Source organism: Methylobacterium sp. ME121 (assembly GCF_000974725.1).
Taxonomy (GTDB): Bacteria; Pseudomonadota; Alphaproteobacteria; order Rhizobiales; family Beijerinckiaceae; genus Methylobacterium; species Methylobacterium radiotolerans.
On the sequence record NZ_BBUX01000049.1, the window covers coordinates 1 to 45,557 of the forward strand.

Here is a 45,557-nt window from a genome sequence, read left to right on the forward strand (position 1 = left end):
ACGGCACCGTCGACCCGTCCCCGAAGGTGACGTCGATCGACAGGGTGTCGAGTCCGGAGAAGTCGGGCCGCGCCGTGTAGTAGAGCGACATCGCATCCTTCTTGGCGTCCTCGCAGCCGTCCAGCTGCCGGATCTGCGCCCCGGTCTCGTCGACCTTGCCGCTGAGGATCCGGAACTCGCGCCGCTGCTCGATGCGGCCGCCGCGCGGCGGCCGGACCAGTTCGATCGTGGCCGCCCGCGACCGGCACCCCTGCGTGGCGAAGTAGTAGGTGAAGCCCTGGAGGAAGGTCCGCTGGCCGGGGCGCGCGGTCTTGCTCTCCACCTCCGCGCGGGCCGGCAGGGCGAGGCAGAACGTGAGGCAGAGCGGCAGGCAGAGCGGCAGGCAGAGCGGCGGGCGGAGCGCCGAACCGAGCGCCGCACCGAGGGCGCGGACGCCGGCGCGCCGCCGCGGCCGGGTCGGTGCTGCAAAGCGGGGGTCGTTCGGGAGGCGCTGATGCACGGGACTCGTCCTCGGCTTGGCGATGGGCGCGGGCGGCCGATCCGGCCGTCGGCGACGCGTCAGAGTTGCGGCGCGGCGGGCGGGCGCGGCGGTGCCAGCTGCTGCGGCGGTGCGGGCGTGCCGGATACCGGTGCCGCGGCTTCGGCGGCCTTCGGGGGCGGCGCGGCCGGCGCCGGCCGGGTGGCCGGGACCGCGCCGCGGACCGCGTCGCGCAGGAAGTCGCCGGTGCTGGCCTCCTGGGGCGTCGGAGCCGGAGCCGGGGCCGCCCGCTCGGCCGGAGCGGCCCGCGCCGTCGGGGCCGGCCGCGCGAGGCCGGCGTCGCGGGGCGCGGGCGCCTGGGACACCGCCGGCGCCCGCCTGCCCTCGCCCGCGGGCACCGTGATCCGGTAGGTGTAGGTGGCCTCCTCGCCGGTGACGAAGGTGACGATCACCGACACCGTGTCCTGGCCGGAGAAGTCCGGCCGGGCCGTGTAGTAGAGCGTCCGCGCGTCCCGCTCGACGTCCTGGCAGCCGTCCCGCGACGGGGTGCCGTCGATGTTCTGGCCGAGGACCAGGAACTCGCGCCGCTGCTCGATCCGTCCGCCGCGCGGGGGCGTGACCAGCTCGATCGCGGCCGCCGGAACCGACGGGCAGCCCGGCCGGGTCTCGTGGGTGGCGTAGCCGTCGAGGCGGACCCGCTGCCCGGGCCGCGCGGTCACGCTCGTGGACCCCGCGAGCGCCGGTCCGGCGAGGCAGAGCCCCAGGAGGCCGGCGAACATCCCGGCGGCGCCGGCCGCTCCCGTCGTCGCGACGCGTCGTGCCATGGATCCTCCTCGAATTGCGGGACGGGTGGCCCCGGTCCGCGGCGGGGCCCTCACTTCGAGTCGCCGCGGGTCAGGACCGGCTTGCCGCCGTCGGTGCGGAACCGGACAGCGTAGGTGCTGTTCGCCGACCGGGCGTCGCAGGTGATGACCACCGGGCCGCCCATCGGATTGGGCATCTCGCAGGTGCCCTTCACCTTGAAGGTGGACTGGTCGCGCTCGGCGTACATCACCTCGTCGACGGGCTGGTGCAGGGTGCCGCCCTCGACGAAGCCCTTGGCCGAGGCCAGGAACGCCATGGCCTTGCCGTCGGTGGTGCCGAAGATGAACCCGGCCTTCGGGCTGCCGACGACGGAGGTGTTCACCGCCTCCGGGGCGCAGGTCGCGGTGAGGTCCTCCCCGTCCATCATCAGGGACTCGCAGCGGCCCCTGAAGGACAGCTTCAGGAACGTGCCCGATGGCGGATCGCGCGCCTCCGCGCTGTCGCCAGGCGGAGGCTGCGACGGCGACGGCGACGGCGGCGTGTCGGGCGGGGCCGGAGCCCGGGCCTCGGCCGGCCGGTCGCGGGCCGGCGCGGTCCCGCCGTCCCGCCGGTCCCAGCCGCCGCGGGGCTGGCCGGGCTGCCAGACGCAGAGACGGACGCCGTCATTGTCCCAGCAGGGGCCGCTCGGCGACAGGGCACCGAGGGCCTCGGCGGCGCGCAGGCCTCCCGACGACCCGTTCCAGAAGGCCGTGGCCCTCAGCGGGTTCTGCGAGTCGCGGACGAGCTGCGCCACGACGTCGAGCTTGCCCGCGGCGTAGGAGCGGATCTCGAAGCCGCGGGCGCCGGTCTGGCCGGTCTCCGACCGGAACTGGCAGGCCCCGTCGAGGCGGACATCGCCGGCGACCTCGAGGTAGCAGTCGGCGGCCCGCGGGGCGCCGGCCTCGGGCGCCGCCGCGGGGGCGCCGCCGAAGCCGGGGCGGCCCTCGCCGACCTTCCAGGCGCAGATCCGGCTCCGGGACCCGGTCCAGCAGGCGCCCTCCCCGGTGACGCCGTCGGCGGGACCGTCCTCGGGCTTGCCGCCGGGCTCCCGGTTCCAGGTCGCCGTGCCCTGGCCCGGCGCCGTCACCGACACGACCACGCCGTCGCGCAGGTAGCCGTCGGTGTAGGTGGCGAGGCGGAACCCGCCCACGCCGTAGCTGCGCGCGTCGGTCAGGAACTCGCAGACCCCGTCGATGACGGTCCTGCCGTCGGCCGCGAAGAAGCAGTCGGCCTTGCGGACCTTGATCTGCGCCTGCGCGGCGGCGGGCAGGAGCAGGCCCGACAGCAGGGCCGCCAGCGGCGCGGCGGCGCGGCGGCCGATGCGGTTCCCGGCCCGAGGGGCCGGGAACCGCGCGGGATATTTGCGGCGGGGGCCCATGGCCGTCTCCTATGGATTGCCGAGGAGGCGGCGCGCCGCCTGGATGGTCCGGTCGTTGCGCTGGTCGACGACGCGGCCCTGGTAGAGATTCCGGTCGGCGAGGCGCTGCTGGAGGGCGGCCCAGAAGCCGGCGCCCCACTGGTCCTGCTCGAGATTCTGCAGGATCTCGGTGGACTTGAGCTCGAGGGCGCGGATCGTCAGGTCGGCCGCCTTCGCGGGGTCCCGCTGCAGGCCGGCGCCGCCGAGATCGTACAGGAAGGCCGCCGAGGTCGCCGCGGGGGCGAAGGAGCGCTCGACTGCGAGGCGCTCGAGATACCGGGCCGCCAGGGGACCGTCCGGCGCGGTGACCCGCTGCTCCTTGTTGGCCGGGGACAGGTGCATCGCGGCGTAGAGGTACTGGGCCACCGGGACGCCGCTCTCCGCCAGGCCCCGGAGCTTCGCCGCGTCGGCGGCGTTGGAGACCGCGCCCTTCGACAGCGCGATCAGGTCCTCGACGCTCGGCGTCGCCGCGGGCGGCGCCGGAGGCGGCGCGCCGGCGGGCTTTGCGGCCCCGGGGTTGCCGGCCCCGGGGTTGCCGGCTCCGGGGTTGCCCGCCCCCGGATTGCCCTGCGGGCCGGCACCCCGGCCGGCCAGGGCCTGCACGGCCGCGCGCGTCTGCGGCGTCGCCGTCCCGTCGGCCGGCCCCGTGTAGAAGCCGCGCTTGGCGAGGTTGCGCTGGATCGCCGCCACGAGGTCGGGGGGCTGGCGGCCGAGCTCGTCCGTGAACGTGTTGATGGCGAGCGGCAGCTTGGCCGCCACCGTGTCCATGTAGAGGTCGGCGGCCTTCTGCGGATCCCGCGGGACGCCGCTCCCGGCATCGGTGTAGCAGCCGGCGATCCAGTAGAGCGTCGACCAGGAATCGAGGTAGTTGTTCCGGGCCGCGACCGGGTTCGCCTGGAAGGCCAGCCCGTAGCGGCAGCCCCGCTCGAGATCGTGCTGGCCGCGGGCCGGGTTGAGCAGGAGCTCGGTCATGCCGCGCTGAGCCCCGGGGAAGCCGAGGTCGGCGGGCTTCCGGTAGTAGGTCAGCGCCTTGGCGGCGTCGGGCTTCACCGGGTTCTTGGCGTAGACCGCGGCCCATTCGGGATTGTAGAGGGCGCCCATGAACGACCGGGCGCTGACGTCGCCGGCCTCGGCGGCCGAACGCAGCTTCTCGAAGGCGGCCCGGTCGCCGTCCTTGCCGGCCCTGTCGAGCAGGTCGAGATAGAGCTTCTCGTTCTCCTTGCTGTCGGCGGGCCTGCCCCACTCGCCCGCGGGCCTCAGCAGCGCCAGGGCGAGGCCGGCCAGGAGCGCGACCGCGGCCTGGGGCAGGACCAGCCAGGCGAGGCGGTAGCGCGCGTCCGCGTACCAGAGCGTCGCGTGCGCCCGGATCCGGTCGGTCCCGATCGTGACGCCGCTCATGACTTGGCTTTCATGTAGGCGCGCAGGGCCGTGATGACCGCGGCATTGCGCTTGTTCTCGACCGGGAGCGTGTAGAAGCCGCGGGCGGTCAGCGCGGCCTGGATCGCGCCCCAGAACCCGTCGCTCCAGTTGCCCGCCTCCGGGAACAGCAGCCAGAAGGTGATCTGGTCGTCCTTGAGGTCGACGCCCCGCAGGGCGAGGGCGGCGGCCTTCCGGGGATCCTTGGCGACGTTGCCGTAGCCGGAATCGTACAGCACCGCGGCCTCGCCCGCCGCCATGCCGTTGCCGGCGGCCGCGGCGCGCTCGTAGGCGGCGACGGCGACCTGCGCGTCCGGCGCGAAGACGTCGCCCTTGTTCATCACCGGGTTGAACAGGCGCGCGTAGGCGGTGAGCGCATCCGCGTCCCCGGCATCGGCCCGGCTCTTCAGCTCGGCCAGCTTCCGCCGGTCGCCGTCCCGGGCGGCGGCCTGGAGGGCCATCACCTCCGGGTCCGGGCCCTTGGGCGCCATCCGCCGCGGCTCGGGCCGCGGGGTCGCGACCGTGGCGGTGATCCCCGCCTCCACCTGAAGGGCCGTGATGATCCCGGGATTGGGGCGCCCGTCCACCGGACCGATGTAGCGGCGCTGCTCGGCCAGATGCCGCTGGATGCCCGACACCAGGGCGGGGTTCTGCCGACCGAGATCGTTGATGAAGGCGTCCATCGTCGGCCGGTGCCGGCGCCACAGCACCGCGGTCACCAGCCCCCCGGCCCGCACCGGGTCCTGCGGCAGGCCGCTCTCGGGCTCGACGTAGCAGGTGGCGAGCTTGACGGTCAGCCGCTCCTCGCCGGTGATCGTGCGCTCGAGAGTCTCGGGGGCGTCGATCCAGGTCTGGGCGAGGCGGCAGCCGCGCCGGAGGTCGCGGTTCGGGTTGGTCGGATCGAGCAGCACGTCCGCGAGGCGCGCGACCGCCAGGAGGTCGCCGATCGCGGCGCCCGGTCCGTAGAGGGCGGTCGCCCGGGCGAAATCGTTCGGCGCGGGCTTGTTGGGGAAGTAGGCGGCGGTCAGCGGGTCGTAGAGCGTCCCGAGCTTGGTCGCGGCGTCGATCTGGCCCCGGGTGGCCGCGGCGGTCAGCGCGTCGAACGCCGCGCGGTCGCCGTCCTTGCCGGCCCGGTCGCGCAGGGCGCTCAGCTCGGCGAGCCGCGCCTTCGAGGCGGTGGCCGGCTGCCCCCAGACGCCCTGCGCGGCCAGCGCCATGCACAGGCCCGCGACCGCGCAGGTCACGGCCTGCGGCAGGGCGAGCCAGGCCAGCCGGTAGCGGCGATCGTCGTACCAGAGGGCCGCGTGCGCGCGCAGCCAGTCCCCGCGCGCGACGCTCATGGCCGCGACGGCTCCCGGGCCGTCCCCGCGGTGTCCACCAAGTGCCGGACCGCCGCGCGGGTCGCGTCGTTGCTGCGCGGCTCGATCGGACCCGTGTAGAGACCGCGCGCGGCCAGCGCGGTCTGAAGTGCCGCCCAGAAATCCGGGCTCCAGACCGCGCCGATCCCGGGATCCGTGACGAGGCAGCCGCTGTCCGGGTCCGTCTCCAACTGGCGCATCACCAGCGCCGCGGCCCGGGCCGGGTCCCGCTCCAGATTGCCCGGGCCGCGGTCGTGGAGTTCGGCCGCCATCCCGGCGGCCACCCAGTTGCCGGCGGCCCCCGCGCGCTCGAAATACACGGCGGCGAGCCGGGCATTGCGCGCGGGTTCACCGGATCCCGCGGTGAAGGGGCTGTAGAGGTGGCCGAGGGTCACGAGCGCCGCGCTCTCGCCCCGATCGGCCGCGGCCACGACCGCCGCCACCGCGGTGGTGCGGCGCACGACCTCCGCGGCGAGGCCGCGGAGCACCGCCAGCGACGCGGGCCCCGCGGGGCGCGCGCCGTCGCCTTCGGGAGAGCTTCCCTCCGGTCCGGGCGGCGGGGCGTGTCGGGCCGCGCCATGCCGCTACGCCCCCGCCGCCGGACGCGCCGCGTCCCCGGCGGGCCGGAGCGCCCGCTCGACATCCACGAGCTCGAACTGGCCGTAATCGCCCAGGGGATCGCTGGCGAGGCGCATCGCCTGGGCCTCGCGCAGGCGCTCCAGGAGCGTGCGCATCTCGCGGGCGTTCGCCCAGTCGTGCCGCTGCGCGCGCTGCTCGACCCACGGGATCAGCAGGGTCTCGAAGCGCGGCGGCAGCCGGAACGATTGCCGCGACGCCATCAGGCGTAGGATCTCGACGAGGTCGTACGGGTCGTAGGCCGGGAATTCGACGGTCTTGGTGAACCGGCCGGCGAGGCCGGGATTCGTGTCGATGAACCGGGCCATGTCGCCGGTGTAGCCGGCGACGATCACGATGATCCGGTCGCGGTTGTCCTCCATGAACTTCAGGAGGGTGTCGATCGCCTCCTTGCCGAAGTCGCTGCCGCCCCCGCCGCCCTCGGCCAGCGTGTAGGCCTCGTCGATGAACAGGATGCCGTCGAGGGCCTCGCGGCAGCGCTCCAGGGTCTTGGCCGCGGTCTGGCCGACATAGCCCGCCACCAGCCCGGCCCGGTCGACCTCGACCACGTGCCCCTTCCGCAGGACGCCGAGCGTCCGGAAGATGTCGCCCATGATGCGCGCCACCTCGGTCTTGCCGACGCCGGGGGGCCCGGTGAACACCATGTGCTGGCTCACCGCGCCGACCTCGATGCCCTCGGCGCGGCGCCGGGCATCGACCAGCACCCGCGCCGCCACGGTCTTCACCTGCTCCTTGACCGGCGCGAGCCCGATCATCGCGTCGAGGCGGGCCATGACCTTCCGGGCCGCGTCCATGTCGACCGCGCCGCCGGCCTGGCGGCCGAGGGCCGCGGCGATGTCGGCGGGTTCGAGCCGGTTGATGTCGCCGCCGGGGCTGGCGGCGAGGCGCAGCGCCTGCGCCTGGCGGGCCTTCTCCAGGACCGTGCGCATCTCGCGGGCGTTGGCCCAGTCCTCGGCCTTCGACCGGGCCCCGACATAGGCGGCGAGGTCCTTCTCGAACCCCTCCGGCATGACGAAGCCCTGGCCCGCGGCCATGCGCTTCAGGATCTCGGCGAGCTCCGGCGGGCTGTAGGGCGGGAACTCGACGGTCTTGGTGAACCGGCTGGCGAGGCCGGGATTCGCGTCGATGAACCGGCGCATGTCGTTGGTGTAGCCGGCGACGATCACGATGATCCGGTCGCGGTTGTCCTCCATGAACTTGAGGAGGGTGTCGATCGCCTCCTTGCCGAACTCGCCGCCGCTCCCGCCGCCGGGAGCCAGCGCGTAGGCCTCGTCGATGAACAGGATGCCGTCGAGGGCCTCCTTGCAGCGCTCCAGGGTCTTGATCGCGGTCTGGCCGGCGTAGCCTGCCACCAAGCCGGCCCGGTCGACCTCCACGAGGTGGCCCTTGCGCAGCACTTTCAGCGCCTTGAAGACGCTGCCGAGGACCCGCGCCACCTCGGTCTTGCCGACGCCGGGGGGGCCGGTGAACACCATGTGCTGGCTCATGGCCGCCACCGGCAGGTTCTGGGCGCGGCGCTGCTGCTCCACCTGCATCCGGGCGATGACGCCCTTCACCTCCAGCTTCACGGGGTCGAGCCCGACCATGCCGTCGAGGGTCGCGAGCGCGGTGGCCAGGAGGTCCTTCTTCTCCGCGGCCGCGCCGTCGTCGACGAAGCGGATCGGGCGGATCTTGCGGCTCGCCCGGGCCCGGTCCAGGGCGCGCCGCGTCGCCTCGATCCGCGCCGGGATGTAGCTCGCCGCGAGCAGGCCGCCGACGAGGCCGCCGAGGATCAGGCTGTTGCGCAGCAGCGCCGACGGCGTCGCGGCGAGCGACCCGAGCACGTCCGGCCGCAGGGCGACCAGCAGGCCGGTGGCACCCAGCACGATGACCGCGAAGAGCGCGACCGGATGCTTGTCGAGGCGTTCCATGGACGTGGTGAACCTTGGTGCTGGCCCTGGTGATGGCCTGGGTGCTGGCCTGGGTGCTGGGCGCGCGTGGCCCCTCGGGCCGCCCTCAGGCGTCCTCGCCGGTGGCGCGGAGCAGGTCGACGATCTCCAGGCGGCGCAGGTCGCCGCCCTGCAGGGCGACTCGGGCGGCCTGGGCCTCGCGGGCCTTCTCCAGGAGGGTGCGCATCTCGCGGGCGTTCGACCAGTCGTCGGCGCGGGACCGCTGCGCGAGCCAGGGGGTCAGCGCCGCCTCGAACCCCTCGGGGAGCGTGAACTGCTGCCGGGCCGCCATGCGCCTCAGGATCTCGCAGAGATCCTTCGGGCTGTAGGGCGGGAACGCGACGGTCTTGGTGAACCGGCCGGCGAGACCGGGATTGGTGTCGATGAACCGGCGCATGTCGTTGGTGTAGCCGGCGACGATCACGATGATCCGGTCGCGGTTGTCCTCCATGAACTTGAGGAGGGTGTCGATCGCCTCCTTGCCGAACTCGCCGCCGCTCCCGCCGCCGGGAGCCAGCGCGTAGGCCTCGTCGATGAACAGGATGCCGTCGAGGGCCTCGTGGCACTTCTCGAGGGTCCTGGCCGCGGTCTGGCCGACATAGCCCGCCACCAGGGCCGCACGGTCGACCTCCACGAGATGCCCGCGGCGCAGCACCTCGAGGGACCGGTAGATCTCGCCGATCGCCCGCGCCACCTCGGTCTTGCCGACGCCGGGCGGCCCGGTGAACACCATGTGCTGGCTGATCGCCGCCACCGGCAGGCCCTCGGCGCGCCGCCGCTGCTCCAGCTCCAGCCGCGCGATCAGGGCGTTGACCTCGCGCTTGACCGGCGCGAGCCCGACCATGGCCTCGAGATTCGCGATCACGGCCTCGGGGGACCGGGCCTCCACGACCCGGCGCGGCGCCACGATCAGGCGCGGCAGGGCCAGCAGGCCGCCGGCCGGCTGCCCGAGGCCGGCCTCCGCCTTCCGCGCGGCCGTCGCGGTCGCGGCGAGGCCCAGAGCCGCCAGCAGGGCGACGGCGATCCCGATCGCCGCCTTCCAGCGCAGCTCCGGCCCGGCGGCGTTCCACCAGGCGACCGGGCCGTAATCGGTGCTCAGCAGGAGCGGGGTGAGGACCGCGACCACCAGCCCGGAGGCGGCGAAGGGGAGGATGGCGGATTTCGACATCCGTCAGCCTCCGCAGGGCTTGCTGGTATTCCAGATCACGGGGATCCGCTGGACGCCGCCGGTCGTGTCGACCTTCAGGCCCGGCGTCAGCTCGACGAAGACGTCCTTGGCGGCGCCCTCGACGGTGATCTCGCCCTTGCCGGTCTCGTAGGGCGCGGGGAACGGGACCGCGATGTTGATCGGCCCGTCGGCGATGTTGAAGGCCGGGGACAGGTAGTTCCCGGCCCGGATGCGCACCACGCCGCCGGCATCGGCCGCCATCTTCGACAGGCGCATCTGGCCCAGGGGGGCCCGGCAGGCCTTGGCCTCCGCGACGATCTTGTCCTTCTCGTCGAAGGGCAGGGTCTCGGCGGCCTTGTCGATCTCGGCCGCCTTGACCAGCGTCAGGGCCGGCCGCGCGGCCGTCCCGGCCGTCTCCCCGCTGCCCGAGAGCAGCACGCCCGCGACGGCGCCCGCCGCCACCAAGCCGCCCACGATTGCGATGAGGCTCGGCGACAGGCCCGGCTTGGCGGCGGGCGGGGCGCTCGGGGCCGCGCGGGGCTCGGAAAGCCTATCCTGAGCCTGCCGCTCAGCATTCTGATGTTCGACTTCCGACATCCAGCGGGCCCCCGACCATGGAGCGACGTAATTCGTGCGTCGCGTCGGCGCGCACGACATGGCAAGCAGCCTCGCTATCTTTGGAAAGATTCGAAAAAATTCGTGGGCCGTTGCCTGTCACCATGACGGGTCGACTTCTAGGCAGGCGGAAAAAACCGGTCTACTAGTGTATATGACCTATCGTCGCAGGCTTGACACGGCCTGGATTTCTCTCGGCATGGCTCAGCGCCGCGACGTCATGGGAAAGATTCCGGTGCTGCGATCGGGAGTGGCATGAACGGCTCCGCGCCAGAGACCCTCATCGTCGCCGACGATCACCCGCTGTTCCGCGAGGGCATGCGGCGCGTCGCGGAACGGCTCTACCCGCAGGCCCTGGTCCGGGAGGCCGCCACGATGGAGCAGGTCCTGGCGATGGCCCGTGCCGGGGCGCCCCCGCGGGCGTTCTTCCTGGACCTCCTGTTCCCCGGCCTCGATCCCCACCACTCCATTCGCGCGCTGCGCGTCGAGTTCGAGCGGGCCTCGATCATCGTCGTGTCGATGATCGAGGACGAGGGCCTGATCCGGACCGTCATGGCCGAGGGCGCCGACGGCTTCATCGGCAAGGCGCTGCCCGCGGCGGAGATCGCTCAGGCGATCGCGGCGATCCGCGACGGCGCGTTCGTGATCCGGCGCAGCCCGGTCTCGGGTCTCGCTGCGCCCCGCGGCCCGCTCCCGCCCCTGACGCAGCGCCAGCGCGACGTGCTGCGCCTCGTCGCCCTGGGGCGCACCAACAAGGAGATCGCCCGGGAGCTGGAGATCTCCCCCTTCACCGTCCGCATCCACGTCTCGGCGCTCCTGCGCGCCCTCGACGTCACCTCCCGGTCCGCGGCGGCCGCGAAGGCCGCCACGGCCGGCGTCGGGGATTGAGGGGGACACCGTGCGGCGGGGCCGATCGTACACCTGTCCGAATGGCCCGGTGCCGGGCTCCGTGGCAGAGCCCGGCGCATGCGATGGGCGGGACGGGAACACGGGCGCGCGGCCCGCGGGCGGTTTCTGACGGGTCCGGCCCTGGCGGTGCTGCCCGGCCTCGCTGCCGGGCTGGCTGCCGTGCCCGCCGCGGCCGATCCCGACCTCGCCATGCTGCCGCGCGGAGCGGTGCTGGCGGCGATCTGCGGGCGGCCCGCCGACAGGGAGGCCGGGACCTGCCGGATGAGGGACGGCCGCACGGCGGAATTCTGGACCGCCGCGATGTTCTCCACCGAGACCGGGAGCTGGTTCACCGGCTTCGTCACGATGCCGGCCCCGGGCGAGGATGCCGCCGCACCGGACCGGCGGAGCGTCGCGGCCGCCACCTACGCCCTCAAGGACATGCGCTGGCGCCTCGAAGGCGTGCAGGTCCTGTCCGGCCGGATCGGGACCGGGAACCGCAACGGCGGCGCCCCGGAGGTCGACGAGCGGTTCGGCGCGGTGTTCAGGCCGCTGAGCCGGGGCCGCCTCCTGATGGGCCTGCGCCTCACCGTCTACGGGACGGCCGGATCGCAGGGCTTCTCGTTCCTCCTCCTGCAGTTCCGCGACGCGCCGGCGCGCTGGGCCCTGGCCGGCGAGGTCGCGGCGGGCGCCGACGAGACGGCCGGCTGCGCGGAGAATCCCTGCCGGCTCGGGTCGAGCACGGGGCGGCTGGAGATCCTGCCGGAGGATCCGCGCGATCCCGCCGCGTGGCCCCCGGTCCGGGTCACGCTGAGCGGCACCGTGCTGGGCGCGGACGGGACGCTCCGACCGGCCACGGACCGGGATGCCCGGGTCCATCGCTTCGATCCGGCTGCCGGTGCCTACCGCTGACGGCGCCCGCGCGCGCGCGGCCGGTCGACGAGATCAGTCCTGCGGTGCAGTAAAAATATCGGGCCGCATATTTTCCTCTTGCGTGTCCCGTGGCAGCACAGCGAGGATTGTGGCGAAGACTGAATAAGGGTCGCACGCACGGAAGACTCGTCATCGCCGCCGTATCGCGCTCTCTCGTCGTGTCTGGTAGTATCGATTACCGTCAGGTAGACTTGTGAGATCTGTCCACGGCCGGCGACGGCGGCGCGCCGTCGCCCGGATCCCGGGCGGCGACGCGGCAGGGCAACTGCACGATGAAGCGACAGCAGGAGACCGGGAGCGGCACGGCGGGATCCGGGGCGGGATCCGGGGCGGGATCCGGGGCGGACGCCGCGGGGACCGTCCCGGCGAGGCGGGCGATCGGCGGCACCGCCGGGCGGCGCGCCGCCGGCCGGGCCTGAGCCGCCGATGTTCGGGTCGCGGCGCCGGCGGGACGAGGCGTACGACAACGAGAAGGCGCAGGCGCTCATCCGGGCCGTCGTCATCGGCCTCGCCTGCCTGTACCTCCTGCCCCAGATCTACGGCGGGATCGCCCCGCCGGAGGCCCGGTTCGTCGCCTACCTCGTGACGTGCCACTGGGTCTTCGCCGTGGCGCTGTACGGCTGGATCACCCGGAATCCCGGCAGCAACACGCCGCGCCGCGTCGTCACCTTCGTCCTCGACCTCGGCGGGATGACCTACACGATGGCGGTGGGCGGCGCGCCGTTCCTGCCGCTCTACGCCATCGTGATCCGGCTGATCGTCGGCAACGGCCTGCGCTACGGGGTGACCGCCCTGAAGGCGTCCACGGCCGCGGCCCTGGTCTCGCTCGCGATCACCACGTACTGCAACGCGTACTGGCGCGCGAACCCGTTCCTCGTCCTGACGCTGACGGCCATCACCGTCCTCGTGCCGACCTACATCTACAGCCTGCTGGAGCGCCTGCGCGGCGCCTACGAGCGCGAGCAGGAGGCGAGCATGTCCAAGTCGCGCTTCCTGGCACAGGCGAGCCACGATCTGCGCCAGCCGATCCACGCCATCAGCCTGTTCACCGCCTGCCTGCGCGGCGCCAGGCTGGGGCCGGAGGAGCTGCAGATGGTCGAGAACATCGACCGGTCGCTGCAGAGCGTCTCGCGCCTGTTCAAGTCGCTCCTGGACATCTCGACCCTCGACAGCGGCCGGGTGGAGCCCCGGCCCGAGCCCGTCGCGATCGACGACGTCATCGAGGATGTGCGGCGCCAGAACTCGGAGGCCGCCCAGATCGCCGGGACGGCTCTGCGCAGCCGCGCCTGCGCGGTCGTGGTGCGCACCGACCGGGCACTGCTCACAACGATGCTCCAGAACATCGTCAACAACGCGATCAAGTACGCCCCCGGTCGGCCGATCCTGATCGCCTGCCGCCGGCGGGGCGACCGGCTCGCCGTCCAGGTCTACGATCGCGGCCCCGGAATCCCGGTCGCGCATCAGGAGCGGGTCTTCGACGAGTTCTACCAGGTCCGCCGCCGCGGCGACCGGGATGTCGAGGGCGTGGGCCTCGGCCTGCCGATCGTCCGGCGGCTCGGCGAGCTCCTGGACCTCGCGGTGACGCTGCGCTCGGTGCCGGGTCGCGGGACCTGCGTGACGATCGGCAACCTGCCCCTCGCCCGGGCTCCGGAGCCCGCGGCCCTCCCCGCCGGGCTCGACCCGCCGGCGACGATCGGCGGCCTGCGCGTGCTGCTGGTGGAGGATGACGGGGCGGTGCTGCGGGCCACGGCCAGCCTGCTGGAGACGTGGGGCTGCCGCGTTCAGCCCGAGACCGGGATCCCCGACGCCGTTCCCGAGATCGACCTCCTCGTCACCGATTTCGAGCTCGGGAACGGCGTCACCGGGACGGACTGCATCGCGGCGGTCCGGCGGCTCGCCGGCCGCGCGCTCCCGGCGGTGGTGATGAGCGGCCACGACGAGGCGCGCGTGCGCGAGGATCTGGGGGCTCCGGACATCCCGATCCTCTCGAAGCCGGTCCGGCCCGCCGAGCTGCGCTCCGTGCTCACCGCCGCGAGCCTCCGGCTGCGCCCTCGGCCCGCGCCGGCCGCCTGAGACGCGCGGCCGACGCCTCACCGGGCCGGTTCGGCCGGATCCGTGCCGGGACGCGCGGTCCCCGCTCCGCCGCCCTGCTGGTCGAGCATCGCCTTGAGCAGGGCGTCCCGCGCGAGGCCGTGCTCGGTCGCGACGCGGTCCACCATCCGGAGCGCCTGCGCGGCGGCGGAGCGGTCCGTCACCGGCGCCTGCGCGAAGGCCTGGCTGAGCCGCGTCCCCGCGACGTAACCGATGACGATCCCGACGAGGACGCCGCAGGCGCCGACCAGGATCAGGACGCCGATCTTCATGACTCACCCGTCGGCTGCCGCGAGACTGCCGGCCTTCCGAGCATGCCGCGCGGGTGATCTCAAGGGGCGGCCGGCTCGGCGGCCTCGGGTCGCCGCGTCAGCCCTGCTCCGCGCGGTCCGCGCCGTCGCGGGCTTCGGCCTCCCGCCGGGCCGCGCGGGCCTGGGCGATCAGGTCGACGGCCGCCAGCGGGGCGTTCGCCCCCACGCCGCCGGCCAGCAGCAGGCCCGGCGGCACCGTCCGGATCTGGGCACGGCCGCCGCGGGCGCCGCGGCGCCCGGCCCTTCGATCGGTCGCGTTCGTCATGACAGCGCGTCGCCCGTCAGCGCGGGCCGGCCTGCGGCCGCGGCCGCGGTACGGCGATGGTGACCAGCTCGCCGGTGATCGGATCCAGGATCGTCATGGGCGCCTCCGTGGTTGAGCCCCATGGCGGACCTGAATTGTGTTTTAACATTGGCCGATCGAGGCCATATGCACAGTTTTGGCGGTCGATGTCGCCCCCTGCCCCGCCGCGATTGTTGAATATCCGCCCCGATATTCGGCTCGAAGGGCTGTATTCCCAGGCGCGCCGGGGGCGGGGGCGGGGGCGCGGCGCGCCCTAGACGGACATCCACCGGAGGACGTCGGCCTCGACCATCCCGGCCCGGGGGCCGGCCAGCACCACCTGCCCGCGATCCATCACCGCGTAGGAATCGCAGAGGTCGCGGGCCCACTCGAAATACTGCTCCACCAGCACGATCGCCATCTCGCCCTTGCCGCGCAGGTAGGTGATCGCCCGGCCGATATCCTTGATGATCGAGGGCTGGATGCCCTCGGTGGGCTCGTCGAGCACGAGGAGCTTCGGCCGGGTCACCAGCGCCCGGGCGATGGCGAGCTGCTGCTGCTGCCCGCCCGAGAGGTCGCCGCCGCGCCGGTGCAGCATGTCCTTGAGTACCGGGAACAGGTCGTAGATCTCCCCGGGGACGTGGCGGTCGCGGCGCTTCAGCGGCGCGAAGCCGGTCTCGAGGTTCTCCTTCACGGTCAGCAGCGGGAAGATCTCGCGGCCCTGGGGCACGAAGGCGATCCCGGCCCGGGCCCGGTCGTAGGGGGCGAGATCCTGGATCGGGCGGCCGGCGAGGCGGATCGCGCCGGAGCGCACCGGCTGCTGGCCGACGATCGCCCGCATCAGCGAGGTCTTGCCGACGCCGTTGCGGCCGAGCACCGTCGTGACCTGCCCGGCCTCGGCCGTGAGGGAGACGCCGCGGAGCGCCTGCGCGGCGCCGTAGTAGAGGTCGATGCCGTCGACGGAGAGCATGGTCATCGCCCCAGATACACCTCGACGACCCGCGGGTCGGCCGAGACCGCGTCGATCGAGCCCTCGGCCAGCACGGCGCCCTCGTGCAGGCAGGTGACCCGGCACCCCAGATCGCGGACGAAGTGCATGTCGTGCTCGACCACGAGGACGGCGTGCTCGCCGGCGATGCGCCGGAGCAGGCGGGCGGTCTCGGCGGTCTCGGCGTCGGTCATGCCGGCCACGGGCTCGTCGACCAGCAGCAGCTTCGGGTCCTGCGCGAGCAGCATGCCGATCTCCAGCCACTGCTTCTGGCCGTGGCTGAGATCGGCCGCCGGCCGGCCCCGGTGGGCGAGCAGGCCGACGGTCTCCAGAAGGGCGTCGATCCGCTCCCGCGCCACCCGGTTGCGCCAGCCGAACAGGGACGCGAAGGCCGCGCGCGGCCCTTTGAGGGCGAGCAGGATGTTGTCGGCGACCATGTGGCTCTCGAACACCGTGGGCTTCTGGAACTTGCGGCCGATGCCGAGGTCGGCGATCGCCGGCTCGTCGCTCCTGAGCAGGTCGTGGCTGCCGTCGAACAGGGCGATGCCGCTGTCCGGCCGGGTCTTGCCGGTGATGCAGTCCATCATGGTGGTCTTGCCGGCGCCGTTCGGGCCGATGATCGCCCGCAGCTCGCCGCGGGCCAGCGTCAGCGACAGGCCGCGCAGGGCCTTGTAGCCGTCGAAGGTCACCCGCAGGTCGTCGAGGTAGAGGAGCGCGTCCGTCTCCCGCTTCCGGTTGGCGGGGCCGCGGGTGTCCGGGCGTTCGAGGAGGTCGGTGCTCATGCGCCCTGCCCTTGTTCGACGCGGTCCGGGGCGATGTCGGGCTCCGGCGGCAGCTTGGCGGCCGCACGCCGGGAGCCGAGGCGCTCGATCGCGGTGCCGACGAGGCCGCGCGGCAGGAACAGCGTCACGACCACGAACAGGGCGCCCAGCGCGAACAGCCACGCGTCGGGCATCGCCCCGGTGAGCACGGTCTTGGCGTAGTTGACCAGCACGGCGCCGAGCGCCGCGCCGACCAGCGTGCCGCGGCCGCCCACCGCCACCCAGATCACCGTCTCGATGGAGTTGGTGGGCGCGAACTCCCCCGGGTTGATGATGCCGACCTGCGGCACGTAGAGGGCGCCGGCGACGCCGGCCATCATGGCCGAGACCGTGAAGGCCAGCGTCTTGAAGTGCTCCGGCCGGTAGCCGAGGAAGCGGGTGCGGCTCTCGGCATCGCGCACGGCGATCAGGATCTTTCCGTACGCCGAGACCGTCATGACCCGGGCGATCAGGTAGCCCAGCGCCAGCGCGATCCCGGTGGCGACGAAGATGCCGACGCGAAAAGTCTGGGACTGAACCGGGAGTCCCAGAAAATCCTTGAAGTCGGTCAGCCCGTTGTTGCCGCCGAGGCCCATGTCGTTGCGGAAGAAGGCGAGCATCAGCGCGTAGGTCAGCGCCTGCGTGATGATCGACAGGTAGACGCCCGTGACCCGCGACCGGAAGGCGAGCCAGCCGAACAGGAAGGCGAGCAGGCCCGGCACCAGCAGGACCATCAGCGCCGCGAAGGCGAAGTGGTCGAAGCCGTACCAGTACCAGGGCAGCGCCTTGTAGTTCAGGAACACCATGAAGTCGGGCAGGACCGGGTTGCCGTAGACGCCCCGGGCGCCGATCTGGCGCATCAGGTACATGCCCATCGCGTAGCCGCCGAGCGCGAAGAACGCCCCGTGGCCGAGCGAGAGGATGCCGCAATAGCCCCAGACGAGGTCGAGGCTGACCGCGAGCAGCGCGTAGGCGAGGTACTTGCCGAACAGCGCCACGAGGTAGGTCGGCAGGTGCAGGCCGGAGCCCTCCGGCACCGCGAGGTTCAGCACCGGCACGGCGAGGCAGAAGGCGGCCAGGACGGCGAGGAAGATCCAGCCCTTCCGGTCGATGAGGGGGGTGCGGGACGGCATGGGGCTCACGATTCCACCGCCCGGCCCTTGAGCGCGAACAGGCCGCGCGGGCGCTTCTGGATGAACAGGATGATGAAGATCAGGAGGCCGATCTTGGCCAGCACCGCGCCGATATACGGCTCGGCGAGCTTGTTCACGACGCCGAGCGTCAGCGCCGCCACCAGCGTCCCCCAGAGGTTGCCGACGCCGCCGAACACCACCACGAGGAACGAGTCGATAATGTAGCCCTGGCCGAGGTTCGGCGAGACGTTGTCGATCTGCGAGAGGGCGACGCCCGCCATCCCCGCGATGCCGGAGCCGAGCCCGAAGGTCAGGGCGTCGACGTAGGGCGTGCGGATGCCCATCGCGGCGGCCATGCGGCGGTTCTGGGTGACCGCCCGGGTCTTCAGGCCGAACGACGTCCTCCGCAGCACGAACAGGAGGCCCAGGAACACCGCCAGCGCGAACACGATGATCCACATCCGGCCCCAGGTGATCGACAGGCCGTAGAGGTCGAAGGCGCCGCTCATGAAGGCGGGGGCGCCGACCTCGCGGTTGGTCGGTCCGAAGATCGTGCGCACGCCCTGCTGCAGCGCGAGGCTGACCCCGAAGGTGGCGAGCAGCGTCTCCAGGGGACGCCCGTACAGGAAGCGGATGATGAACCGCTCGATCAGCACGCCGACGAGGCCGGCGACCAGGAACGCGCACGGGATGCTGATCGCCAGCGACCAGCCGAACAGGGACGGCGCCTTGGTGCGGATCAGCTCCTGCACGAGATAGGTCGTGTAGGCGCCGAGCATGACCATCTCGCCGTGGGCCATGTTGATCACGCCCATCACCCCGAAGGTGATGGCGAGCCCGATGGCGGCGAGCAGCAGGACCGAGCCGAGCGAGATGCCGTACCAGACGTTCTGGAGGGCCCCGAGGATCGCGAGCCGCGTCTCGATCGCCGCGATGCCGCGGCCCGCGGCGGCCCGCACGGCCTCGTTCGGATCCGCCGCGAGACCGCGCAGGATGCCCATCGCGTCGCCATCGCCCCGGGCCTGGATGGCGGGAATCGCGGCCAGCCGGTCGGCGTCCGCGGTGCCGGGCCCGGCGAGCAGCACGGCGGCGCGGGCCTCGGTGAGCGCCTGCCGGACGCCTGCGTTGGCCTCGCGGGTCAGCGCCGCGTCGAGGGCCGGCAGCGCCGCCGCGTCCCGGGCCTTGAACACCGCGTCGGCGGCGGCGCGGCGCTTGGCCGGATCGGGGCTGGCGAGGTCGAGCTGGCCGCGGGCCGCCTCGATCGCCCGGCGGACCCGATTGTTGGCCCGCACGGGCCTGAGGTCGGGGCTGTCGGCGGCCGGGGCGCCGGTTCTCGCGTCCACGACGGCGCCGCCCTGCCGGATCAGCAGCGTCTTGTCCGGGCGCACCAGCAGGCGGCCGTCCGACAGGGCCGCGAGGATCGCGTCGGCGCGCGGGTCGCCGCTCGCCGCGAGGCCGGAGACGCCGGCCTCGATCTCGGCGTAGCCGTCCCCGGCGAGCTGGCCGTAGGGATCGGCGGTCTGCGCCAGCGCCGGGACGGCGAGGAGCAGGAGGAGGAGGCAGAGGAGACGGAGCATCGAGACTTTCGGCACGACGGCTGACTCTCCTCCCCCTTGCAGGGAGGAGCCGGAGTTGGGGGTGGTGCAGGATCGAGCGGGGCGGTGCCTTCTGCACCACCCCCACCCCTCCCCCTCCCCGCAGGCTTGAGCGGATCCCGGGCAGGCCCGGGATCGCCCGGGGAAGGGATGGAGACGCCTCAGGCGCCGCCGCAGGACTTGGTCTTGGTGTTGTAGTTGCCGCACTTGAGCTTGACCCAGTCGGCCTCGAGGTCCTTCGAGCCCTCGAGCTGCTTCGACCACGCCTCGCCGGGGATCAGGCCCTCGGTCTTCCACACCACGTCGAACTGGCCGTTCGCCTCGATCTCGCCGATGAAGACCGGCTTGGTGATGTGGTGGTTCGGCAGCATCGTCGCGGTGCCGCCGGTGAGGTTCTTCTGCTCGATGCCCGGCAGCGCGTCGATCACCTTGTCGGGGTCCGTGGTGCCGGCCTTCTCGACCGCCTTCACCCACATGTTGAAGCCGATGTAGCTGGCCTCCATCGGGTCGTTGGTGACGGCCTTGGGGTTCTTCTTGAACGCCTGCCACTTCTTGATGAACGCCTCGTTCTCCGGCGTCTTGATCGACTCGAAGTAGTTCCAGGCGGCGAGGTGCCCGACCAGCGGCTTGGCGTCGATGCCGGCGAGCTCCTCCTCGCCCACCGAGAAGGCGACGACCGGGATGTCGGTGGCCTTGATGCCCTGGTTGGCGAGCTCCTTGTAGAACGGCACGTTGGCGTCGCCGTTGATGGTCGAGACCACGGCGGTCTTCTTCCCGGCCGAGCCGAACGCCTTGATCTTCGACACCTCGGTCTGCCAGTCCGAGAAGCCGAACGGCGTGTAGTTGATCAGGATGTCCTCGTCCTTGACGCCCTTGGACTTCAGGTAGGCTTCGAGGATCTTGTTGGTGGTGCGCGGGTAGACGTAGTCGGTCCCCTCCAGCACCCAGCGCTTGGCGCCGCCGCCATCCTCCGACATCAGGTAGTCGACCGCCGGGATCGCCTGCTGGTTCGGGGCGGCGCCGGTGTAGAACACGTTGCGCTCGCTCTCCTCGCCCTCGTACTGGACGGGGTAGAACAGGATGTTGTCGAGCTCCTTGAACACCGGCAGCACGGACTTGCGCGACACGCTGGTCCAGCAGCCGAACACGGCCGCGACCTTGTCCTTGCTGATCAGCTCGCGGGCCTTCTCGGCGAAGAGCGGCCAGTTCGAGGCCGGGTCGACCACCACCGGCTCCAGCTTCTTGCCGAGCACGCCGCCCTTGGCGTTCTGCTCGGCGATGAGCATGAGCATCACGTCCTTCAGGGTGGTCTCCGAGATCGCCATCGTGCCCGACAGCGAGTGCAGGATGCCGACCTTGATGGTCTCCTGCGCCCGCGCGGCGCCCGCTCCCAGCGTGCCCATCGCCAGCCCGGCGGCCAGCGCGGCGGCCGAGGCCCAAGTTCCAAATGCCTTCATGGCGGTCCCCTGCGTCGTCTTCCTCGCGACGGGCCGACCTTCGCAAATCGTGTGCCAATTATTTAGGCATGCCGCGTCGGGAGGCTGTTCCGGGTCCGGCAGCGCCCAGAAGGGCGGCGTTTCGCTCGCCAGACCGGCAGCGCCGTGCCGCGTCCTGCGGCGTCCGCGAGCGGGGGGACCAAGCGATAGGCATCCGCGCCGGGACTTTCGCGCGCACGTTGATCGGACGCGGATCGATGCCACTTACCTCAGCCCCCGGCGCGGCGCCCGCGCGCCGGGGCGGGAGCGGGTCCGGACCTGAGCTGAAGGATGTCATGGCAGAGCGCTACTATTTCCGCCTGAGGAGCGACGGCGAGACGATCGAGGACGAGACGGGCGTCCTCGCCGCGACGGTCGCGCACGCGGAAGCGGAAGCGCTGGTGCTGATCGAGGAGTTCCGGAAGGCCGGCGAGCTGCCGGACGCCGAGGCGGGCTGGCGGATGGAGATCCATGACGGGAACGGCACCGTCCTGCGCACGCTTCGGCTCTCCTGACACGCCGATCCGGCCCGCATGGCCCGGCGCGCCCTCCGCGGCCGATCCCGGGAGGCGGCGCCGGTCCGGTCGCGCCGAGGGCCGCATTCGGGCGCCGGCGCACCCCGGCGTCGAAGGTTCCTCGCGGATCGGCGCCGTCGGGATCCGGATCAGAGGCGTGGCGATCATTTGATGACCTCGCGGAGTAAGGATAAGCCGTCGCGCGTTTACGCAGAGGCGCCTCCGCGCGCGGGGCAGGACGTCCGGGAGATCCCTTGAACCCCTTCCTTCGCAAGCTGGCGCTGCGCGCGAACCTGGACGACGGCGACGTGGCCGCGCTGGGCGCGGCGACCAGCGATGTCGCGCAGGTCGAGGCGGGCCGCGACCTGGTCTCGGAAGGCGTGCGGCCCGACGCCGCCTACGTGATCCTCGACGGATTCGCCTGCCGCTACAAGCTGGTGCCCGACGGGGGGCGCTCGATCCTCGCCTACCTCGTTCCCGGCGACGGCTGCGACCTGCACGCGTCCCTGCTCAACCGGGCGATCCACTCCGTGGCGACGCTGACGCCCTGCACCGTCGCCTCGGTCCCCTACCGGACGATCAAGGAACTCGCCGCCCTCCGGCCCAACATCTACCGCGCCCTGTGGTGGTCGGTCCTGGTCGACGAGGCCGTCCTGCAGGAATGGCTCGTCGGGGTGGGGCGCCGGTCCGCCGACAAGCAGGTCGCCCACATCATCTGCGAGCTCTTCGCGCGCCTGAACGCCGTCGGCCTCGGCCTGGAGCCCGAGTACCGCCTTCCGCTGGCGCAGTCCGAACTGGCCGACACGGCGGGGCTCTCGAACGTCCACCTCTCGCGCGTCCTCTCCGACCTGCGCAGGGCCGGGCTGATCGAGAGCGGGCGCAAGAGCGTGCGCGTGCCGAATCTCGAACGTCTGCGGGAGTTTTCCGGGTTCACGCCCGACTACCTGCTCCTGCCCGGCCCGAACCCGGCCGTGGAGGCGCTCGGCGCGCTGCCGCAGATGACCGGGCAGGTGCGGGCGGCGTCGAGCTCGTGAGCCTCACCGGCCGTCGCTCTCGCAGCCCGTCTCGGGATCCTCGGCCACGCGGCGCCCGACCTGAGCCGTGAGCGGCACGCGGATCGTGCAGCGCAGCCCGTCCGGCTCGTAGCGCAGGTCGACCGCCGCGCCGAGATCGTAGGCCAGCATCTCCGTCAGCACGTCCGTGCCGAAGCCGCGCCGGCCGGAGGGCACGACCCCGCGGCCGCCGGTCTCGGCCCAGTCGAGGCTGAGGACGGGCGGTCCGGCCTCCGTGTCCGCCACCCGCCACGCGGCGCGGATCCGGCCCTGGGGGAGCGCCAGGGACCCGTGCTCCACCGCGTTGCTGGTCAGTTCGTGCAGGGCCAGCGCGACGACCTGGGCGGCCTTGGGGCGGAGGCGCACCCGCGGGCCGGCGAGGCTGGCCTGCTCGCCCTCGCGGGCGAGGTGGAACATCAGCTCGTCCGAGATCAGCGTGTGCAGGTCGGCGTCGCCGAACGCGTCCGTGGCGGCCTGCACCCGCATGATCGCCCCGAACCGGCCGTCGAGATGCGCCACGTAGCTCTCGACATCGGCGGCACTGTCGGCGGACCGGTGCATGACGGTGCGCAACATCGCCATCGTGTTGCGCATCCCGTGACGCAGGCTGTCCGGGAGCCCCGCCCCGTCGAGCAGCCGGCGCAGGCGCGCGTTGTCGGCCTCCAGGAGTGCGAGACGCTCCGCCGGATCGCGAGGGTCTGTCATGCCGGGCCACTCCGGATGTCGTTCAACCTGGCTCAATCGCCTCGGGACCGGCAGGGTTCAGCGCGCGGCAGCGTGGTCGGCCTCGATGAGATGGAGATACGCGGTGTCGAAATGCGCGAGCCGCGCGAGCGCGGCCGGATCGTGGATCGTCAGGCGCCGGCTGCGCAGGGTGATCAGCCCCATGCCGCGCAGTTCCTGGAGCGTGCGGTTGATGTGCACGCTGGTCTGCCCCATCGCGTCGCCGAGATCGTTCTGCGTCATCGGCATCGCGCAGGTATTCCCGTCCGTCAGGCCGACGGCCGCGAGGCGCGCGTGCAACTCGCAGAACAGGTGGGCGAGGCGCTCGATCCCGGTTCGGCTGCCGAGGCTGACCGTCCACTCGCGCTGGATCGCCGCATTGGCCAGGGCCTCGCGGTGGAAGGCCATGTCGAGCCGCGGGCTGCGGGCGGTCAGATCCCGCATCGCGGGGCCGGAGATCTGGCCGAGGAGCACGGGCGTGATCGCGCCGATCGCGTGATCCATCTCGTCGAGGAGGAAGACGTGCGGGTCGCACGGGTCGCCCGGGAGCAGGAGCGAGACGATCTGGCGGCGCCCGTTGGCGAACTGCCGGTACCGGCAGGCCCAGCCCTCGAGGATCACGTTGATCGCGCGCGGATCGTCGCCCACGTGGATGATGTCGGTGCGAGCGGCGACCATGCGGCTCGGGCTCATGGCGTCGGCCAAGCACATCCGGTCGTCTTCGGAGAGCCGGACATAGCAATTTAGCTTGTGCGCGAGCGGGTTTGGCATGGCGGCGCCTCCACGACGGCGTGGGGGCGCGAACCTACATTTTGTTTCAAGCCATGAATACTTATGCAGATTAGTTTATGCTACCGTAAGGTGTCTTTCCGCCCGCCGCGCCGGGCCGATCCGCCCGGATCCGGGCCCGTCACCGTCCCGGGGCGGCAAGATCTGGGTGGGGTGCGCGGACCCTCGGCAGGACTAGGGAAGTGATCCCGCGCCGGCGCGTCCCGGAAGGAGAATGTTCGCGCGCCGTATCGAAATTGAAAAGACTGTGCCTTTGACTTCGCGCGCGCCGCACAGCAGGATTTGACCGGCGGGAACATCGGAATGTTCGCCGGGGACGTGTCGTCGTCCTGTCTCTCGCCTTCTCTCAACGGGTGCCGCCGGTTCGCGCCGCAGCGGACGACCTATCGTGGACGGATCCTTGCCCATGCAGCCTGCGCTGCGCCTCGTCCGCCCCGTTCTGGACGGGCGGACCCCCATCCCCCGCCCCGCCGCTCGCCCGGCGGCGGGGCCCGGCGGCAGCCCGCACCGGGATGGGGCGGACGCGATCCTGTCGGTCGAGGGACTGTCCCTCGCCTTCGGCGGCACGGTGGCCTTCGCGGAGATCGACCTCGCTGTCGGGGCCGGCGAGATCCACGCCGTGATCGGGCCGAACGGCGCCGGGAAATCCTCGCTCATCAACGCGATCACCGGCCTCTACGCGCCGCGGGCCGGGCGGGTGCGGCTCGGCGCGGAGACCTTCGCCCGAGTGCCGGCCGGACGGCTCGCCGCGCTGGGCGTCGCCCGGACCTTCCAGAACCTCGCCCTGTTCGCGGGCCTGAGCGTGCGCGACAACGTCCTCGCGGGGCTCTCGGCCGCGCGGCGCGCCGGGCTCGGGGCCCAGATCCTGGGTCTGCCCTCCGCCCGGCAGGAGGCGCGCGCGCACCGCGCCGCCGCCGAGGCGGTGATCGGGCGCCTGGGCCTCGGGGCAGTGGCCGACCGCCCGGCCGGCAGCCTCCCCTACGGGCTCCAGAAGCGGGTCGAGCTCGGCCGAGCCCTGGTGGCCGAGCCGCGACTCCTGCTCCTCGACGAGCCGATGGCCGGCATGACGGCGACCGAGAAGGCCGAGATGACCGGCTCCATCCGTGCGGCGCGGAAGCGGTCCGGGGCCGCGATCGTGCTGATCGAGCACGATATCGGCGTCGTCATGCGCCTCTCCGACCGGGTGACCGTGCTCGACCACGGCCGCCGGATCGCCACCGGCACGCCGGCGGAGGTTCGGGCGGACCCGGCTGTCATCGCGGCCTATCTGGGGCTCGCGGACGGGGATGCGGATGGAGATGCGGACGCGGATATCGACGCGGACGCGGCCGCCGCATGAGCCCGGACCTCGCCTTCCTGATCGAGGTCGTGGTCGGCGGCCTCCTCTCGGGCGTCATGTACGCCCTCGTGGCGATCGGCTTCGTGCTGATCTACAAGACCTCGGGCGTGCTCAACTTCGCGCAGGGCGCGATGGTGCTGCTCGCCGCCCTCACCTTCGTGAGCCTGACCGAGCGCGGGCTGCCCTTCCCGGCGGCCCTGGCGGCGACGCTCGCCGCGATGGTGATGGTCGGCCTCGCGGTGGAGCGGGCGGTGCTGCGGCCGCTGGTCAACCAGCCGCCGATCACCTTGTTCATGGCGACGCTGGGCGTCGCCTACGTGATCGAGGGCGCGGCCCAGCTCGCCTGGGGCACCCAGGTCCACGGGCTGGACCTCGGCATCGACGACACGCCGATCGACCTCGGCGGCGTGCTGGTCAGCCGGTTCGACCTGTTCGCCGCCGCGGTCGCGGGCCTGATGGTGGCGCTCCTCTCCGCCTTCTTCCGCTACACCCGTACCGGCCTCGCCTTCCGGGCGGTGGCGGACGATCCGCTCGCCGCCCTCAACACCGGCCTGCGCCTGCCCCGGATCTGGTCGGCGGTCTGGATCGCCGCCGGGATCGTCGCCCTGGTGGCGGGGCTGCTCTGGGGCGCGCGGCTCGGCGTGCAGTTCTCCCTGTCGCTGGTGGTGCTGAAGGCCCTGCCGGTCCTCGTGCTCGGCGGCTTCGACTCCATCGCCGGGGCGATCGTGGCCGGGCTGATCGTCGGCGCGGCGGAGAAGCTGTCCGAAGTCTATCTCGGGCCGGTCATCGGCGGCGGGATCGAGGGCTGGATCGCCTACGTGGCGGCCCTGGGCTTCCTGCTGGTCCGGCCGTCGGGCCTGTTCGGCCTGCGCGCCGTCGAGCGGGTCTGAGGACACCATGGACGCCCTCCCCCTCGCCGCACCGCGCGCCCGCCTGTCCGCCCGCACCCTCGGTCTCGGTGCCCTGCTGGTCCTGGCCTACGGGATCGTGCCGCTCACCGGCACGAGCTACGTGTTCGAGGCGCTGCTGACGCCGTTCCTGGCCCTGGCGCTGGCCGGCCTCGGGCTCAACCTGCTCACCGGCTATGCCGGGCTGCTCTCCCTGGGCTCGGCCGCCTTCATGGCGGTCGGAGCCTACGCGGCCTTCAACCTGTCGCTGCGCCTGCCCGGCCTGCCCCTGCCGGTGTCGCTCCTGCTCGCCGGCCTCGTGGCGGCGCTCGCCGGGCTGGTGGCGGGGCTGCCGGCCCTGCGGCTGCGCGGCTTCTACCTCGCGGTCTCGACGCTCGCCGCGCAGTTCTTCGTCGCCTGGGCGCTGAACCGGATCGGCTGGATCTCCGACGACAGCCCCTCGGGCGTCATCACCGCCCCCCGGCTGGTGGTGGCCGGCCTGTCCTTCGACGATCCGCGCGGGCGCTACCTGTTCTCGCTGAGCGTGGTCACGCTGCTGACCGTCCTGGCGTGGCGCCTCGTGGCCTCCCCCACGGGCCGCGACCTCGTGGCGATCCGCGACAACGAGACCGCCGCCCGCCTCGTCGGCGTGAAGGTCGCCCGGACCAAGCTCCTGGCCTTCGCGGTCTCGTCCTTCGTGATCGGGATCGCCGGGGCGCTGTGGGCCTTCGCGTATCTGCGCACCGTCGAGCCGGCGGGGTTCAACCTCGACCGCTCCTTCCAGATCCTCTTCATCGTCATCATCGGCGGCCTGGGCACCCTGCGCGGCGCCTTCCTGGGCGCGGGCTTCATCGTGGTGCTGCCCCTGCTCCTCGCGCGCCTCGGCGCGGCGCTCCTGGGCGACGGGTTCGATTCCGGCACCCTGGAGATGGTCCAGCGCATCGTGCTCGGCGCCCTGATCGTCGCCGTGCTGATCCGCGAGCCCGCCGGCCTCGCCGCCCTCCTCGACCGGGCGGGCCGCCGCCTCGGCCGCCGCGCCGCCTGATCCCCCTTCCCGTCTGACCAACCCCAGGACGACCATGCCCCTGACGACCCGCCTTCGCGCCGCGCTCCTCGCCGGCACCGTCGTGCTCGCCGGCGCGGCCCCCCGGGCCGGACGGGCCGACGAGCAGTATTTCCCGCTCCAGAGCTACCGGGTCGGCCCCTACGCGGCCGGCGGGACCGGCTTCTTCGGCGGCTTCATCGACTACCTGAACCTGATCAACGCCCGGGACGGCGGCGTGAACGGCGTCAAGCTCACCTGGAGCGAGGGCGAGACCCAGTACGAGGTCGAGCGCGGCGTCGAGGTCTACGAGCGGCTCAAGTCCCGGCCCGGCATCGCCGCCTGGAACCCGCTCTCGGTGGGCATCGCCTACGCGATGATCGACCGCATCACCGCCGACAAGGTGCCGCTGATCACGATCAACCACGGCCGCACCGATTCCACCGACGGGCGCGTCTTCCCCTACGTGTTCCCGCTGCTGCTCAACCCCTACAGCGAGACGAGCGGCATCATCCAGTATCTCGGCACCCGCGCGGGCGGCCTCGACAAGCTGAGGGGCAAGACCGTCGCGGTGCTCTATCACGGCTCGCCCTACGGCAAGGAGACGATCCCGATCTACGCGCAGCTCGCCGCGCGCTACGGCTTCACCGTCGCGCAGATCGAGGTGCCCCATCCCGGCAACGAGCAGCAGTCGCAGTGGCTCACGATCCGGCGCCTGCGGCCCGACTTCGTGGTGCTGCGCGGCTGGGGCGTGATGAATCCGGTGGCCCTCAAGACCGCCCAGAAGACCGGCTTCCCGGCCGACCGGATCGTCGGCAATGTCTGGTCGAACTCGGAGGAGGACGTCATCCCGGCGGGCGACGCCGCCAAGGGCTACGTCGCCATCACGACCCAGGCCTCGGGCACGGCCTACCCGGTGATCCAGGAGGTCGTCGGCAAGGTCTACGGGGCCGGCAACGGCAACCTCGCCGACCGGAGACGCATCGGCAGCGTCTACCACAATCTCGGGGTGCTGAACGGCATCCTCAACGTCGAGGCGGTGCGGATCGCGCAAGGCAAGTTCGGCCAGCGCACGCTCACCGGCGACGAGGTGCGCTGGGGCTTCGAGCACCTGCGCCTCGACGAGGCCCGGGTGGCGGCGCTCGGCGCCAAGGGCCTGTTCCACTCGATCAACGTCACCTGCGCCAACCACGAGGGCGAGGGCCGCGTCACCTTCCAGCAATGGGACGGGGCGAAGTGGACCGTGGTGTCCGACTGGATCGCCCCCGACTGGGCGAGCCTGCGCCCGATCATCGAGGCGTCCGCGACCGCCTACGCCAAGGAGCACGGCATCACCCCGCGCGACTGCGCGGCGGAGGAGGCCGCGGACGCGGGCGGCAAGCACGCCGCCGCGGCGGCCCGGTGAGCGCCCGGTGAGCGCCCGATGAGCGCCGCGCCGACCCTCCTGGAGGTCGAGGCCCTGGAGGTCGTCTACGGCGGGGCGGTGCACGCCCTGCACGGCGTCGACCTCGCGGTCCGGGCGGGGGAGATCGTCGCCCTGGTCGGCGCCAACGGCGCCGGCAAGACGACCCTGCTGCGGGCGGTGTCGAACCTGCTGCCGGCCCTGCGCGGCCGGGTCACGGCCGGGCGCCTCGCCTATGACGGGCGCGACGCGACGCGGACCCGGACCGACGCCCTCGTCCGCGCCGGGCTCGTGGGCGTGCTGGAGGGGCGCCACTGCTTCCGGGGCCTGAGCGTCCAGGAGAACCTCGTCGCGGGCGGCCTCGGGCGCGGCTCGGGCCGCGGCGGCCTGCGCGCCGATCTGGAGCGGGTCTACGGCCTGTTCCCGCGGCTCGCCGCGAAGCGGGGCGTCGCCGCCGGCCTGCTCTCGGGCGGCGAGCAGCAGATGGCGGCGATCGGTCGGGCGCTGATGGGGCGGCCGCGGCTGCTCGTCCTCGACGAGCCGTCCATGGGACTCGCCCCCCGCGTGGTGGAGGAGATCTACCGGGTGCTCGCCGGCCTGAACCGCGCCGAGGGTCTGACCCTGCTGGTGGCCGAGCAGAATCTCCGCCTCGCCCTGCGCCACGCCCACCACGCCGTCGTGCTGGAGAACGGCCGCAGCGCGCTCGCCGGCACCGCCGCGTCCCTGCGAGGGCGGGACGACGTCCGGTCCCTGTATCTCGGCGGCGCCGATGAGCCCGACGCGGCGCTGCCGGAGACGCGCCGCCGCGCGCCCGCCTGACGGCGCCGGCCTGCGTCAGGACTCCCGGTCGGCGCGGCGCAGGGACCAGAGCAGGGTGCCGTGGGCGTCGACCAGCCACAGGGCGTTCACCGCGTCGTCCTCGATCGTCAGCGAGCGGCCGTTGGCGAGGCGGACCGCCTCCTTCGCGTCCGCGGCCGTGAGCACCTCGTCGACGCGGGGCGCGCCGATCTCGCCATCCTCGCCGCGGACCGCCCCGCGCAGGCGATAATCCGGCATCCGTCGAACCCCCGTCTCCCCGCGGCCGGCGCCCGTCCGGGGCGTGCCGCGGGTGCGAAGATAGGCGCCGGCGCGGCGTGTCGAGGGTCGGCGGCGTCGCTACGGTCCGGCGCGGCTCGCCAGGATCTGCTGCGGCTCCGCGAGGAACAGCGCCCGCAGCGCGGCAGCCGACGCGCGGGGCGGCAGGTCGAGGGCGTGCCGCGTCGCGGCGATCCGGGCGGCGCAATCGCCCGACGGGAAAGCCGCTTCGGCCGTCGACCGCGCGGCGCCCGGGCCCGTGGCGGGCGGGTCCGCCCAGACCGCTCCGTCCGGCCGCGCGGCCCGTGCCCGGGCGAGGAGCGGGGCGAGCCCGTGGGACGCGGGCTGCTCGGCCCGCAGGCGCGCGTCGAGCGCCACGAGGTCGCCGGCCGCGAGGAGGCCGCAGGCCGCCGCGTTCCCCCGCTCCAGCGTCGCCAGGATCCGCTGGCCCAGGGCGCGGACGACGCCGTCATCGGCCGCCCGGAAGCGCCGCTGAAGGTAGCCGGCGGCCATCCGCCTCAGGCCCGCGGCGGCCTCCGCCTCGGGCCGGCCGGCGGCGTAGCCGTCCCAGTACCACCGGGTGATCGGGGCGAGCCCCGCCGCCTCGGCCCGGCGCAGGATCGGCAGGCTCCGCAGGATCGCGGCCCGCGCCCCGGCCGCGCTCGGATCCGCGTCCAGGGTCGAGTCGGGGAAGCGGTCCGTTCCGACGACCTCGGTGACGATGCCGGCCGCGCGCAGCTCCCCGTCCGTCGGGATCCAGATCCCGGCCGGGGGCACCGCCAGCGCCCGCGTCACGAAGGCCGCCGGCAGGCCGGCGGCCCGGTAGGCCGCCCGCTCCGGCGCGGAATCCACCGGGCGCATCCGCCCCCGCGCCCCGATCTCGTAGGGCGCGTGGAAGCCGAGCCGCGCGCCGGTCGCGAGGTAGCGCGTCCGGCCGCGGACGAAGATCAGCGTGCAGGCCGAGGCGCAGGCGTCGGGGACGTAGGTGGCGAGCCCCCGCGCCGCCACGAGCGCCCCGATCGCCGCCCCCTCCTCCACGAGGCCGCCGTCGCTCGTGAGATGGATGCGCGCGATCCGCGGGTGCGCGGCGAGGATGGCGGCGGCCCGCGCGGCGACGCCCGCCGTGAGATCGCCCGCGAGCCGCAGGTCCCGGCCGCCCGGCCCGACCGTGAGCCGGGCCGGGACGTCCGGTCCGCCGGCCGCGGTGGCGGCCGCGGCGCGGCCCTTCGGCGTGTGTCCGGCCGCGGCCGGGCCGGCGGCACCGAGCGCCAGGGTGAGCGCGCAGGCAGCCGTCCCCGTCCGGCGCCTCCACCCGCGGGGGAAGACCGACATGACAGGTTCCCATCGTTCGTGGTCGGAGAGGCCGGCGCGGCCGGCAGCGGCGCGCCTACTGGAGGTAGGCGACGAACATCTCGGACACGGCCCGGGACGCGTAGGCTTCCGGGCTCTCGCCCCAGCGGATCGGGAAAGCCTCCGCCACCCGGCGACCGGCGAGGATGCGGGCGACCTCGTCGGGCATCAGGCCGTCGTCGAGGGCGCTCGCGAGGGCGGCGCGTTCGTGGGAGGGATGGGAGCGGATGCTCCGGGACAGGGCTCGGCCGAGGGCGGCCGGTTCGGGGCTCAGGTCGGGACGGGTGTTCCGGGTCGTGTCATAGGTCAGCATCGATGGTCGCCTCTCGTGTCTGATGTCGTGCGCTCTCCTCCTCCTGGACGCGGCAACACGGCAGACACGGCGCAATCATCCGGGCGATCCGTTCCTTGCTGGCGATCACGGCAAACCTCCGTTCGGCTCCGCTTCGACTGCGTGTCGGCGGGGCCACGACTGGGCCACGACTGGGACACGACTGCGCGTCGACACCGTCAATGTAGGGGGCGGTCCCGAGAATGTGCTGCCAAATTGGCGAGGACTTGCAGCGCAGGTTGTTCGTCGAAGCCGCGTCGCGGAGCAGAAGCACGGGGCCGGCGGGGGCGCGCCGGCGTCGCGGCCGCGATCGACGGCCCGTGCCGGCCGGGGTCTGGCCGCGCCCGGAGCATGCCGGAGACCGGGCTTGCCAAAGACGGGGCGATGCTTAAATATCGTTCTGTGACAGAGGCTTAGCGAAGACGATGCTCCGGTTTCGGGCCCGCGCGGCCGAAACCTTCTCCGGCAAGCCGGGGTGTCCGGAAAAGGCTTCTCGCCGGCGGCGCAGGCCCCGGCACAGGCGCCCCCGGCGGCAGAATCAGCTCGCCACAGACGGCCGATCCAAGGGGAACGACACCATGGCCTCAGGGACGATGATGCAGGGCGACGCGGTCGTGTTCGCGCGCCCCGACCTCGCCGAGATCCTGGGAATCTGGCGGCACGCCCGGGGCCGGGTGGTGGGCGTCCACCGCGCGGGCGACGCCCCGGCGATTGTGGACGTGACGTTCCAGGGGCACGACACCCTGGAGCGCTACCTGCCCGACCTGTTCCGCCCCGTGCCGTGATCGGCGGCGACCGATGCATCACGCCGCCCTGCCCGCCGCGGGTGCCACGATGGCCGTGGTCCAGCCGCCCCTGCGCATCACGAGCCGCGGCACGGGGGAGGCCGAGGTCTGGGCGGCCCTGCGCGCCGAGGCCGAGGCGGCCCTGATCGAGGAGCCGCTCTATGCCGGGATCATCCAGGCGACGATCCTCGACCAGCGCTCGCTGGCCCAGGCCTTCGCCTACCGGCTCGCCCACCGCCTCGGGGACGGCGACCTCGCCCGTCTGTCGATGCGCGACCTGTGCCTCTCGGCCTTCGAGGCCGACCCGCAGGCCGGCGCCCACGCGGTGCGCGACCTCGTGGCGATCCGCGAGCGCGACCCGACCTGCCGCCGCTACCTCGACCCGTTCCTGTTCTACAAGGGCCTGGCGGCGCTCGAGGCCTACCGGGTCGGCCACTGGCTCTGGCACCGGGGCCGGGCGACCCTGGCGCTGCACGTCCAGAGCCGGATCTCCGAGGTGTTCGGCTGCGACATCCACCCGGCGGCCCGGATCGGCTCGGGGGTGTTCATCGACCACGCCACCGGCGTGGTGATCGGCGAGACCACGGCGATCGCCGACGACGTCTCGATCCTCCAGTCGGTGACGCTCGGGGGCAACGGCAAGGAGAGCGGCGACCGGCACCCCAAGATCGAGCGCGGGGTGCTGCTCAGCGTCGGCGCCAAGGTGCTGGGCAACATCCGCGTCGGGGCGGGCGCCAAGGTCGCGGCCGCCGCGGTGGTGCTGCAGGACGTGCCGCCCCACACGACCGTGGCGGGCGTGCCGGCCCGGGTCGTCTCGCGCCTGCCCGTCGGCGAGGAGCCGGCGCTCAGCATGGACCAGTCCTTCGGCTACGGGGATGGCATCTGAGACGCGCGAAAGATTATTCCTGACAACAAAGTCGTCCGGCCGCCGCCGCGGCGCGCGGCGTAGTAAAATGAAATTCTCTGACCGGACGGTCTGAGGATGATCATGTCCTATGTGCCTTGCATGCCAGGGCGCCCGCTTCCAAGAAGGCGCGGAAAATAGGGATATCCTTTCGTTGACCATCGGGCGAATCAGACCTTATCCAGACCTCGCCGGAGAAGCGATGACGTGAGACCGGTTGAGCGGCCTGACGATGGCTGTCTGGCCGCGGAGAATGCGTGCTTTGATTGACGACTCGGTCGCTCAGGTCGCGGTCGTCGTCAGATCTTGATCGAAACGTCTTGCGCCCGCCTCGCACAACCTGCGGGGCGCACCGCCGCCGCACGGAACGATGCGGCGCGCCTGCAATCTTGGATGGAGTGAGGACGAACGATGAGCGGACCGGGTCTGAGCGTGAGCGCCACGGCGGCACGCAATCTTGCGACGGCGACCGTCACCTCGGTCCAGAACGCGGCCAACACGCCGCGCTGGCTGCTCCGGCTCCTGCCCTTCGTGGACGTTGCGGGCGGGGTCTACCGCGTCAACCGCCGCGCCGTCGTGCTGGCCAAGCCCGGCCGGATCGATCTCGTCGCCGAGGACAAGGGGGATGGCAAGGGAGATGGCAAGGGGGATGGCAAGGGCCGGGTGATCCGCCCGTCCTCCCTGCGCGCCGTGCCGCTGTTCAGCCGGCTGGGCGATGCCGAATTGGCCACGCTGGCGGCCAAGTTCACCGAGAGCCGGCACCAGGCCGGCGCGGTGATCCACGAGGAGGGGTCCGCGGGCCGCAGCCTCACGGTCGTGGCCGACGGCACGGTCGAGCTGACCCTCTCGGGTCCCTACAAGGGCCGCCTGCGCCAGGGGCTCGCCACGAAGGGCGACTATTTCGGCGATGCCGGTCTCGCCGGCGAGAGCGCGCCCGCCCCGGCCGTGAAGGCCCTGTCGGCCGTGACCCTCCTGACCCTCGATGCCGCCGCGGTGGAGAGCGAGGAGATCCGCGCCAAGATCGCGCAGTACCGTGAGGAGCGCGACCGCCTCAAAGGGCACACCAATTCCTACGGCGAGCAGGGCATCGAGCTGCTGGCGGTCCATACCGGCGAGCCGCGCCTGCCGACGACCTTCGTCGACTACGAGGTCGATCCGCGCGAGTACCACCTCTCGACCATCCAGACGATCCTCAACACCCACACGCGGGTCACCGACCTCTACTCCAACGAGATCGACCAGCTCCGCGAGCAGATCCGCCTCACGGTCGACGCCGTGAAGGAGCGCGAGGAGTGGGAGCTCCTGAACAACGCGCAGTTCGGCCTGCTCCACGAGGTCGGCCCGCGCCAGCGCATCCCCACCCGCGGCGGCCCGCCCACCCCGGACGACCTCGACGAGCTGCTGACCCTGGTCTGGAAGAAGCCCGCCTTCTTCGTGGCCCATCCCCGCGCCATCGCGGCCTTCGGCCGGGAGGCGACCCGCCGCGGCGTGCCGCCGGTCGTCGTCCACCTGTTCGGCGCGCCGTTCATCACGTGGCGCGGCGTGCCGCTGGTGCCGAGCGACAAGCTGCCGATCGACATCGACCCGGTGACCGGGGCCGAGACCACCGCGATCCTGCTGCTGCGCGTCGGCGAGGGCGAGCAGGGCGTGGTCGGCCTGCAGAAGTCGGGCGTGACCGGCGAGATCGAGCCCGGCCTGTCGGTGCGCTACATGGGCACCAACGACCACTCGATCGCCTCGCACCTCGTGACCCGCTACTTCTCGGCCGCCGTGCTGGTCGAGGACGCGATCGCCCGCCTCGATAACGTGCTGCTGGGCAACTACCATGACTACGCCTGAGGCCTTCGCCCTCGGGCTGCCCGGGGCGAGCCCGGGCGAGCTGGCCCACGCGGATCTCGTCGGGCGCCTCGCCCGGGAGATCTACCGGCAGGGGCAGGCCGCGAGCCAGCCCTTCGCGCCGGCGATCCCCGCCGGCCCCCAGGTCCCGCAGGCGCTCGAGGGCCTGCCCCAGGGCCCGGGCGGGGCGCCGCTGCCGGGCGCGCCCGTGGGCGTCCCCTCCGCTCCCGCGGGCGGCCGGCCCGCCGGGCTGCAGCCCGACGCGTCGGCGCTGCCGGCGCGCTCCTTCGGGGCGCCGCCGGTCGGCCTGCCGGGCCTCTCCGGCCCGACCCTGCCGAACCGCGCACCCGCGAGCCCGGCGTTCCCCGACGCGGCGGCGATCCCGCCTGTCCACCCCGCGAGCCCGCGCCCCGTCCTGCCGGACTTCTCCCTCGCCGGCGCCCCGGCGCTGGCGGCCGCCCTCCCCGGCGGTCCGGAGCTGCACCGCCAGATCGCCGCCGACCACCCCCGCGCCAACGCCTTCGCGCACGCCCTCGTCCCGGACCTCGTGCCCGCCGACCCGTCGAAGGCCGGCCGCGATGAGGCGCCGGAGAGCCTCGCCCGGACCGGTCGGCGGTCCCGGGCGCCCGAAGCGCCGGCTGGCGACTACTACTTCCTGCCTCTCGGCCCCGGGCCGGCCCGCGGGGCGGCGGCGAGCCCACGGGTCGAGCCGACCCGCTATCCCGGTCCGGCGCCGCGCCTCGCCGCCCAGGGATCGAGCCCGGTGGCGGCGCCCTTCGATGTGGAGCAGGTCCGCCGGGACTTCCCGGCCCTGCACCAGAGCGTCAACGGCCACCCGCTGGTCTGGCTCGACAACGCCGCCACCACCCACAAGCCCCAGGCCGTGATCGACGCGACCGCGGCGTTCTACGCCCGGCACAACTCGAACATCCACCGGGCCGCCCACACCCTGGCCGCGCGCGCCACGGACCTGTTCGAGGGCGGCCGCGAGGCGGTGCGCCGCTTCCTCAACGCCCCGTCGAAGGACGACATCGTCTTATTGCGCGGCACCACGGAGGCGATCAACCTCGTCGCCAATTCCTACGGCCGGGCCCAGATCGGCCCGGGCGACGAGATCATCGTCTCGACCATCGAGCACCACGCCAACATCGTGCCCTGGCAGCTGCTGGCGCAGCAGACCGGGGCGACGCTCCGGGTGATCCCGGTGAACGACCGCGGCGAGATCATCTTCGAGCAGTACGCGGCGCTCCTGTCGGGCCGCACCAAGATCGTCTCGGTGACGCAGGTGGCCAACGCGCTCGGCACCGTGAACCCGGTGCGGGAGATCATCGAGCTCGCCCACGCCTACGGGGTGCCGGTGCTGGTCGACGCGGCGCAATCCTCGCCGCACATGCCGCTGGACGTGCAGTCCCTGGACGCGGACTTCCTGGTCTTCTCCGGCCACAAGGTGTTCGGGCCGACGGGCATCGGCGCGCTCTACGGCAAGACGCACCTGCTCGAGGCGATGCCGCCCTGGCAGGGCGGCGGCCACATGATCGAGGACGTCACCTTCGCGAAGACCGTCTACAAGGGCGCGCCCGAGAAGTTCGAGGCCGGCACGCCCGACATCGCCGGGGCGGTCGGTCTGGGGGCGGCGCTCGACTACCTCGCGGGCATCGGCATGCCGGCGATCGCCGCCTACGAGCACGACCTCCTGGACTACGCGCAGGGCGGCCTCGCCGACGTGAAGGGCCTGCGCCTGATCGGCACGGCCCGGGAGAAGGCGAGCGTGATGTCCTTCGTGATCGAGGGGCAGACGAACGAGGCGGTGGCGCACCACCTCGACGCGCACGGCATCGCGGTGCGCTCGGGCCATCACTGCGCCCTGCCGGCCCTGCGCCGGTTCGGCGTCGACCAGTCGGTGCGGGCCTCGCTCGCCTTCTACAACACCCGCGCGGATGTCGACGCCTTCCTGAGGGCGCTGCACACCCTGCCGCGGCCTTGAGCAGAGGGCGCCGGCCGCGCGCCGGCGCCCCGTTGCGGGCCGGGCTCTCTACCCCGCCTTCGGCCGCAGGTGCCGGGTCCTCACGGTGCCGTCGATGGCCCGCAGCGCGTGCAGGACCCCGTCCGCCTCGCCCGGCGGCACCGACGCGTCCACCACGACGTAGCCGAACTCGCCGTCCGTCTGCAGGTACTGCGCGTCGATGTTGAGCGACCGGCCCGAGAAGATCGCGTTGATCTGCCCGAGCACGCCGGGCACGTTCCGGTGCACGTGGAGGAAGCGCGCGCCGGACAGGCGCGGCGGCAGCTGGACCTGCGGGAAATTCACCGCGCCGAGCGTCGAGCCGGTCTGGATGTAGTCGACCAGCTTGCGGGCCACCTCCGCGCCGATGCGATCCTGGGCCTCCTCGGTCGAGCCGCCGACATGGGGGGTGAGGATGACGTTCGGCAGGCCCTGCAGGGGCGAGACGAAGCGCTCGGCGTTGGACGTCGGCTCCACGGGAAAGACGTCGATCGCGGCCCCGGCGAGATGCCCGTCGCGCAGCGCCGCCGCGAGGGCGTCCAGGTCCACGACCGTGCCGCGGCTGTTGTTGATCAGGTAGGCGCCCGGCTTCATCGCGCGGATCCGCTCCGCGCCCATCAGCCCGTGGGTCAGCGGTGTCTCCGGGACGTGCAGGCTGACCACGTCGCTGGCGGCGAGCAGGGCCTCGAAGCTCTCGGCCGGCTCGGTGTTCCCGTGGCGCAGCTTGTCGGTGAGATCGTAGAAGATGACGCGCATGCCCATCGCCTCGGCGAGGTTCGAGAGCTGCGCGCCGATATTGCCGTAGCCGACGATCCCGAGGGTCTTGCCGCGCACCTCGAAGGCGCCGGTGGCCGACTTGTCCCAGCCGCCGGCATGGGCGGATTCCGAGCGCGGCAGGATGCGCCGGAGCAGCATCACGATCTCGCCGATCGTGAGTTCGGCGACGCTGCGCGTGTTCGAGAACGGCGCGTTGAAGACCGGCAGGCCGCGGGCGCGCGCCGTCTCGAGGTCGACCTGGTTGGTCCCGACGCTGAAGCAGCCGATGGCGGCGAGATCGGGCAGGGCGTCGAGAAGCGCGGCGGTGACCTGCGTGCGCGAGCGGATGCCGAGGACGGTGACGTCGGCCAGATCGCGGGCATCCTCGGGGCTGACCGCGCGCGGCAGTTGCCGGATGGCGCCGATCCCGGCCTGGGTGAAGATCTTGGACGCCGTCGGCGCTATGCTTTCGGTCAGAACGACGCGCTCGGTCGACACGGTGTGTCCTCCTTCCACGGACGGGATGCGATCCGTGACCTTGGCGCCGGCGCGGCACAGCGGCAAGGGCGGGAAGGGCTGCGGACGCCGGTGGCGGGCCCCTGTCGCGGGCCCCTGTCGCGGGTCCCTCCCCCGCACCCGCGGCGGACTGCTCCGCTCCGTCGTCTCGACGCGGCGCGCCGGGCCTGCCAGTGTCCACCCCGGCGGCCGAGGCCGCGGAGCGACAGGTGCGTCATGACCGGATCGACAGCCCGTGCCGTCATCGTCCAGCCCGGCGGCGGCTTCGACAAGGTGACCTTCGGCGAGCGGCCCGTGCCGGAGCCCGGGCCCGGCGCGATCACCGTCCGCCTGCGGGCGAACTCCCTCAACTACCACGACTACGCGGTGGTCAGCGGGATGTGGGGGCCGAGCGAGCCGCGCATCCCGATGTCCGACGGCGCCGGCGAGGTCGAGGCCGTGGGGCCGGGCATGACCGAATTCGCCGTGGGCGACCGGGTGGTCAGCACGTTCTTCCCGACCTGGCTGGAGGGCACCCCGCTCGTCGAGGGCTTCGCCACCGTGCCGGGCGACGGGGTCGACGGCTACGCCCGCGCGCGCGTCACCGCGCCCGCCACCGCCTTCACCCGCGCCCCGAAGGGCTGGGACCACGCCGAGGCGGCGACGCTCACCACCGCCGCGCTGACCGCGTGGCGGGCACTGCACGCCGATGCCGGCCTGAAGAGCGGCGACGTGGTGCTGGTGCAGGGGACCGGCGGCGTGTCGCTGTTCGGCCTGCAATTCGCCAAGGCGGCGGGCGCCACGGTGATCGCCACCTCCTCCAGCGACGCCAAGCTGGAGCGCCTGCGCGGGCTCGGCGCCGACCACGTCATCAACTACCGCGCCGACCCAGCCTGGGGCGAGACCGCCCGGCGCCTGACCGACGGGCGCGGCGTCGACCACGTCCTCGACGTCGGCGGGCCGGCGACGCTGGAGCAGTCCATGGCCGCCGTGCGGGTCGCCGGCCACATCTCGGTGATCGGTATCCTCTCGGGCGTCGCGGGCGAGCTGCCGCTGGTGCCGGCGCTCCTGAAGCAGATCCGGCTGCAGGGCGTGCTGGTCGGCAGCCGGCGCCACCAGATCGAGATGATCCGCGGCATCGACGCCTGCGGGCTGCGGCCGGTCATCGACCGCCGCTTCCCCCTCGACGACCTCGTCGCGGCGTTCCGCCACCAGGAGAGCAACCGCCACTTCGGCAAGATCTGCGTCGAGATCTGAGCGTTCGGGCCGGGCCTGGGGCGTCGCGGCGGGCGGTGCGGCGGGCGTTCAGCGGAAGGCGATCCCGAGCGCTCCGGGCATCGCGACGACCCGGGGCGCCTCGGCCTGGCTCGGCGGCGGCGGCACGTGCGAGCAGCCGTTCTCGCAGAAGGCGCGGAGCGTGCGCCGGTCGAGGCCGATGTCGCTCAGCATCTCGTCGTCGAGGGCCGACAAAATGCGAAGATTTCGCGCCGCGATGCGGCTCTTTCGGGCAGATTTCAGGAACGAGAGGATCATGATCCAGTCTCCGTTGCGCCGAGAGATCCGTGTTTCGTCCACGATCGGCCGGATCAGCGTCGCTTTGTCGTGGACTGTGCGCATCCTCCGTTCGGATTAATCGTGGCTCGCGGCGCGAATATTTTTGCCGGATCGCGCTAAGCGTCCGCGATCGGCTGCGGGCACAGCAGGAGCAGCCGCACGAGCTCGGCCTGGCGGCGCGTCCCCGTCTTCTCGAACAGGTGGCGCAGGTGCACGCGCGCCGTGTTCCGCGTGATCCGGCGGCGCGTCGCGCTCGCCGCGAGGTCGTTCCCGGCCAGGATGTCGACGGCCAGGGCCGCCTCCGCGGGCGTGAAGCCGAATTGGTCCTGGAGAACGCCGGGATCCGGCAGGCGCGGCGTCCCGGGGTCCGTGAGGCGCAGGAGAACCGCGCCCTCGGCGACCGTGCCGGGAAGCGCCGAGGCGGCGACCAGGAGCGTGCCGCCCGCGCCCTCCAGGCGCACCGAGCCGCCGCGATGGCCGGCGGCGCAGCGGGCGATGACCCGGCGCAGCGCCGCGCTGTCCTCGGGCGCCGCGCCGCGCAGGCCGCCCTGCTCGAGGCACAGCAGGCCGCGCGCGACGAAGGCAAGCGCGGCGCGGTTCAGGAAATGGGCCCGCCCGTACCGGTCGGTCACCGCCAGCCCCTGCTCGAGATGCTCAGCCAGGAGATGGAGCGCCGCCTCCACGAGGGACGGGTCCGGGAAGGCCGGGGCGGCGCCGGCCTGGGACCGCCGCTCCGGCGCGGGGCCGATCTCGGATCGTGCTTCGGCTCTGCGGGTGTTCAGGTGTGATTGACTGATCACGCTGGGATCCTCGCCGGATCGACATCACGATATCAGTAATAACCCGGCATTGACGGCCGTTATTCCCGCCTTATCCGGGCGGGGCCCCGGTCCGGGACTGGAACAGGTCGACGAAGGCGCGCAGGTCGCGCCGGTTGAGATCCGAGACCGCCCAGTAGGTGAGGTCGCCGAGGCGCCAGCGCTCGATCGTCGAGCCGTCGCGCCGCTCCTCGCCGGCCCCGGGACCGTCGGCGGCCGGGATCACCGTGACGCTGATGACGTGCCGGTCGCGGCGATAGACCAGCGTCGGCACGGGCGCGCCGCCGACGATGTCGACCCGGCCGCCGACCAGCGGGAAGCCCTTGTCGGACAGGTCCGGCGCCTCGGGCGCGAGGGTGGTCCGGCCGTTGAACCAGGGCTTCACCACGTGCCGGTCCGAGGAGGCGATGTCGAAGGGCTGGGGGGCCGCGAGGCCGCGGAGATGGCCGGCGAGCACGGCCGCGCCGGTATCCGGGGCGCCGCCGGGGCGGTCGAGATAGACGGCCCCGCCGCCGAGCGCGGCCCCGCCGACGAGACCGACGAGCAGCGTCGCGGCCAGTGCCTGCCGGGATCCGCGCCAGGACTTGAGCCAGGATTCGAGCCAGGTCTCGGGCCAGGACCCGAGCGCGCCTCCGAAGCGGCCGCGGGACGGGGGCGGGTCGGAGAAGCCGACCTGCTCGACCACGCGCGCCCGCAGGGATTCCGGGGCGGGCGGCCCCGCGAGGGTCTCGCGCAGGGTGCCGGACAGGGTGCGGAGGCGCTCCGCCAGGGCCCGCGCATCGGGGTCCGCCGCGAGACGGCGCTCCATGGCCAGGACCTCGCCGGGCGACAGCTCGCCGTCCGCGTAGGCGCTGAGGAGCAGGAGGGTCTCGTCGTCGGTCATCGCCCGTCCCTCGCGAGCCGTGCAAGCAGGTGCTGCCGCGCGCGGCCGAGGCGCGACATCACGGTCCCGATCGGGACCCCCGTCACCGTGGCGATCTCCCGGTAGCTGAGGCCGTGGTACTCGCGCAGGACCAGCGCCTCGCGGAAGGCCACCGGCAGGGCCTCGACGGCCCGGGCGAGCTGCCCCGCATCGTCGCGGGCGATGAGGGTCGCCTCGGGCGTCTCCGGAGCCTCGGTCAGGGCGCCCCCGATCTCCAGCTCGGCGCGGGCCTCGGGGGCGAGGTCGTCGGCGAAGACCACCGCCCGCGGCCGGTGCCGTTGCAGCCAGGAATAGCCGGTGTTGCGGACGATGGTCAGGAACCACGCCCGGGCATTGCCCTCGGCGAACCCCTCGATCGCCCGGTAGGCGCGCAGACACGCCTCCTGCATCACGTCCTCGGCGTCGGTGGCGTTGCCGGTGAGCCAGTGCGCGAGCCGGTAGCCCTCGTCCAGGCGCGGGAGAACGAGCTGGCTGAAGCGCGCCCGCGCCAGGGTCGTCATGCCGGCGGCCGGGCCGGGCCCGGCCCGTCGAGAGCCTGCGAAGCCATGGGGTCCCGCCCTGGTGCTCCTGCCTGCAGCCTTGTGCCACACAATCGGGAACCGGGCGGCGGCGGGCTTTATTCCCGCGGCCGGGCACGAGCACGTTCGCGCGCTTCTCGGAGAGCGTCTCGGCCCGTCGGGCGCCGCTAGCGGCCGCCGCGGGGCCGGACGGCGGCCCGGCGGTCCGGCCCCGCGGCCTTCATCCCGCTGGCCTGTCCGGTCGGCGATCGGGGGTCGGGCCCCGGCTCCGGGCAGCCGTCCGGGCCGAGGCGTTTGCGGGCGACGCGCTCGGCCGCCGCCCGCTCCGCCGCCGTGGGGTTCGCGCCGCCGCTCTGATCCTGGGCCATGGTCATGTCCAACCGGAGCGGGACCGTGCGCGGTCCCGGGCGTGGGGTCCCCGGCACCGCCGGAGGCCGGAACGGATGGGGGGCGGACGCGCCGTCCCGCCGCCCGATCCCGCCCGCCGCGCCGCCAACGGGAAGGGGCAGGCCGCCGCCTCCTCGGAGACGGGGCCTGCCCCTGGATCAACCCGCGGGCCGTGTCACGGTTCGGCGCCGGACCCTCGCGCCGGGACGCGTGCTTGCGGGTCCCTAGCGGCAGATGCGCCGCGGACCCCACGGGGTCGGACGGAAGAAGCAGCGCGGGCCGTAGAAGCGCGGCCGCCGGTACATCGGCCGGCAGCGTCCGTACGGGCCGGGCGCCCAGCCCGGGCCGCAGCCGAACGCGACCGTGCTGACCGCGGCGGGGCCGGTGATCGTATCGGCGCCGGCGGGCGCCAGGGGCGCCGCGCCGGCGGAGGCCAGGCCGAGGCCGCCGACGACAGCCGCGGCGGCCGCGATCATCTTCACGTGCATCATCATCAGACCTTCTGCTCGGTTTCGCGCCGGTTCGGCCCGGCGCAAGACCCGGCTAGGATGGTCTTCGGGCCTGAATGTGGGCTGACCTCCGCTATCATCGTCTAGAAACAAACAGTCCGGCCGGCGCCCGCACGGGAGCGGGCGCCGCAGCGGCGTCCTAGCGGCGTCCTAGCGGCGGTCGGCACGGCCCAGGAGCGCGGCCGCGGCGGCCGTGGCCCCCGCCAGCAGGATCCCGGTCAGGGCCGGGTTGATCGAGGCCCGGGTGTAGGCGCTGCGCATGACGTGGTGGGGCGAGCCGCCCCGCACGGCGCCGTCGCGGCCGGCCGCGTGGAGGGCGCCGTCCCGCTGCCTGCCGGCCACGCCCGCGGTCTGGCTCCGCGACATCACCTGCGCGCCCATCCAGTCGGTCACCGCGGGCACCCGCTTGCGCATCGCGCTCATCAGCTTGCCGCCGCCGCCGACATAGAGGTCGCGGGGGCCGTGCTCCGCGGCGTACAGGATGGCCTCCGCGACGTCCGCGGGGGCGTAGACCGGTGGCGGCAGCTTGGGCGCCTGCGCCATGTAGTTCCGGGCATGCTCGGGGAACGGCGTGTCGATCGAGGCCGGCTTGATGAGCGTCACCGAGACCGGGGCACCCTCCTCCTGAAGCTCCATCCGGAGCGCGTCCGTGAAGCCTTTGATCGCGTGCTTGGAGGCGGAGTACATGCCCTGGATCGGCAAGGCGAGGTCGGACGCGACGGAGCCCAGGTTGATCAGCGCGCCGCCGGCCTTCTTCAGGTGCTGCAGCGCCACGGTCGACCCGTAGACGATCCCCCAGAAATTGACGTCGAACAGCCGGCGGTGATCCGCGTCCGAGACCTCCTCGAGGCGGCCGAAGATCGAGAGACCGGCGTTGTTGACCCAGGTGTCGAAGCCGCCGTAGGCGCGCACGGTCTCGGCGGCCAGCGCCTCGACATCCTCGCGGCGGGACACGTCGGTCACCACGGCCCGGGCCTCGCCGCCGCGCTCCTGGATGTCGCGGACGATGTCCTCGAGGGCGGCGCCGTTCCGGGCCGCCAGCACGACGCGGGCGCCGCGGCGAGCGGCCGCCCGGGCCGTGGCGAGGCCGATCCCGCTGGAGGCGCCGGTGATGACGATCACCTGCTCGCGCAGGGGCTTGTGCCGGATCCGCATGCTGCGTCTTCCTCTCTCGTGGGCTGTCTCGTCGGCGGCGCTCAGCGCCCGCCGCCCGGCCGGTCGCGCTCCGCGCCGAGGCTGGTCCCGCCCCGGCGCGCCTCCGCCTTCTCGGTGCCGGCCCGCTCCATCGGGCCGTCCTGCGGCCTGACCGTGCCGGTGGCGGTGTCGCGGGGGCTCTCGGCTAAGCCCGCGCGCTCCGGTTCGCCGCGCGGCATCCGCTCGGCCTGGGTGTCGTCCGGCGCGTCGGCCATGCTGCATCCCTCGCGATGGACCTGGTTTCCGGGCGCCGCCGCGTGCCGCGACGGAGCCCCCGGCGGATCGGACCACGCGGCCGATCCCCTGAGGGCCAACCCGTCAGGCGCCCGGCGTATCCGGCGCCCCGGTCGCGGCGGCAGCGGGCCTCGCGTGCGGGGCGGCGCGCATTGGGCGAACGCGCCGCAGGAACACGGCCGCGGGGCTCGTGTTGTCTGCCAAATCTTTTTCACGAGGCGCCGATGTCAGGAACCGCCAAGAAGACCGACCCCAAACTCTGGGACAAGGTGAAGACGCGGGTCACGAAGTCCGAGAAGGGCGGGAAGCCTGGTCAGTGGTCGGCGCGCAAGGCGCAGATCGCGACTGCCGAATACAAGAAGGAAGGTGGCGGCTACGCCGGCAAGAAGGCGGCCGACAACCATCTCCAGCAGTGGACCGACGAGGAATGGGGCACGAAGTCGGGCAAGGAGAGCGGCAAGACCGGCGAGCGCTACCTGCCCAAGAAGGCCCGCGAGAGCCTGACCGACGAGGAATACGCCGCCAGCACGGCCAAGAAGCGCGCCGATACCCGGAAGGGCAAACAGTTCTCGAAGCAGCCGAAGGCGGCCGCCGAGAAGGCCGCCGCGGCGCGCGAGGACGGCAAGTCCGCCAAGGCGTCCGGCAGGGGCGGCAGCAAGGGGAGCGGCAAGGGGGGCGGAAAGACGGAGACGACGAAGGCCGAACTCATGCGCAAGGCCCGGGCGCAGAACGTGCCCGGCCGGTCGCGGATGTCGAAGGCGCAGCTGGAGCACGCGGTCCACGCCTGAGGCGTGGCGCGGCGGGCCGTCGCCCCGACGCAAGACGTCCCGGGAATGGCTCCCGGGACGCTCCTCGGCTCAAGCGGCCAGTTTGATCGGGCTGGGGATGCTCAGGTCGAGAGAGGGTGCGGCCTGTCCAGAGGCTCGCGCGCCATCCCGGTGAGCGGGACGCAGCCCCCCGCGGCGCGGGGGGCACCGACGCGCGGGCTTCTCAGTACGAGCCGAACTTGTAGTTCAGGCCGGCGCGGATGACGGCGAACTCGTCGTCGCGGCGGCCGATGTTGTTGTACACCACCGGGAAGTTGTTGGCGGCGTTGATGACGAACGCACCCTGGTTGCGGGTGTTGCGGTCGAGGTTGACGTACAGGCCTTCGACCTTGAGCGTCACGGCGTTCGAACGGAAGAAGTTCAGGAACGAGTCGGTGGGCAGGGCGTACTCGATGCCGCCGCCGACGGCGTAGCCGGTGCGGAAGCTGTCGTTGCCGGCGAAGCCGCCGAAGGAGCGGTCGGCGCTGCCCGAGCCGTAGGCGAAGCCGCCGGTGCCGTAGAACAGCACGCGGTCGAAGGCGTAACCGACGCGGCCGCGCACGGTGCCGAAGAAGTCGAGGCTGGAGAGGCCGCGCGGGTCGGTCACGTAGTAGCCGGGAGCGAGCGGGCCGACGAGGAAGGCGTTGTTCCGGCTGCGGCCGAAGTCGAGGTACTGGGCGTCGGCCTCGACACCGACGACGATGCCGGAGCCGGGGGTGAACTGGAAGTTGTAGCCAACCTGGCCACCGCCGGTGAAGCCTTCCTGGTTGCGCTGGCTGAAGAAGGCGGTGGTGCCGTTGCCGTAGGGGGCGGGCACGCCGAAGCTGTTGGTGTTGTTGCTGCTGGCGTCGAAGGCGTAGCCGGCGTTGATACCGAAGTAGGCGCCGGTCCAGGTGAAGACCGGGACGGGGGTGAACACCGGCGGCGGGGCGGCGCGGCGCGGCAGGTCGGCGGCCGAGGCGGCGCCGGTCAGGAGA

General features: G+C 73.1%; 46 protein-coding genes and 1 pseudogene. 16 read left to right on the forward strand and 31 right to left on the reverse strand.

All coding sequences use genetic code 11. The features are described from left to right. The 9 genes and pseudogenes from ME121_RS23310 to ME121_RS23350 form a co-directional block, all read right to left on the reverse strand. Nucleotides 1–499 (reverse strand): annotated as a pseudogene (locus tag ME121_RS23310) (hypothetical protein); the annotation flags it as partial. Between the two features lie 59 nt (nt 500–558). Continuing rightward, nucleotides 559–1,302, reverse strand: coding sequence for a hypothetical protein (locus tag ME121_RS23315; protein ID WP_059409657.1), 744 nt, complete (start codon nt 1,300–1,302; stop codon nt 559–561). A gap of 50 nt (nt 1,303–1,352) precedes the next feature. After that, nucleotides 1,353–2,699 (reverse strand): hypothetical protein, encoded by a 1,347-nt coding sequence (locus tag ME121_RS23320; RefSeq protein ID WP_059409658.1) that lies wholly within the window; start codon nt 2,697–2,699, stop codon nt 1,353–1,355. Nucleotides 2,700–2,708: 9 nt separating this feature from the next. Further along, on the reverse strand, nt 2,709–4,136 hold the full coding sequence (locus tag ME121_RS23325) for a peptidoglycan-binding protein (RefSeq protein ID WP_029360571.1): 1,428 nt from the start codon (nt 4,134–4,136) through the stop codon (nt 2,709–2,711). Further along, complete coding sequence (locus tag ME121_RS23330) at nt 4,133–5,494, reverse strand: hypothetical protein (RefSeq protein ID WP_029360572.1); 1,362 nt, start codon at nt 5,492–5,494, stop codon at nt 4,133–4,135. Before ME121_RS23330 ends, ME121_RS23325 begins: the two co-directional genes overlap by 4 nt. Beyond that, nucleotides 5,491–5,973 carry a hypothetical protein gene (locus tag ME121_RS23335; RefSeq protein ID WP_491892864.1) on the reverse strand — a complete coding sequence of 161 codons (483 nt, stop codon included), beginning with the start codon at nt 5,971–5,973 and terminating at the stop codon, nt 5,491–5,493. The genes ME121_RS23330 and ME121_RS23335 overlap by 4 nt, the downstream gene beginning before the upstream one ends. Nucleotides 5,974–6,096: 123 nt before the next feature. Then, nucleotides 6,097–8,058 (reverse strand): AAA family ATPase, encoded by a 1,962-nt coding sequence (locus tag ME121_RS23340; RefSeq protein ID WP_059409659.1) that lies wholly within the window; start codon nt 8,056–8,058, stop codon nt 6,097–6,099. Between the two features lie 85 nt (nt 8,059–8,143). Then, nucleotides 8,144–9,244 carry an AAA family ATPase gene (locus ME121_RS23345; RefSeq protein WP_059409660.1) on the reverse strand — a complete coding sequence of 367 codons (1,101 nt, stop codon included), beginning with the start codon at nt 9,242–9,244 and terminating at the stop codon, nt 8,144–8,146. 3 nt (nt 9,245–9,247) lie between these two features. Then, nucleotides 9,248–9,841 carry a hypothetical protein gene (locus tag ME121_RS23350; RefSeq protein WP_059409661.1) on the reverse strand — a complete coding sequence of 198 codons (594 nt, stop codon included), beginning with the start codon at nt 9,839–9,841 and terminating at the stop codon, nt 9,248–9,250. 273 nt (nt 9,842–10,114) lie between these two features. On the opposite strand from ME121_RS23350, the gene ME121_RS23355 reads away from it, so the two are divergent. The 3 genes from ME121_RS23355 to ME121_RS23365 all read left to right on the forward strand — a co-directional run bounded on the left by ME121_RS23355 (nt 10,115) and on the right by ME121_RS23365 (nt 13,753). Beyond that, a complete protein-coding gene (locus tag ME121_RS23355) occupies nt 10,115–10,747 on the forward strand; it encodes a LuxR C-terminal-related transcriptional regulator (protein ID WP_012318436.1) in 633 nt (210 codons plus the stop codon). 78 nt (nt 10,748–10,825) lie between these two features. Beyond that, nucleotides 10,826–11,659, forward strand: coding sequence for a hypothetical protein (locus tag ME121_RS23360; RefSeq protein ID WP_089231721.1), 834 nt, complete (start codon nt 10,826–10,828; stop codon nt 11,657–11,659). A 447-nt stretch (nt 11,660–12,106) separates the two neighbouring features. Next, nucleotides 12,107–13,753, forward strand: coding sequence for a hybrid sensor histidine kinase/response regulator (locus ME121_RS23365; RefSeq protein WP_059409662.1), 1,647 nt, complete (start codon nt 12,107–12,109; stop codon nt 13,751–13,753). A 17-nt stretch (nt 13,754–13,770) separates the two neighbouring features. Here the strand turns inward: ME121_RS23365 and ME121_RS23370 are convergent, their stop codons facing one another. From ME121_RS23370 to urtA, 7 genes are all read right to left on the reverse strand, one after another. Next, entirely contained in the window at nt 13,771–14,043 is a 273-nt protein-coding gene (locus ME121_RS23370) for a hypothetical protein (RefSeq protein ID WP_053621582.1), read from the reverse strand. A gap of 97 nt (nt 14,044–14,140) precedes the next feature. After that, nucleotides 14,141–14,347 (reverse strand): hypothetical protein, encoded by a 207-nt coding sequence (locus ME121_RS23375; protein WP_059409663.1) that lies wholly within the window; start codon nt 14,345–14,347, stop codon nt 14,141–14,143. 292 nt (nt 14,348–14,639) lie between these two features. Next, nucleotides 14,640–15,335, reverse strand: coding sequence for an urea ABC transporter ATP-binding subunit UrtE (gene urtE, locus ME121_RS23380; protein ID WP_024830535.1), 696 nt, complete (start codon nt 15,333–15,335; stop codon nt 14,640–14,642). Between the two features lie 2 nt (nt 15,336–15,337). Further along, entirely contained in the window at nt 15,338–16,135 is a 798-nt protein-coding gene (gene urtD / locus ME121_RS23385; RefSeq protein WP_059409664.1) for an urea ABC transporter ATP-binding protein UrtD, read from the reverse strand. Then, nucleotides 16,132–17,286 carry an urea ABC transporter permease subunit UrtC gene (gene urtC, locus ME121_RS23390; RefSeq protein WP_012318429.1) on the reverse strand — a complete coding sequence of 385 codons (1,155 nt, stop codon included), beginning with the start codon at nt 17,284–17,286 and terminating at the stop codon, nt 16,132–16,134. Before urtC ends, urtD begins: the two co-directional genes overlap by 4 nt. Before the next feature lie 5 nt (nt 17,287–17,291). Then, entirely contained in the window at nt 17,292–18,863 is a 1,572-nt protein-coding gene (gene urtB / locus ME121_RS23395; RefSeq protein WP_059409665.1) for an urea ABC transporter permease subunit UrtB, read from the reverse strand. A 179-nt stretch (nt 18,864–19,042) separates the two neighbouring features. Further along, entirely contained in the window at nt 19,043–20,338 is a 1,296-nt protein-coding gene (urtA, locus tag ME121_RS23400) for an urea ABC transporter substrate-binding protein (RefSeq protein WP_029360584.1), read from the reverse strand. A 314-nt stretch (nt 20,339–20,652) separates the two neighbouring features. Here urtA and ME121_RS23405 point away from each other — a divergent pair, with 314 nt between their 5' ends. Together ME121_RS23405 and ME121_RS23410 are read left to right on the forward strand one after the other, a co-directional pair. Next, a complete protein-coding gene (locus tag ME121_RS23405) occupies nt 20,653–20,871 on the forward strand; it encodes a DUF6894 family protein (RefSeq protein WP_059409666.1) in 219 nt (72 codons plus the stop codon). 254 nt (nt 20,872–21,125) lie between these two features. Then, nucleotides 21,126–21,905 (forward strand): Crp/Fnr family transcriptional regulator, encoded by a 780-nt coding sequence (locus ME121_RS23410; RefSeq protein WP_043073482.1) that lies wholly within the window; start codon nt 21,126–21,128, stop codon nt 21,903–21,905. Nucleotides 21,906–21,908: 3 nt separating this feature from the next. On the opposite strand, the gene ME121_RS23415 is transcribed toward ME121_RS23410, so the two are convergent. After that, on the reverse strand, nt 21,909–22,628 hold the full coding sequence (locus ME121_RS23415; protein ID WP_012318424.1) for an HWE histidine kinase domain-containing protein: 720 nt from the start codon (nt 22,626–22,628) through the stop codon (nt 21,909–21,911). Nucleotides 22,629–22,685: 57 nt separating this feature from the next. Beyond that, entirely contained in the window at nt 22,686–23,417 is a 732-nt protein-coding gene (locus ME121_RS23420) for a Crp/Fnr family transcriptional regulator (protein ID WP_012318423.1), read from the reverse strand. A gap of 424 nt (nt 23,418–23,841) precedes the next feature. On the opposite strand from ME121_RS23420, the gene ME121_RS23425 reads away from it, so the two are divergent. From ME121_RS23425 to ME121_RS23445, 5 genes are read left to right on the forward strand one after another with little or no spacing between them, the layout of a single operon-like run. Next, entirely contained in the window at nt 23,842–24,774 is a 933-nt protein-coding gene (locus ME121_RS23425; protein WP_089231719.1) for an ABC transporter ATP-binding protein, read from the forward strand. Continuing rightward, nucleotides 24,771–25,664, forward strand: a complete 894-nt coding sequence (locus ME121_RS23430) for a branched-chain amino acid ABC transporter permease (RefSeq protein ID WP_059409667.1) — start codon at nt 24,771–24,773, stop codon at nt 25,662–25,664. The genes ME121_RS23425 and ME121_RS23430 overlap by 4 nt, the downstream gene beginning before the upstream one ends. 7 nt (nt 25,665–25,671) lie before the next feature. Beyond that, the gene (locus tag ME121_RS23435) at nt 25,672–26,706 is read left to right on the forward strand and encodes a branched-chain amino acid ABC transporter permease (protein WP_024830541.1); all 1,035 of its coding nucleotides are present in this window, start codon (nt 25,672–25,674) and stop codon (nt 26,704–26,706) included. A 34-nt stretch (nt 26,707–26,740) separates the two neighbouring features. Continuing rightward, the gene (locus tag ME121_RS23440) at nt 26,741–28,108 is read left to right on the forward strand and encodes an ABC transporter substrate-binding protein (RefSeq protein WP_012318419.1); all 1,368 of its coding nucleotides are present in this window, start codon (nt 26,741–26,743) and stop codon (nt 28,106–28,108) included. Between the two features lie 18 nt (nt 28,109–28,126). Further along, complete coding sequence (locus ME121_RS23445; protein WP_029360587.1) at nt 28,127–28,924, forward strand: ABC transporter ATP-binding protein; 798 nt, start codon at nt 28,127–28,129, stop codon at nt 28,922–28,924. Between the two features lie 15 nt (nt 28,925–28,939). On the opposite strand, the gene ME121_RS23450 is transcribed toward ME121_RS23445, so the two are convergent. The 3 genes from ME121_RS23450 to ME121_RS23460 form a co-directional block, all read right to left on the reverse strand. Further along, entirely contained in the window at nt 28,940–29,161 is a 222-nt protein-coding gene (locus ME121_RS23450; RefSeq protein ID WP_012318417.1) for a hypothetical protein, read from the reverse strand. Between the two features lie 99 nt (nt 29,162–29,260). Continuing rightward, nucleotides 29,261–30,511 carry a hypothetical protein gene (locus ME121_RS23455; RefSeq protein ID WP_059409668.1) on the reverse strand — a complete coding sequence of 417 codons (1,251 nt, stop codon included), beginning with the start codon at nt 30,509–30,511 and terminating at the stop codon, nt 29,261–29,263. 55 nt (nt 30,512–30,566) lie between these two features. Then, nucleotides 30,567–30,842, reverse strand: a complete 276-nt coding sequence (locus ME121_RS23460; RefSeq protein ID WP_012318415.1) for a hypothetical protein — start codon at nt 30,840–30,842, stop codon at nt 30,567–30,569. 596 nt (nt 30,843–31,438) lie between these two features. Between ME121_RS23460 and ME121_RS23465 the strand changes: the two genes are divergently transcribed. From ME121_RS23465 to ME121_RS23480, 4 genes are all read left to right on the forward strand, one after another. Further along, entirely contained in the window at nt 31,439–31,645 is a 207-nt protein-coding gene (locus ME121_RS23465) for a hypothetical protein (protein ID WP_012318414.1), read from the forward strand. Nucleotides 31,646–31,658: 13 nt separating this feature from the next. Next, entirely contained in the window at nt 31,659–32,531 is an 873-nt protein-coding gene (cysE, locus tag ME121_RS23470; RefSeq protein ID WP_012318413.1) for a serine O-acetyltransferase, read from the forward strand. A gap of 429 nt (nt 32,532–32,960) precedes the next feature. After that, nucleotides 32,961–34,388, forward strand: coding sequence for a family 2B encapsulin nanocompartment shell protein (locus tag ME121_RS23475; RefSeq protein ID WP_059409669.1), 1,428 nt, complete (start codon nt 32,961–32,963; stop codon nt 34,386–34,388). Beyond that, a complete protein-coding gene (locus tag ME121_RS23480; RefSeq protein ID WP_059409670.1) occupies nt 34,375–36,369 on the forward strand; it encodes a family 2A encapsulin nanocompartment cargo protein cysteine desulfurase in 1,995 nt (664 codons plus the stop codon). Before ME121_RS23475 ends, ME121_RS23480 begins: the two co-directional genes overlap by 14 nt. 48 nt (nt 36,370–36,417) lie before the next feature. On the opposite strand, the gene serA is transcribed toward ME121_RS23480, so the two are convergent. Then, entirely contained in the window at nt 36,418–37,641 is a 1,224-nt protein-coding gene (gene serA / locus ME121_RS23485; RefSeq protein ID WP_012318410.1) for a phosphoglycerate dehydrogenase, read from the reverse strand. A 234-nt stretch (nt 37,642–37,875) separates the two neighbouring features. Here serA and ME121_RS23490 point away from each other — a divergent pair, with 234 nt between their 5' ends. Then, nucleotides 37,876–38,895, forward strand: coding sequence for a zinc-dependent alcohol dehydrogenase family protein (locus ME121_RS23490; RefSeq protein WP_012318409.1), 1,020 nt, complete (start codon nt 37,876–37,878; stop codon nt 38,893–38,895). A gap of 48 nt (nt 38,896–38,943) precedes the next feature. Here the strand turns inward: ME121_RS23490 and ME121_RS23495 are convergent, their stop codons facing one another. The 8 genes from ME121_RS23495 to ME121_RS23530 all read right to left on the reverse strand — a co-directional run bounded on the left by ME121_RS23495 (nt 38,944) and on the right by ME121_RS23530 (nt 43,755). Then, nucleotides 38,944–39,171 (reverse strand): YjiS-like domain-containing protein, encoded by a 228-nt coding sequence (locus ME121_RS23495; RefSeq protein WP_041372544.1) that lies wholly within the window; start codon nt 39,169–39,171, stop codon nt 38,944–38,946. A gap of 137 nt (nt 39,172–39,308) precedes the next feature. Beyond that, a complete protein-coding gene (locus ME121_RS23500) occupies nt 39,309–39,992 on the reverse strand; it encodes a helix-turn-helix transcriptional regulator (protein ID WP_059409671.1) in 684 nt (227 codons plus the stop codon). A gap of 70 nt (nt 39,993–40,062) precedes the next feature. After that, nucleotides 40,063–40,893: an anti-sigma factor family protein gene (locus ME121_RS23505; protein ID WP_012318406.1), complete on the reverse strand. Its 831-nt coding sequence runs from the start codon at nt 40,891–40,893 to the stop codon at nt 40,063–40,065. Next, the gene (locus ME121_RS23510) at nt 40,890–41,432 is read right to left on the reverse strand and encodes a sigma-70 family RNA polymerase sigma factor (RefSeq protein WP_012318405.1); all 543 of its coding nucleotides are present in this window, start codon (nt 41,430–41,432) and stop codon (nt 40,890–40,892) included. Before ME121_RS23510 ends, ME121_RS23505 begins: the two co-directional genes overlap by 4 nt. Before the next feature lie 185 nt (nt 41,433–41,617). Further along, complete coding sequence (locus tag ME121_RS23515) at nt 41,618–41,818, reverse strand: hypothetical protein (protein WP_106427816.1); 201 nt, start codon at nt 41,816–41,818, stop codon at nt 41,618–41,620. Nucleotides 41,819–42,061: 243 nt separating this feature from the next. Then, entirely contained in the window at nt 42,062–42,328 is a 267-nt protein-coding gene (locus ME121_RS23520; RefSeq protein ID WP_012318403.1) for a GCG_CRPN prefix-to-repeats domain-containing protein, read from the reverse strand. Between the two features lie 168 nt (nt 42,329–42,496). Further along, entirely contained in the window at nt 42,497–43,501 is a 1,005-nt protein-coding gene (locus ME121_RS23525; protein ID WP_012318402.1) for an SDR family oxidoreductase, read from the reverse strand. A gap of 41 nt (nt 43,502–43,542) precedes the next feature. After that, nucleotides 43,543–43,755 carry a hypothetical protein gene (locus ME121_RS23530; protein WP_059409672.1) on the reverse strand — a complete coding sequence of 71 codons (213 nt, stop codon included), beginning with the start codon at nt 43,753–43,755 and terminating at the stop codon, nt 43,543–43,545. Between the two features lie 243 nt (nt 43,756–43,998). On the opposite strand from ME121_RS23530, the gene ME121_RS23535 reads away from it, so the two are divergent. Further along, on the forward strand, nt 43,999–44,562 hold the full coding sequence (locus tag ME121_RS23535; RefSeq protein ID WP_012318400.1) for a hypothetical protein: 564 nt from the start codon (nt 43,999–44,001) through the stop codon (nt 44,560–44,562). A gap of 202 nt (nt 44,563–44,764) precedes the next feature. Here ME121_RS23535 and ME121_RS23540 read toward each other — a convergent pair whose 3' ends face one another. Continuing rightward, complete coding sequence (locus ME121_RS23540; protein WP_059409675.1) at nt 44,765–45,553, reverse strand: outer membrane protein; 789 nt, start codon at nt 45,551–45,553, stop codon at nt 44,765–44,767. Between the last annotated feature and the right edge of the window lie 4 nt (nt 45,554–45,557).

What these genes read in the sequence shown, in the direction of transcription:
- ME121_RS23460 (WP_012318415.1), bottom strand. Translation starts at nt 30,842, where the DNA reads ATGCTGACCTATGACACGACCCGGAACACCCGTCCCGACCTGAGCCCC.
- ME121_RS23455 (WP_059409668.1), bottom strand. Translation starts at nt 30,511, where the DNA reads ATGTCGGTCTTCCCCCGCGGGTGGAGGCGCCGGACGGGGACGGCTGCC.
- urtE (WP_024830535.1), bottom strand. Translation starts at nt 15,335, where the DNA reads ATGCTCTCCGTCGACGGCATCGACCTCTACTACGGCGCCGCGCAGGCG.
- ME121_RS23345 (WP_059409660.1), bottom strand. Translation starts at nt 9,244, where the DNA reads ATGTCGAAATCCGCCATCCTCCCCTTCGCCGCCTCCGGGCTGGTGGTC.
- ME121_RS23450 (WP_012318417.1), bottom strand. Translation starts at nt 29,161, where the DNA reads ATGCCGGATTATCGCCTGCGCGGGGCGGTCCGCGGCGAGGATGGCGAG.
- ME121_RS23480 (WP_059409670.1), top strand. Translation starts at nt 34,375, where the DNA reads ATGACTACGCCTGAGGCCTTCGCCCTCGGGCTGCCCGGGGCGAGCCCG.
- ME121_RS23530 (WP_059409672.1), bottom strand. Translation starts at nt 43,755, where the DNA reads ATGGCCGACGCGCCGGACGACACCCAGGCCGAGCGGATGCCGCGCGGC.
- ME121_RS23340 (WP_059409659.1), bottom strand. Translation starts at nt 8,058, where the DNA reads ATGGAACGCCTCGACAAGCATCCGGTCGCGCTCTTCGCGGTCATCGTG.
- ME121_RS23325 (WP_029360571.1), bottom strand. Translation starts at nt 4,136, where the DNA reads ATGAGCGGCGTCACGATCGGGACCGACCGGATCCGGGCGCACGCGACG.
- ME121_RS23320 (WP_059409658.1), bottom strand. Translation starts at nt 2,699, where the DNA reads ATGGGCCCCCGCCGCAAATATCCCGCGCGGTTCCCGGCCCCTCGGGCC.
- ME121_RS23405 (WP_059409666.1), top strand. Translation starts at nt 20,653, where the DNA reads ATGGCAGAGCGCTACTATTTCCGCCTGAGGAGCGACGGCGAGACGATC.
- ME121_RS23355 (WP_012318436.1), top strand. Translation starts at nt 10,115, where the DNA reads ATGAACGGCTCCGCGCCAGAGACCCTCATCGTCGCCGACGATCACCCG.
- urtC (WP_012318429.1), bottom strand. Translation starts at nt 17,286, where the DNA reads ATGCCGTCCCGCACCCCCCTCATCGACCGGAAGGGCTGGATCTTCCTC.
- ME121_RS23465 (WP_012318414.1), top strand. Translation starts at nt 31,439, where the DNA reads ATGGCCTCAGGGACGATGATGCAGGGCGACGCGGTCGTGTTCGCGCGC.
- ME121_RS23510 (WP_012318405.1), bottom strand. Translation starts at nt 41,432, where the DNA reads ATGACGACCCTGGCGCGGGCGCGCTTCAGCCAGCTCGTTCTCCCGCGC.
- ME121_RS23505 (WP_012318406.1), bottom strand. Translation starts at nt 40,893, where the DNA reads ATGACCGACGACGAGACCCTCCTGCTCCTCAGCGCCTACGCGGACGGC.
- urtD (WP_059409664.1), bottom strand. Translation starts at nt 16,135, where the DNA reads ATGAGCACCGACCTCCTCGAACGCCCGGACACCCGCGGCCCCGCCAAC.
- ME121_RS23365 (WP_059409662.1), top strand. Translation starts at nt 12,107, where the DNA reads ATGTTCGGGTCGCGGCGCCGGCGGGACGAGGCGTACGACAACGAGAAG.
- ME121_RS23315 (WP_059409657.1), bottom strand. Translation starts at nt 1,302, where the DNA reads ATGGCACGACGCGTCGCGACGACGGGAGCGGCCGGCGCCGCCGGGATG.
- ME121_RS23430 (WP_059409667.1), top strand. Translation starts at nt 24,771, where the DNA reads ATGAGCCCGGACCTCGCCTTCCTGATCGAGGTCGTGGTCGGCGGCCTC.
- urtA (WP_029360584.1), bottom strand. Translation starts at nt 20,338, where the DNA reads ATGAAGGCATTTGGAACTTGGGCCTCGGCCGCCGCGCTGGCCGCCGGG.
- ME121_RS23525 (WP_012318402.1), bottom strand. Translation starts at nt 43,501, where the DNA reads ATGCGGATCCGGCACAAGCCCCTGCGCGAGCAGGTGATCGTCATCACC.
- ME121_RS23415 (WP_012318424.1), bottom strand. Translation starts at nt 22,628, where the DNA reads ATGACAGACCCTCGCGATCCGGCGGAGCGTCTCGCACTCCTGGAGGCC.
- ME121_RS23330 (WP_029360572.1), bottom strand. Translation starts at nt 5,494, where the DNA reads ATGAGCGTCGCGCGCGGGGACTGGCTGCGCGCGCACGCGGCCCTCTGG.
- ME121_RS23475 (WP_059409669.1), top strand. Translation starts at nt 32,961, where the DNA reads ATGAGCGGACCGGGTCTGAGCGTGAGCGCCACGGCGGCACGCAATCTT.
- ME121_RS23515 (WP_106427816.1), bottom strand. Translation starts at nt 41,818, where the DNA reads ATGGCCCAGGATCAGAGCGGCGGCGCGAACCCCACGGCGGCGGAGCGG.
- urtB (WP_059409665.1), bottom strand. Translation starts at nt 18,863, where the DNA reads ATGCTCCGTCTCCTCTGCCTCCTCCTCCTGCTCCTCGCCGTCCCGGCG.
- ME121_RS23445 (WP_029360587.1), top strand. Translation starts at nt 28,127, where the DNA reads ATGAGCGCCGCGCCGACCCTCCTGGAGGTCGAGGCCCTGGAGGTCGTC.
- ME121_RS23520 (WP_012318403.1), bottom strand. Translation starts at nt 42,328, where the DNA reads ATGATGCACGTGAAGATGATCGCGGCCGCCGCGGCTGTCGTCGGCGGC.
- ME121_RS23360 (WP_089231721.1), top strand. Translation starts at nt 10,826, where the DNA reads ATGCGATGGGCGGGACGGGAACACGGGCGCGCGGCCCGCGGGCGGTTT.
- ME121_RS23440 (WP_012318419.1), top strand. Translation starts at nt 26,741, where the DNA reads ATGCCCCTGACGACCCGCCTTCGCGCCGCGCTCCTCGCCGGCACCGTC.
- cysE (WP_012318413.1), top strand. Translation starts at nt 31,659, where the DNA reads ATGCATCACGCCGCCCTGCCCGCCGCGGGTGCCACGATGGCCGTGGTC.
- ME121_RS23350 (WP_059409661.1), bottom strand. Translation starts at nt 9,841, where the DNA reads ATGTCGGAAGTCGAACATCAGAATGCTGAGCGGCAGGCTCAGGATAGG.
- ME121_RS23490 (WP_012318409.1), top strand. Translation starts at nt 37,876, where the DNA reads ATGACCGGATCGACAGCCCGTGCCGTCATCGTCCAGCCCGGCGGCGGC.
- ME121_RS23435 (WP_024830541.1), top strand. Translation starts at nt 25,672, where the DNA reads ATGGACGCCCTCCCCCTCGCCGCACCGCGCGCCCGCCTGTCCGCCCGC.
- ME121_RS23495 (WP_041372544.1), bottom strand. Translation starts at nt 39,171, where the DNA reads ATGATCCTCTCGTTCCTGAAATCTGCCCGAAAGAGCCGCATCGCGGCG.
- ME121_RS23425 (WP_089231719.1), top strand. Translation starts at nt 23,842, where the DNA reads ATGCAGCCTGCGCTGCGCCTCGTCCGCCCCGTTCTGGACGGGCGGACC.
- ME121_RS23420 (WP_012318423.1), bottom strand. Translation starts at nt 23,417, where the DNA reads ATGCCAAACCCGCTCGCGCACAAGCTAAATTGCTATGTCCGGCTCTCC.
- ME121_RS23535 (WP_012318400.1), top strand. Translation starts at nt 43,999, where the DNA reads ATGTCAGGAACCGCCAAGAAGACCGACCCCAAACTCTGGGACAAGGTG.
- ME121_RS23370 (WP_053621582.1), bottom strand. Translation starts at nt 14,043, where the DNA reads ATGAAGATCGGCGTCCTGATCCTGGTCGGCGCCTGCGGCGTCCTCGTC.
- ME121_RS23375 (WP_059409663.1), bottom strand. Translation starts at nt 14,347, where the DNA reads ATGACGAACGCGACCGATCGAAGGGCCGGGCGCCGCGGCGCCCGCGGC.